This is a genomic window from Shimia sediminis, from assembly GCF_003990645.1.
Taxonomy (GTDB): domain Bacteria; phylum Pseudomonadota; class Alphaproteobacteria; order Rhodobacterales; family Rhodobacteraceae; genus Shimia; species Shimia sediminis.
In genome coordinates this window covers 1-56468 of the sequence record NZ_RYZK01000008.1, presented here as the reverse complement: position 1 = coordinate 56468, position 56468 = coordinate 1, and the positions used below count along the sequence as shown (strand labels likewise).

56 protein-coding genes, 1 tRNA gene and 6 pseudogenes (1 of these 63 running past the window's edge) are annotated in these 56468 nt (G+C 55.6%); 36 read left to right on the top strand and 27 right to left on the bottom strand.

Annotation, left to right across the window (positions count from 1 at the left end):
* The 3 genes from aceE to lpdA form a co-directional block, all read left to right on the top strand.
* Positions 1 to 421, top strand: partial view of a pyruvate dehydrogenase (acetyl-transferring), homodimeric type gene (aceE, locus tag EK369_RS15775; RefSeq protein WP_127115227.1) — the 3' end only. The gene continues 2234 nt to the left of window position 1, outside the view; 421 of the gene's 2655 nt are visible here — the last part of the coding sequence; its start codon lies beyond the left edge, outside the window; it ends in the stop codon at positions 419 to 421.
* A gap of 84 nt (positions 422 to 505) precedes the next feature.
* Positions 506 to 1771 (top strand): dihydrolipoyllysine-residue acetyltransferase, encoded by a 1266-nt coding sequence (aceF, locus tag EK369_RS15770; RefSeq protein WP_127115226.1) that lies wholly within the window; start codon positions 506 to 508, stop codon positions 1769 to 1771.
* A gap of 12 nt (positions 1772 to 1783) precedes the next feature.
* Positions 1784 to 3517 carry a dihydrolipoyl dehydrogenase gene (lpdA, locus tag EK369_RS15765; RefSeq protein WP_127115225.1) on the top strand — a complete coding sequence of 578 codons (1734 nt, stop codon included), beginning with the start codon at positions 1784 to 1786 and terminating at the stop codon, positions 3515 to 3517.
* Positions 3518 to 3669: 152 nt separating this feature from the next.
* On the opposite strand, the gene EK369_RS15760 is transcribed toward lpdA, so the two are convergent.
* Genes EK369_RS15760 through EK369_RS15750 form a run of 3 tightly spaced genes read right to left on the bottom strand, consistent with a single transcriptional unit; the run spans position 3670 to position 7207 of the window.
* On the bottom strand, positions 3670 to 5445 hold the full coding sequence (locus EK369_RS15760) for an SLC13 family permease (protein WP_127115224.1): 1776 nt from the start codon (positions 5443 to 5445) through the stop codon (positions 3670 to 3672).
* Between the two features lie 44 nt (positions 5446 to 5489).
* Entirely contained in the window at positions 5490 to 6392 is a 903-nt protein-coding gene (locus tag EK369_RS15755) for a DMT family transporter (RefSeq protein ID WP_127115223.1), read from the bottom strand.
* On the bottom strand, positions 6389 to 7207 hold the full coding sequence (locus EK369_RS15750) for a TIGR00282 family metallophosphoesterase (protein WP_127115222.1): 819 nt from the start codon (positions 7205 to 7207) through the stop codon (positions 6389 to 6391). The genes EK369_RS15755 and EK369_RS15750 overlap by 4 nt, the downstream gene beginning before the upstream one ends.
* 131 nt (positions 7208 to 7338) lie before the next feature.
* Between EK369_RS15750 and EK369_RS15745 the strand changes: the two genes are divergently transcribed.
* Both EK369_RS15745 and EK369_RS15740 read left to right on the top strand, forming a co-directional pair.
* Positions 7339 to 8253 (top strand): homocysteine S-methyltransferase family protein, encoded by a 915-nt coding sequence (locus EK369_RS15745; protein WP_127115221.1) that lies wholly within the window; start codon positions 7339 to 7341, stop codon positions 8251 to 8253.
* Between the two features lie 90 nt (positions 8254 to 8343).
* Positions 8344 to 9447: an alcohol dehydrogenase family protein gene (locus EK369_RS15740; RefSeq protein WP_235871446.1), complete on the top strand. Its 1104-nt coding sequence runs from the start codon at positions 8344 to 8346 to the stop codon at positions 9445 to 9447.
* Between the two features lie 101 nt (positions 9448 to 9548).
* On the opposite strand, the gene EK369_RS15735 is transcribed toward EK369_RS15740, so the two are convergent.
* Positions 9549 to 10112 carry a 5-formyltetrahydrofolate cyclo-ligase gene (locus EK369_RS15735; RefSeq protein WP_127115220.1) on the bottom strand — a complete coding sequence of 188 codons (564 nt, stop codon included), beginning with the start codon at positions 10110 to 10112 and terminating at the stop codon, positions 9549 to 9551.
* Complete coding sequence (gene mgtE / locus EK369_RS15730; protein WP_127115219.1) at positions 10112 to 11503, bottom strand: magnesium transporter; 1392 nt, start codon at positions 11501 to 11503, stop codon at positions 10112 to 10114. The genes EK369_RS15735 and mgtE overlap by 1 nt, the downstream gene beginning before the upstream one ends.
* 236 nt (positions 11504 to 11739) lie before the next feature.
* Between mgtE and guaD the strand changes: the two genes are divergently transcribed.
* Positions 11740 to 13032 carry a guanine deaminase gene (gene guaD / locus EK369_RS15725; protein ID WP_127115218.1) on the top strand — a complete coding sequence of 431 codons (1293 nt, stop codon included), beginning with the start codon at positions 11740 to 11742 and terminating at the stop codon, positions 13030 to 13032.
* Between the two features lie 172 nt (positions 13033 to 13204).
* Here the strand turns inward: guaD and EK369_RS15720 are convergent, their stop codons facing one another.
* Both EK369_RS15720 and EK369_RS15715 read right to left on the bottom strand, forming a co-directional pair.
* Positions 13205 to 15034 carry a BCCT family transporter gene (locus tag EK369_RS15720; protein WP_127115217.1) on the bottom strand — a complete coding sequence of 610 codons (1830 nt, stop codon included), beginning with the start codon at positions 15032 to 15034 and terminating at the stop codon, positions 13205 to 13207.
* Positions 15035 to 15212: 178 nt separating this feature from the next.
* The gene (locus tag EK369_RS15715; protein ID WP_127115216.1) at positions 15213 to 15452 is read right to left on the bottom strand and encodes an Lrp/AsnC ligand binding domain-containing protein; all 240 of its coding nucleotides are present in this window, start codon (positions 15450 to 15452) and stop codon (positions 15213 to 15215) included.
* A gap of 131 nt (positions 15453 to 15583) precedes the next feature.
* Here EK369_RS15715 and hisB point away from each other — a divergent pair, with 131 nt between their 5' ends.
* Positions 15584 to 16171, top strand: coding sequence for an imidazoleglycerol-phosphate dehydratase HisB (gene hisB / locus EK369_RS15710; protein WP_127115215.1), 588 nt, complete (start codon positions 15584 to 15586; stop codon positions 16169 to 16171).
* Between the two features lie 5 nt (positions 16172 to 16176).
* Entirely contained in the window at positions 16177 to 16815 is a 639-nt protein-coding gene (gene hisH / locus EK369_RS15705; RefSeq protein ID WP_127115214.1) for an imidazole glycerol phosphate synthase subunit HisH, read from the top strand.
* A gap of 73 nt (positions 16816 to 16888) precedes the next feature.
* Here hisH and EK369_RS15700 read toward each other — a convergent pair whose 3' ends face one another.
* Positions 16889 to 17614, bottom strand: coding sequence for an AraC family transcriptional regulator (locus tag EK369_RS15700; RefSeq protein WP_127115213.1), 726 nt, complete (start codon positions 17612 to 17614; stop codon positions 16889 to 16891).
* 97 nt (positions 17615 to 17711) lie between these two features.
* On the opposite strand from EK369_RS15700, the gene EK369_RS15695 reads away from it, so the two are divergent.
* Both EK369_RS15695 and EK369_RS15690 read left to right on the top strand, forming a co-directional pair.
* Positions 17712 to 18248, top strand: a complete 537-nt coding sequence (locus EK369_RS15695) for a peroxiredoxin-like family protein (RefSeq protein ID WP_127115212.1) — start codon at positions 17712 to 17714, stop codon at positions 18246 to 18248.
* Positions 18249 to 18354: 106 nt separating this feature from the next.
* Positions 18355 to 18603: a WGR domain-containing protein gene (locus EK369_RS15690; protein ID WP_127115211.1), complete on the top strand. Its 249-nt coding sequence runs from the start codon at positions 18355 to 18357 to the stop codon at positions 18601 to 18603.
* Here EK369_RS15690 and EK369_RS15685 read toward each other — a convergent pair.
* Positions 18600 to 18989 carry a DUF2147 domain-containing protein gene (locus EK369_RS15685; protein WP_127115210.1) on the bottom strand — a complete coding sequence of 130 codons (390 nt, stop codon included), beginning with the start codon at positions 18987 to 18989 and terminating at the stop codon, positions 18600 to 18602. The genes EK369_RS15690 and EK369_RS15685 overlap by 4 nt on opposite strands.
* A gap of 135 nt (positions 18990 to 19124) precedes the next feature.
* On the opposite strand from EK369_RS15685, the gene hisA reads away from it, so the two are divergent.
* From hisA to EK369_RS15670, 3 genes are all read left to right on the top strand, one after another.
* Positions 19125 to 19847: a 1-(5-phosphoribosyl)-5-[(5-phosphoribosylamino)methylideneamino]imidazole-4-carboxamide isomerase gene (gene hisA, locus EK369_RS15680; RefSeq protein ID WP_127115209.1), complete on the top strand. Its 723-nt coding sequence runs from the start codon at positions 19125 to 19127 to the stop codon at positions 19845 to 19847.
* A 109-nt stretch (positions 19848 to 19956) separates the two neighbouring features.
* Entirely contained in the window at positions 19957 to 20718 is a 762-nt protein-coding gene (gene hisF / locus EK369_RS15675; RefSeq protein WP_127115208.1) for an imidazole glycerol phosphate synthase subunit HisF, read from the top strand.
* The gene (locus EK369_RS15670; RefSeq protein WP_127115207.1) at positions 20715 to 21032 is read left to right on the top strand and encodes a phosphoribosyl-ATP diphosphatase; all 318 of its coding nucleotides are present in this window, start codon (positions 20715 to 20717) and stop codon (positions 21030 to 21032) included. Before hisF ends, EK369_RS15670 begins: the two co-directional genes overlap by 4 nt.
* Positions 21033 to 21107: 75 nt before the next feature.
* On the opposite strand, the gene EK369_RS15665 is transcribed toward EK369_RS15670, so the two are convergent.
* The 3 genes from EK369_RS15665 to rlmB form a co-directional block, all read right to left on the bottom strand.
* Entirely contained in the window at positions 21108 to 21575 is a 468-nt protein-coding gene (locus tag EK369_RS15665) for a CoA-binding protein (protein WP_127115206.1), read from the bottom strand.
* A 206-nt stretch (positions 21576 to 21781) separates the two neighbouring features.
* Positions 21782 to 22072 carry a hypothetical protein gene (locus EK369_RS22710; RefSeq protein WP_127115205.1) on the bottom strand — a complete coding sequence of 97 codons (291 nt, stop codon included), beginning with the start codon at positions 22070 to 22072 and terminating at the stop codon, positions 21782 to 21784.
* Positions 22073 to 22168: 96 nt separating this feature from the next.
* Positions 22169 to 22948 (bottom strand): 23S rRNA (guanosine(2251)-2'-O)-methyltransferase RlmB, encoded by a 780-nt coding sequence (rlmB, locus tag EK369_RS15655; protein ID WP_127115204.1) that lies wholly within the window; start codon positions 22946 to 22948, stop codon positions 22169 to 22171.
* A 137-nt stretch (positions 22949 to 23085) separates the two neighbouring features.
* Between rlmB and EK369_RS21835 the strand changes: the two genes are divergently transcribed.
* Positions 23086 to 23169: transfer RNA gene (locus tag EK369_RS21835), tRNA-Tyr, on the top strand.
* A gap of 173 nt (positions 23170 to 23342) precedes the next feature.
* Here the strand turns inward: EK369_RS21835 and EK369_RS15650 are convergent.
* Genes EK369_RS15650 through EK369_RS22375 form a run of 3 tightly spaced genes read right to left on the bottom strand, consistent with a single transcriptional unit; the run spans position 23343 to position 25779 of the window.
* A complete protein-coding gene (locus EK369_RS15650; protein WP_127115203.1) occupies positions 23343 to 25040 on the bottom strand; it encodes a recombinase family protein in 1698 nt (565 codons plus the stop codon).
* Entirely contained in the window at positions 25037 to 25489 is a 453-nt protein-coding gene (locus EK369_RS15645) for a DUF2924 domain-containing protein (protein ID WP_127115202.1), read from the bottom strand. The genes EK369_RS15650 and EK369_RS15645 overlap by 4 nt, the downstream gene beginning before the upstream one ends.
* Positions 25486 to 25779: a DUF3489 domain-containing protein gene (locus EK369_RS22375; protein ID WP_127115201.1), complete on the bottom strand. Its 294-nt coding sequence runs from the start codon at positions 25777 to 25779 to the stop codon at positions 25486 to 25488. The genes EK369_RS15645 and EK369_RS22375 overlap by 4 nt, the downstream gene beginning before the upstream one ends.
* A gap of 383 nt (positions 25780 to 26162) precedes the next feature.
* Here EK369_RS22375 and EK369_RS15635 point away from each other — a divergent pair, with 383 nt between their 5' ends.
* Both EK369_RS15635 and EK369_RS15630 read left to right on the top strand, forming a co-directional pair.
* Positions 26163 to 27536 carry an ISNCY family transposase gene (locus EK369_RS15635; protein WP_127115200.1) on the top strand — a complete coding sequence of 458 codons (1374 nt, stop codon included), beginning with the start codon at positions 26163 to 26165 and terminating at the stop codon, positions 27534 to 27536.
* A 431-nt stretch (positions 27537 to 27967) separates the two neighbouring features.
* A pseudogene (locus EK369_RS15630) lies at positions 27968 to 28971 on the top strand (IS30 family transposase).
* Positions 28972 to 29056: 85 nt separating this feature from the next.
* Here the strand turns inward: EK369_RS15630 and EK369_RS15625 are convergent.
* The 4 genes from EK369_RS15625 to EK369_RS15610 all read right to left on the bottom strand — a co-directional run bounded on the left by EK369_RS15625 (position 29057) and on the right by EK369_RS15610 (position 32611).
* A complete protein-coding gene (locus EK369_RS15625) occupies positions 29057 to 30328 on the bottom strand; it encodes an aminotransferase class V-fold PLP-dependent enzyme (protein WP_235871445.1) in 1272 nt (423 codons plus the stop codon).
* Between the two features lie 19 nt (positions 30329 to 30347).
* A complete protein-coding gene (locus tag EK369_RS15620; protein ID WP_127115199.1) occupies positions 30348 to 31085 on the bottom strand; it encodes an amino acid ABC transporter ATP-binding protein in 738 nt (245 codons plus the stop codon).
* Positions 31085 to 31756, bottom strand: coding sequence for an amino acid ABC transporter permease (locus tag EK369_RS15615; protein WP_127115198.1), 672 nt, complete (start codon positions 31754 to 31756; stop codon positions 31085 to 31087). The genes EK369_RS15620 and EK369_RS15615 overlap by 1 nt, the downstream gene beginning before the upstream one ends.
* Positions 31757 to 31855: 99 nt before the next feature.
* Entirely contained in the window at positions 31856 to 32611 is a 756-nt protein-coding gene (locus EK369_RS15610) for an ABC transporter substrate-binding protein (RefSeq protein WP_206198104.1), read from the bottom strand.
* A gap of 206 nt (positions 32612 to 32817) precedes the next feature.
* Between EK369_RS15610 and EK369_RS15605 the strand changes: the two genes are divergently transcribed.
* Together EK369_RS15605 and EK369_RS15600 are read left to right on the top strand one after the other, a co-directional pair.
* Positions 32818 to 33519: a FadR/GntR family transcriptional regulator gene (locus EK369_RS15605; protein ID WP_127115196.1), complete on the top strand. Its 702-nt coding sequence runs from the start codon at positions 32818 to 32820 to the stop codon at positions 33517 to 33519.
* Positions 33520 to 33659: 140 nt separating this feature from the next.
* Positions 33660 to 33941, top strand: a pseudogene (locus tag EK369_RS15600) (transposase); the annotation flags it as partial.
* Here EK369_RS15600 and EK369_RS15595 read toward each other — a convergent pair.
* Positions 33940 to 34323: pseudogene (locus EK369_RS15595) on the bottom strand (IS110 family transposase); the annotation flags it as partial. The pseudogenes EK369_RS15600 and EK369_RS15595 overlap by 2 nt on opposite strands.
* 64 nt (positions 34324 to 34387) lie before the next feature.
* Between EK369_RS15595 and EK369_RS15590 the strand changes: the two are divergent.
* Together EK369_RS15590 and EK369_RS15585 are read left to right on the top strand one after the other, a co-directional pair.
* Positions 34388 to 34599 (top strand): annotated as a pseudogene (locus EK369_RS15590) (transposase); the annotation flags it as partial.
* A gap of 43 nt (positions 34600 to 34642) precedes the next feature.
* Complete coding sequence (locus tag EK369_RS15585) at positions 34643 to 35350, top strand: IS6 family transposase (RefSeq protein WP_127115195.1); 708 nt, start codon at positions 34643 to 34645, stop codon at positions 35348 to 35350.
* Between the two features lie 94 nt (positions 35351 to 35444).
* Here EK369_RS15585 and EK369_RS15580 read toward each other — a convergent pair whose 3' ends face one another.
* From EK369_RS15580 to EK369_RS15570, 3 genes are read right to left on the bottom strand one after another with little or no spacing between them, the layout of a single operon-like run.
* Positions 35445 to 36956 (bottom strand): sulfatase family protein, encoded by a 1512-nt coding sequence (locus EK369_RS15580; RefSeq protein ID WP_127115194.1) that lies wholly within the window; start codon positions 36954 to 36956, stop codon positions 35445 to 35447.
* A 50-nt stretch (positions 36957 to 37006) separates the two neighbouring features.
* Entirely contained in the window at positions 37007 to 37870 is an 864-nt protein-coding gene (locus EK369_RS15575; RefSeq protein ID WP_127115193.1) for a polysaccharide deacetylase family protein, read from the bottom strand.
* Positions 37871 to 37884: 14 nt separating this feature from the next.
* Positions 37885 to 38526 carry a TetR/AcrR family transcriptional regulator gene (locus EK369_RS15570; RefSeq protein ID WP_127115192.1) on the bottom strand — a complete coding sequence of 214 codons (642 nt, stop codon included), beginning with the start codon at positions 38524 to 38526 and terminating at the stop codon, positions 37885 to 37887.
* 120 nt (positions 38527 to 38646) lie between these two features.
* Between EK369_RS15570 and EK369_RS15565 the strand changes: the two genes are divergently transcribed.
* The 8 genes from EK369_RS15565 (at position 38647) to EK369_RS15530 (ending at position 45521) form a co-directional block, all read left to right on the top strand.
* A complete protein-coding gene (locus EK369_RS15565; RefSeq protein WP_127115191.1) occupies positions 38647 to 39414 on the top strand; it encodes an SDR family NAD(P)-dependent oxidoreductase in 768 nt (255 codons plus the stop codon).
* The gene (locus tag EK369_RS15560; RefSeq protein ID WP_127115190.1) at positions 39411 to 40139 is read left to right on the top strand and encodes an SDR family NAD(P)-dependent oxidoreductase; all 729 of its coding nucleotides are present in this window, start codon (positions 39411 to 39413) and stop codon (positions 40137 to 40139) included. The genes EK369_RS15565 and EK369_RS15560 overlap by 4 nt, the downstream gene beginning before the upstream one ends.
* Positions 40140 to 40148: 9 nt before the next feature.
* Positions 40149 to 41129, top strand: coding sequence for an agmatinase (gene speB / locus EK369_RS15555; protein ID WP_127115189.1), 981 nt, complete (start codon positions 40149 to 40151; stop codon positions 41127 to 41129).
* A gap of 14 nt (positions 41130 to 41143) precedes the next feature.
* Positions 41144 to 42415 carry a cysteine desulfurase-like protein gene (locus EK369_RS15550; RefSeq protein ID WP_127115188.1) on the top strand — a complete coding sequence of 424 codons (1272 nt, stop codon included), beginning with the start codon at positions 41144 to 41146 and terminating at the stop codon, positions 42413 to 42415.
* Positions 42416 to 42451: 36 nt separating this feature from the next.
* Positions 42452 to 43228 (top strand): ABC transporter ATP-binding protein, encoded by a 777-nt coding sequence (locus EK369_RS15545; RefSeq protein WP_127115187.1) that lies wholly within the window; start codon positions 42452 to 42454, stop codon positions 43226 to 43228.
* Between the two features lie 24 nt (positions 43229 to 43252).
* Positions 43253 to 44026, top strand: a complete 774-nt coding sequence (locus tag EK369_RS15540; RefSeq protein ID WP_235871444.1) for a transporter substrate-binding domain-containing protein — start codon at positions 43253 to 43255, stop codon at positions 44024 to 44026.
* Positions 44027 to 44112: 86 nt separating this feature from the next.
* Positions 44113 to 44814 (top strand): ABC transporter permease, encoded by a 702-nt coding sequence (locus tag EK369_RS15535; protein ID WP_127115186.1) that lies wholly within the window; start codon positions 44113 to 44115, stop codon positions 44812 to 44814.
* Positions 44815 to 44825: 11 nt separating this feature from the next.
* Positions 44826 to 45521: an ABC transporter permease gene (locus tag EK369_RS15530; protein ID WP_127115185.1), complete on the top strand. Its 696-nt coding sequence runs from the start codon at positions 44826 to 44828 to the stop codon at positions 45519 to 45521.
* 316 nt (positions 45522 to 45837) lie between these two features.
* On the opposite strand, the pseudogene EK369_RS22705 reads toward EK369_RS15530, so the two are convergent.
* The 3 genes and pseudogenes from EK369_RS22705 to EK369_RS15510 all read right to left on the bottom strand — a co-directional run.
* A pseudogene (locus EK369_RS22705) lies at positions 45838 to 46419 on the bottom strand (transposase); the annotation flags it as partial.
* Between the two features lie 394 nt (positions 46420 to 46813).
* Positions 46814 to 47821, bottom strand: coding sequence for an ester cyclase (locus EK369_RS15515; RefSeq protein ID WP_235871442.1), 1008 nt, complete (start codon positions 47819 to 47821; stop codon positions 46814 to 46816).
* Between the two features lie 52 nt (positions 47822 to 47873).
* Complete coding sequence (locus tag EK369_RS15510; protein ID WP_127115183.1) at positions 47874 to 48893, bottom strand: ester cyclase; 1020 nt, start codon at positions 48891 to 48893, stop codon at positions 47874 to 47876.
* Between the two features lie 200 nt (positions 48894 to 49093).
* On the opposite strand from EK369_RS15510, the gene EK369_RS15505 reads away from it, so the two are divergent.
* The 6 genes from EK369_RS15505 (at position 49094) to EK369_RS15480 (ending at position 55005) form a co-directional block, all read left to right on the top strand.
* A complete protein-coding gene (locus EK369_RS15505; protein WP_127115182.1) occupies positions 49094 to 50293 on the top strand; it encodes a nuclear transport factor 2 family protein in 1200 nt (399 codons plus the stop codon).
* 32 nt (positions 50294 to 50325) lie between these two features.
* Positions 50326 to 51555 carry an extracellular solute-binding protein gene (locus EK369_RS15500; RefSeq protein ID WP_127115181.1) on the top strand — a complete coding sequence of 410 codons (1230 nt, stop codon included), beginning with the start codon at positions 50326 to 50328 and terminating at the stop codon, positions 51553 to 51555.
* Positions 51556 to 51626: 71 nt separating this feature from the next.
* Positions 51627 to 52676: a carbohydrate ABC transporter permease gene (locus EK369_RS15495; protein ID WP_127115180.1), complete on the top strand. Its 1050-nt coding sequence runs from the start codon at positions 51627 to 51629 to the stop codon at positions 52674 to 52676.
* The gene (locus EK369_RS15490) at positions 52673 to 53512 is read left to right on the top strand and encodes a carbohydrate ABC transporter permease (protein WP_127115179.1); all 840 of its coding nucleotides are present in this window, start codon (positions 52673 to 52675) and stop codon (positions 53510 to 53512) included. The genes EK369_RS15495 and EK369_RS15490 overlap by 4 nt, the downstream gene beginning before the upstream one ends.
* Positions 53513 to 53515: 3 nt before the next feature.
* Complete coding sequence (locus EK369_RS15485; protein ID WP_127115178.1) at positions 53516 to 53953, top strand: ester cyclase; 438 nt, start codon at positions 53516 to 53518, stop codon at positions 53951 to 53953.
* Positions 53954 to 53979: 26 nt separating this feature from the next.
* A complete protein-coding gene (locus EK369_RS15480; RefSeq protein ID WP_127115177.1) occupies positions 53980 to 55005 on the top strand; it encodes a LacI family DNA-binding transcriptional regulator in 1026 nt (341 codons plus the stop codon).
* Positions 55006 to 55013: 8 nt separating this feature from the next.
* On the opposite strand, the gene EK369_RS15475 is transcribed toward EK369_RS15480, so the two are convergent.
* Positions 55014 to 55505, bottom strand: coding sequence for a hypothetical protein (locus EK369_RS15475; protein WP_127115176.1), 492 nt, complete (start codon positions 55503 to 55505; stop codon positions 55014 to 55016).
* 213 nt (positions 55506 to 55718) lie between these two features.
* Here EK369_RS15475 and EK369_RS22170 point away from each other — a divergent pair.
* Together EK369_RS22170 and EK369_RS15465 are read left to right on the top strand one after the other, a co-directional pair.
* Positions 55719 to 55873, top strand: a pseudogene (locus tag EK369_RS22170) (ABC transporter ATP-binding protein); the annotation flags it as partial.
* 293 nt (positions 55874 to 56166) lie between these two features.
* Positions 56167 to 56468, top strand: a 302-nt coding sequence (locus EK369_RS15465) for a histidinol dehydrogenase (RefSeq protein WP_206198103.1), incomplete at its 3' end; no start/stop codon positions are given.

Genomic DNA, 56468 nt, shown 5'->3' with positions numbered 1-56468 from the left:
CTTTGGCGTCACAGCCGAAATCTGGTCAGCCCCCAGCTTCAACGAACTGGCCCGTGATTGCCAGGACGTCGCCCGCTGGAACCGCCTGAACCCGCTGGAAGAGCCGAAGGAAAGCTTTGTCAGCCAGCAGCTCAGCAAGGCCAAAGGCCCGATCATCGCGGCCACCGACTACATGAAGAACTACGCCGAGCAGATCCGCACCTGCGTTCCAAACCGCTACACGGTTCTGGGCACGGATGGATTTGGCCGCTCCGACAGCCGCGTGAACCTGCGCCGCTTCTTCGAGGTGGACGCCAACCACATTGCCGCTGCCGCCATGGTAGACCTCTACCGCGAGGGCAGCATCACCAAGAAAGTGCTGGAAAGCGCACTTGCCAAATACGACATCGACGGCGCCAAGCCGAACCCGCGCCTGGTGTGATCGGGACACGGACGCTTGCCGAGCAAAAGTGGAAACCGGTTTTGCGGTTAAGGCAAGCGCCCACAAAGAATTGGAGAATTTGACATGACTATCGAAGTAAAAGTTCCCGACATCGGCGATTTTGACAATGTGCCCGTGGTGACCGTTCTGGTCAGCGTCGGCGACGTGATCGCGGTGGAAGATCCGATTGTCGAGCTGGAAAGCGACAAGGCCACGATGGAAGTGCCCTCGTCCGCAGCGGGCACCGTAAAAGAGATCAAGGTTGCCGAAGGCGACAACGTTTCCGAAGGCTCACTGATCCTGGTGCTTGAGGGCGAAGGTGGTGCGGCCGAACCGGCCATCGAGGCCGCTCCTGCCGCTGCCGCCCCGGCCCCCGCAGCGCCTGCCGCCCCCGCGGCTCCGGCGGCGCCTGCTCCGGCTGTGACAGATGCTGGCTTTGGCAAAGCACATGCCTCGCCCTCAGTCCGCGCATTCGCTCGTCAGTTGGAGATTGATCTGGCATCGGTGAACGGATCGGGCCGCAAGGGCCGCATCCTTCGCGAAGACATCACCGCGTACCTCAAATCCTCAACCGCCGCTGCCCCCGCCGCAGCCGGTGCGGCCCAAGGCGGCATGGGCATCCCGCCAATCCCTGCCGTGGACTTCTCGAAATTCGGCGCAATCGAAGATGTCGAGATGCCCCGCATCAAAAAGATCAGCGGCCCGGCCCTGCATCGCTCGTGGCTGAACATCCCGCATGTCACCCACAATGACGAGGCCGACATCACCGACCTCGACAAATACCGCAAGGAAATGGACACGATGGCCAAGGAAGACGGCTATCGCGTGACCTTGCTGAGCTTTGTCATCAAGGCCAGCGTTTCGGCGCTGAAGCAGCACTGGGAAGTCAATTCGTCGATCCACCCGGACGGCGACAAGCTGATTAAGAAATCCTACTACAACATCGGGTTTGCTGCGGATACGCCGGGTGGCCTGATGGTCCCGGTGATCAAAGACGCAGACAAAAAAGGTCTGGTCGAGATTTCCAAAGACCTGATGGAACTGTCCGGCAAGGCCCGCGCAGGCGAACTGAAATCTGCTGATATGCAGGGCGCCACCTTCACCATCTCGTCGCTCGGCGGCATTGGCGGCACCTCGTTCACCCCCATCGTGAACGCGCCCGAAGTGGCGATCCTCGGCCTGACACGCAGCAAAATGGCCCCGGTCTGGAACGGCGAAGAATTCGTGCCGCGCCTGATGCAGCCTCTGTCGCTGTCTTATGACCACCGTGCCATTGACGGGGCCTTGGCCGCCCGGTTCACCGTGACCCTGAAAACCCTGCTTGCCGATATGCGCAAGCTGATGTGGTAAGGAGAGACCCCCATGGACATCAAAGTACCCGATATTGGTGATTTCTCCGAAGTCCCCGTTGTGTCGATCCTCGTCTCGGTTGGCGACACTGTCGCCGCCGAGGACCCGCTGATCGAACTGGAAAGCGACAAGGCCACGATGGAAGTGCCCGCGCCCGCCGCCGGTGTGGTCAAGGAAATCAAAGTGGCCGAAGGTGACAATGTCTCCGAAGGCACCACGATCATGATCTTCGAAGGTGCTACAACCGAAGAGGCCCCGAAAGGGACCGATGAGGCCTCTGCCGCACCCGCCGCACCCCAGGCCATCGCCGCCACCGGCACCGCCACCGGCGCAGGTGACGTGCACGCCGAAGTCGTCGTCCTCGGCTCTGGCCCCGGTGGCTACACCGCCGCCTTCCGCGCGGCCGACCTTGGCAAATCCGTCGTGCTGATCGAAAAAGACGCCTCCCTGGGCGGTGTCTGCCTCAATGTCGGCTGTATCCCGTCCAAGGCGCTCCTGCACGCCGCCAAGGTCATGACCGAGGCCGAAGACATGGCCCATCACGGCATCACCTTCGCCAAACCCTCGGTCGATCTCGACGCGCTGCGTGGCTGGAAAGACAGCGTGATCACCCAGCTCACGGGCGGCCTCGCTGGCCTCGCCAAGGCCCGCAAGGTTCAGGTTGTGAACGGCTACGGCACCTTCACCGGCCCCAACATGATCGAAGTCGACAACGATGGCGCGAAATGCACCGTCAGCTTCGACCAGTGCATCATCGCCGCTGGCTCAGAACCCGTCACCCTGCCTTTCATCCCGCATGACGACCCCCGCGTGATCGACTCCACCGGCGCGCTGGAACTGCAGGACATTCCCGAACGCCTACTGGTCCTCGGCGGCGGCATCATCGGCCTGGAAATGGCCTGCGTCTATGACGCTTTGGGCACGAATGTGACCATTGTCGAGTTCATGGACCAGATCATCCCCGGTGCCGACAAAGATATCGTCAAACCCCTGCACACCCGGATCAAGGGCCGCTACGAAGCCATCCTGACCAAAACCAAGGTCACTGCGGTCGAAGCCACCGACGAAGGCCTGAAAGTGACAATGGAAGGCCCCGACGGCGAAAAGACCGACACCTTCGACAAACTCTTGGTCGCGGTGGGCCGCCGCCCCAACGGCGCCAAGATCAACGCCGCCGCAGCTGGCGTCGCCGTGGACGAACGCGGCTTTATCGCCGTCGACTCCCAACAACGCACCGGCCAAAGCCACATCTTCGCCATCGGCGACGTGGTCGGCCAACCGATGCTGGCGCATAAAGCGGTACACGAAGGCAAGGTCGCCGCCGAAGTCACCGCAGGCCACAAACGCCACTTCGACGCCCGCGTGATCCCCTCGGTCGCCTACACCGACCCCGAGGTCGCCTGGGTCGGCGTCACCGAAACGCAGGCCAAGGCAGAGGGCATTAAACTGGGCAAAGGCTCCTTCCCCTGGGCCGCCTCGGGCCGCTCGCTCTCGCTGGGACGCTCCGAAGGCATCACCAAGGTGCTGTTTGACGAACACGAACGCGTCATCGGCGCGGGCATCGTCGGCCCCAACGCCGGTGACCTGATCGCCGAAGTGGCGCTGGCGATTGAGATGGGTTCCGACGCGGTGGATCTGGGACACACCATCCACCCGCACCCAACCCTCTCGGAAACCATCAACTTCGCCGCCGAGATGTTCGAAGGCACTATCACCGACCTGATGCCCCCGAAAAAACGCAAGTAACCAGGGCGCGGGCCGCGATACTTTATGCGGTCCGCCCCTGCTTCATTTCGCCAAAAATACTCCGGGGTGAATTGGCCCTTCAGGGCCAAGAGGGGCAGCGTCCCTGTTAGCGCGCCGTAGGTCGGACAAATTTGTCCGACCTACCACAGGTCTCACAAAGGCCAGAACCATGGGATCAACGCCGAGGCGATCACACCAATCGACAGGTTCAGCGGAATGCCCACCCGCATGAAATCGGTGAACCTATAGCCCCCCGGCCCATAGACCATCATGTTGGTCTGATAGCTGATTGGCGTGGCAAAGGTGGCGCTGGCGGCAATCATCACCGCAATCACCAAGGGCCGCGGATCAACACCCAACGACAGCGCAATCCCGATGGCCACCGGCGTCAGAACCACCGCCACCGCGTGGTTGATGGTCTCTGACAAAACCGAGGTCAAAAGATAAATCGCCCAGACGATAAAGAACGGCGGCAGCCCCGCGATATAGGGCGAAATCGCATGCACGATCAGCTCAATCGCCCCTGATGTCTCCAGCGCGGTCGCCACCGCCAGCATGGCAAAGATCAACGCCAACAGACGCCCGTCGACAAAACCAAAGGCCTCATCGCTGTCGATACACCGCGTCAGGAACACCGTCGCCATCGCCAGAACCGCCAGCAACAGGATGGGCGCGACGCCAAAGGCCGCAAGGATCACGATGCCCGCCAACGCCCCAATGGCAATCGGCGCATGGCTGCGGCGATAGGCACGGTCGGTGGGCTTGGCCACATCCAACAGGTTCATTTCCGAGGCAAGGCGCTGAATGTCCTCGGGCGCGCCCTCGAGCAACAGCGTATCCCCCGCCTGAACCACCAGATCATCCAGCTGACGCCCGATGTTCTTGTCCCGCCGGTGGGCCGCCAGCGGATAAACCCCAAACCGGCGGCGCAGGCGCAGATCGCCCAGACGGCGGCCAACCATCTTGCAGTTCGGCGTGATCAGCGCCTCGACCGTGGTGGTTTCCACCGCCGACACCTGATCGACGCGCTTCAGCGATTTGTTGCGTTGCAGGCTCAGCAGTTCGGTCATCTTGGTGCGCAACACCACACGGTCGCCCACCTGCAGCACCACCTCTTTCAGGTTGCGTCGCAGCGAGGCATCGCCGCGGATCACGTCCACCAGCCGCACGCCGTCGCGTTTGAACAGCTGCACATCCAGCGCCTCGCGCCCGATCAGGTTCGAATCCGGCGGGATCACCGCCTCGGTAAAGAACTTCTTGGCCGCCTTGTCGGTCAACAGATCCGCCATGCTGTCCCGGCTGGGCAACAGGCGCGGCGCGATGAACGCCAAATAGGCCCCGCCCCAGATCGCCAGAATGATCGCCAGCGGTGTGACCTCAAAAATCGTGAAAGGCTCCAGCCCACGATCCCGCGCCACGCCGTCCACCAACAGGTTGGTCGAGGTGCCGATCAGCGTCAGACAGCCGCCTAAGATGGCCGCATAGCTCAAGGGAATCAGGAACTTGCTGGCCGAGATGTTCAGCTTGCGCGCCAATTGCACAAACACCGGGATCATCACCACCACAACCGGCGTGTTGTTCATGAACGCCGAGGCCACCATGACAAAGATCATCAGCGCCCCGATGGCAATTGCCGGATTGCGATCGGCCTGCGCCTCGGCCAGTTGCGTGAACCAGTCCAGCGCCCCGGTCCTGACCAAGGCCCCCATGACAATGAACATCGCCGCAATCGTCCAGGGCGCCGGGTTCGACAGAACATGCAACGCCTCTTTATAGGGCAACAACCCCAGGATCAGCATGACCGAAGCCCCGGCAATGGCCACCACCTCGGCCGGATAGGCTTCGCGCATGAACAGGGCGAACATGCAGACCACCACGCCCAACGCCAGAAACGCCTGCGTGGTCTGAGAAAACTCGAATAATTCCATAGGTCTTCCGTACTTGTCCCGGTGTTACAATTGCCGATGCGCCCTCACGGGGCAAGCGTCTCTTTTTGTTTCGGCTGCACCAGAAACACCCCCCCGAGGATCAGCCCGGCCGCCGCCCAGAACCACGGCGAATAGCTTTCGTTCAGGATCAGCATCGCCCAGATCACGCCTGTGGCGGTGACCGCATAGCCCACCTGTGACGCAAAAACCGAGCCCGCGCGCCCCACCAGCCAGACATATGACGCATAGATCACCGCATGAATGACCGACGACGCCACCAACGCCCATTCCGCAGCACCAAAGGGCCGCAACGGCGAGATGAACTGCCCGGTGCCCAGCGCCAGCGGCAGCGTGATCACGGCCCCCACCACCGAGGCCCCGAACAACACCTGGATCGGATCCAGCCCGCCCAGCCCCCAGCGGGCGACAAAATTGCCTTCGAACGCGTAGCACAGCACCGCCACCAGCGTCAGCGCCATCCACGGAACCGCCGCGCGGTCCGGCAGGCTCGCCTCGGGCAGCACCAACAGCAACACCCCCGCCAGCCCCAGAGCCAGCCCGCTCAGCCGCCGCATCTGGAACCGCTCCAGCGACAGCATCAGCGCAATCGGAAAGGCCGCCATCGGCACCAGTGACATCAGCACCGACTGCACCCCCGACGGGATATGCACCAGCGCCTTGAACGAGGCGCCGTTGGGAATGATGGTGCCGATCAGGGCGATGATGACATAAAGCCTCAGCGCCGGCGCCGTCAGCGGCAATGACCGCCCGGTGATCAGCGTCACACTGCCCAGTGTGGTCACCCCGATCACCAATTGCCAGAAGATCAGGCCAAACTGCTGATACCCGGTGCTGACCGCAATCTTGGCCAGCGGCTGAGTCAGGCCCCAACCTGTGCCCATGCCAATCAGAACCAGCGTGTAAAAGACCAGCTGTCGCCGGGTCATACAGGACCAGCCTGCGCCAACCGCCCGCCCTGACGGACCATCTCGACACGGGTGGCGGCGCCGGTGCGGTCGTCGGTCTCGACGTAAAGCCCCGACAGCGTCGCCTCGCCCAGCGCCGGTGTGAATCGCGCCTTGGGCATGCCGGTCACGAACCGGCGCATCGGCTCGGTCTTTTCCATGCCGATCACGCTGTCATAATCGCCACACATGCCCGCGTCCGACTGAAACGCCGTGCCCTTGGGCAGGATCTGCGCATCTGCGGTCGGTACATGCGTATGGGTGCCGACAACCACGCTGGCGCGGCCATCGCAGAAATGCCCCATGCCCATCTTTTCCGAGGTCGCCTCGCAGTGAATATCAATCAACGAGGCCTGTACCATGCCGCCGCGCGGGTACTTGCGCAGCACCCCGTCAACGGCAGAAAACGGATCGTCGAACGGGCGTTTCATGAACACCTGCCCCAGCGCCTGCGCCACCAGAACCTTGCGGCCACCGCGCGCCTCGAACACGCCATGCCCGCGCCCGGGCACATCGCCATGGGCATAGTTCATCGGACGGATGATACGCGGCTCGGTCTGGATGAACTGCATCATGTCCTTCTGGTCAAAGGCATGATCCCCCAGCGTCACCACATCCGCCCCTGCATCCAGCAGCAGCTTGGCGTGGTCTGCGCTCAGCCCCATGCCATTGCTGGCATTCTCGCCATTCACCACGACAAAATCCAAGCGCCACGCATCCCGTAGGCGTGGCAGGTTGTCCCTCACGGCAGCACGCCCGGCGCGCCCCATGACATCTCCGAGGAAAAGCATCTTCATGCTCCATGGCCTATCGCTATCTGTCAGCCCGGGCAAGAGGCAGCCACCCCCGAAAGACCCGATCAGGATGCCGCACGCCCGACAATGTGCTAGAATGCCCCCGCGACCGGGACCCCTACGAAAGAAACGCCATGCCCAGACCCTTGCCCCACGAGGCCGACACCCCCTTCATGGTCTACGCCGGAACCGGCACCGACCTGATTTTCAACCGCGGCGTCAACCTGCCCGGCTTTGCCTCATTTCCGCTGCTTGAGAACCCGAACACGCGGGCGGTCATGGCCCAGCAGATGCAAGAGCTTGTCGACCTAGCAGGCGAGATGAACCTCGGCTGCATCCTTGATGCGCCAACCTGGATGGCCAATGCCGACCGCGCCGCGCCCCTTGGCTATGACGCCCAGCGCCTTGCCGTGGTGAACATCGAAGGCGTTGCCCTCATGGAAGAGGTCCGCCAAGCAGCAGATCGCGACGACGTGCTGGTCTCGGCCTGTATCGGACCGCGCCATGACCCCTATGCCGACATCCCCTCGATGACCACGGATCAGGCGCGCCGCTATCACACGGCCCAAATGACCACCCTGCGCGACACATCAGTGGATCTCGTCACTGCCTACACCTTCAACCGCCCCGCCGAGGCCGCAGGCTGCATCCTTGCCGCTGACGATGCCGGACTCCGGATCGTGATGTCGCTGGTTGTTGAAACCGACGGATGTCTTGACGATGGCACCCCGCTCAATCAGGCGATTGACCAAATCGACGCCGAGACCGACGCCGCCGCGGCGTTCTTCATGATCAACTGCGCCCACCCCAGCCATTTCGCCGACAGCCTCACCGCCCATCCGCGCCTGCAAGGCGTTGTCGCCAATGCCTCGCGCTGCTCCCATGCCGAGCTGGACGAGGCCGACAGCCTCGATGATGGCAACCCGCAGGAACTGGGTCAGGAGGTGGCCGACATCCTGCACCGGAACCCGGCCATCCGGGTCTTTGGCGGCTGCTGCGGCACCGACATGCGCCACCTGCGCGCCATGGCCAAGGCGTCCCGATCCTGACCCCGCGCGCCAAGGCATTTCGAAATGCCTTGCACCGTTGCGCAAAAATCGGGAACGCTGCGCAAAATGCCCTTGCCTGCCGGAGCCCCCATGCAGTTCAACAAAGACCCCAACCGCTTTGCCATCACCCCCGGTTCGCGAACCATGAAGGCGGTCGTCACCCTCGGCAATGGCGGCGTCGATATGCTGAGTTACCGGGATGTGCCGATCCCCACCCCCGGCCCCGGTCAGGTCCTGCTGAAAGTCGCCGCCGCCGGCGTCAACAATACCGAGATCAACACGCGGCTCGGCTGGTACTCTTCCAGCGTGACAGGCGCCACCGAAGACACGCAGGATGTAGAGGCCAGCGACGGCGGCTGGAACGAGGAAACCCCCTTTCCCTTTATCCAGGGCACCGACTGCTGCGGTCATGTCGCCGAGGTTGGCCCGGGTGTGTCCGAGACCCGCATCGGCGAACGCGTGCTGGTCCGCGCCTGCATGCGGCTTGATGGCTACGACACCATGGACAACATCTGGATGGCCTCGGACTTTGACGGCGCCTTTGCGCAATATGTCGTCGTACCCGCCTCCGAGGCCATGGCGGTGACCTGCGACTGGTCAGACGCCGAATTGGCCACCATCCCTTGCGCCTATGCGACCTCGGAAAACATGGTGCACCGCGCGGGCGTCAAACGTGGGGATACTGTCCTGATCACCGGCGCCTCGGGCGGTGTCGGCTCGGCCACGGTCCAACTGGTCAAACGCCGCGGTGCCCGCGTCATCGCCATCGCAGGGGCCAGCAAAATGGATCAGGTCCGCGAGCTTGGCGCCGATGTGGTGCTGGAACGCGGCACCAATCTGGTCAGCGACCTCGGCAAAGAAAGCGTCGACGTGGTGATCGACAATGTCGCCGGAGACGGCTTTCCCCCGATGCTCGAACTCCTCAAACGCGGCGGCAAATATGCCTCTTCCGGGGCCATTGGCGGGCCAATCGTCGAAATGGACATGCGCAACCTTTACCTCAAGGACATCACCCTGATCGGTTGCACCGCATGGGACGAACCTGTCTTTGCGAACCTGATCGGTTACATCGAGCGGGGCGAGATTCGCCCGCTTCTGGCCCGGACGTTCCCCCTACACGAGATCGCCGCTGCCCAGACCGAGTTCATGAAAAAAACCCACGTCGGAAACTTTGTGCTGATCCCCGAGGCCTAAGGCAGAAAACACCGCAATAAGGTAAGGTTTTCCTCCATAACCATGTTGTACAACTTGGTTAAGTGCCCCGAAAAAAGGTGTACAAGATGGTCATTTCGCGCTCAGAAGCTGCGAATGCCGCTTTCCGTGACGATCATGTCGAGCGGCTGATCCGTCGGCTCCAGCGGCAGGTCCTCGGCCTCTTGCGCATCAAAGGCAAAGCCGATGGCCAGCGTGGCGCGCCGCGCCCGCAGCCGTTCCAGCGTGCGGTCGTAGAACCCGCCGCCATAGCCCAAACGCCCCCCCTGCATGTCAAAGGCGACCAGCGGCACGATCAGGATTTCGGGGTCAAAATAATCATCTATTTCAGGCACTTGCGCGCCAAACGGGCCTTCTTTCAACGGCCCGTCTGGCTCCCATCTGGAAAACTCCAGCGGCAGGCCAGCCCCCTGGATAACCGGCACCCCTACCGGTCCATAGGCCGCCGCCTCGGCCATGGCAGCCAGCGGATTGATCTCGGTGCGGATCGGCATGTACCCCGCCAAGGGCACACCGCGATAGCCCGCCAGCACCTCGGACAAAAACCCCGCCTGCCCCGGCCCCACCACCTCAAACGCGGCCTTGCGCCGGGCAAATGCGGCCTTGCGCGCGGCGGCTTTGACCTCAGATAAATCTATATTTTTCATTATGTTAGCACCAACGCCGCCAGTCCGAGAAAGGCAAAGAACCCGATGACATCCGTGACCGTCGTCACGAAGGTCCCCGAGGCCAGAGCCGGGTCAACACCCACCTTGTCCATAACAATCGGCACAACGGTCCCCGCCAGTCCGGCAACGACCAGATTGATCACCATAGCGGCAGCAATGATATAGCCCAGATCCAACGAGCCGAACCACAACACCCCCACTCCGCCCATGATCACGGCAAAGGCCACCCCGTTGAGAAGCCCTGTCAAAACCTCGCGTCGGATCACCCGCCAGACGTTCGCGCCGGTCAGATCTTTGGTCGCAATGGCGCGCACCGCCACGGTCAGAGACTGGGTCCCCGCATTGCCGCCCATCGAGGCCACGATTGGCATAAGTACCGCTAATGCAACGAATTTTTCAATCGTCCCTTCGAAGATCGCGATCACCCCCGAGGCCAGAATCGCCGTCAACAGGTTCACGCCCAACCATGGAAAACGTTGCCGCGCCGTGGCAGACACGGTGTCCGTCAACGAGCTTTCCCCGACGCCCGCAAGGCGCAGGATGTCTTCCTCGTGCTCTTCATCCAGCACCGCCATCGCATCGTCGATGGTGATGACACCCACCAGCCGATCATTCTCATCCACCACCGGCGCCGAGATCAGGTGATACTGGTTAAAGGCATAGGCCACGTCCTCTTCGTCCTGGTGGACCGGGATAATCTGAAAGACCTCTTCCAGAATATCCCTAAGAGGCACCTCCCGGCGCGACGACATGATACGTCCCAGCGTGACGTTTCCGATCGGCCGCATTTTGGGATCGACCAGGATTACGTGGTAGAATTGTTCGGGGAGTTCCTCGGCTTCTCTAAGGTAATCAATGCATTGGCCCACGTTCCAGTGCTCTGGCGCCCAGGCCGTTTCGCGCTGCATCAGGCGGCCAGCGGACTCTTCCGGATAGGCCAGCGCCTGCTCCACAGCGACGCGATCTGCATCCTCAAGAGCGTCAAGGATCGCCTCTTGCTGCGGCTCATCCAGATCCTCGACCAGGTCTACAACGTCATCGGATTCCAGGTCCCGCACCGCCTCGGCCAGAACGTCCGGTTTCAGAAGCGAAATGATCTCTTCCCGCACGCTTTCGTCGAGTTCCGACAGGATGTCGCCATCAAACTCGCGGTCGTAAAGCTCGATCAATCGGCGTCGGTCAAAGGCATTGATCTGCTCGAGAAGGTCAGCAATATCAGCCGGGTGCAACGGATCCATCAGGGCTGTCAGCCCGTTTTGGTCCCCACGATCGACCGCAAACAGAATGGCCGTGACCGCTTTGGGATCAAGCAGATAGGCATCTTCCTCGATATCGGTTTCGGGGGGGATCTGATCGAATTCCTGACTCATGACGCACCCTCCTTGCCGCTTGTCGCGGACCATAGGGGAAAATCCGGGCGAAACTCAACGGAAAGCGACGCACGCGGGGCTTATTTTCACAGCACATGCACCTCTGACGAGGGCAAGCCCGGATTTTATTGAAAGTCCAACAGGACCTATTGCACACGGGCCATTTCGGGGGCAGCCTTGTTCCCCTATAGCCTGAGTGCCGCAAGGTTCGGCATAGGCGCAGGCAGGAGACAGAGATGAGCGAACAGGTTCTTTTGCTGGGACAGACACTTGGGTTTGCCGCAAACCCTTTTGACCTGCCTCTGGACGAAGCCGTGATCCATCATCGGCGTGGTGGCGTTCTCGTCGGTGGCGGAAAAATTCTCGCGGTGGGGGACCGCGACGAGCTGAAACAGCAGCACCCGCAGACAAAAACTGTGGACTATGGCGAAAAGCTGATCACCGCAGGCTTTGTCGACGCCCATGTGCATTACCCGCAGACCGGCATCATTGCCAGCTGGGGCAAGCGGTTGATCGACTGGCTGAACAGCTACACCTTCCCAGAGGAAATGCGCTTTCACGACGCCGACTATGCCGCTGATATTGCAAAGCTCTACTTTAACCTGACTCGCAGTCATGGCGTCACGACCATGGTCAGCTATTGCACCATTCACCCCGAGTCGGTGGATGCCTTTTTCAATGAAGCCCAGATGCGCAACCAGCGCGTCGTCGCCGGCAAAACCTGCATGGACCGCAACGCTCCGGGCGGGCTGCGTGACACGGCACAATCCGCCTATGACGACAGCAAGGCCCTGATTGGCAAGTGGCACGGTCTGGACCGGTTGAGCTATGCCATCACACCACGATTCTCGCCCACATCGACGCCCGAGCAACTTCGTGCCCTGGGTGATCTCTGGACCGAGCATCCAGAATGTCTGATGCAAACCCACCTCAGTGAACAGACCGACGAAATTGATTGGGTGCTCGGCCTCTACCCCGAGGCGCGGGACTATCTGGATACCTATGAAATGTTCGGCCTTCTGGGGGAAAAGGGCCTCTATGGCCACGCCATTCACCTGCAAGACCGCGAACGCGCGCGACTGAAAGAGGTGGGCGCGGGGTTGATCCACTGCCCCACCTCGAACACCTTTATCGGGTCGGGGCTGTTCGACATGGGCGGGCTGATGGCCGAGGGCCAGCGCGTCGGTCTCGCCACGGACACCGGCGGCGGATCAAGCTTTTCGATGCTGCGCACCATGGCCGCAGCTTACGAAGTCGCGCACCTGCGCCACACCTCGCTGCATGCCGCCCAACTGATCTGGCTGGCGACTGCAGGCTCTGCCGCGGCACTGCATATGGAGAACAAGATCGGCAACCTGACGCCGGGGCTCGAGGCTGACCTTGTGGTCCTCGACCTGGCCTCGACCCCCGATATCGCCCAGCGCACCGCACGCGCCGACGACCTTTGGGAGGCGCTCTTTCCGACCATAATGATGGGGGATGATCGTGCGATTGCGGACGTCTGGATCAACGGGTCAAACCAAATCTGACCGATGTGTCACCGGTGTGGGAAATCCTCCCGCCAGAGGCAATCCCGAGACAACGGGCCAAAGGCCCGGTGGCGAGATATCCAGCGCGCCGAAGGCGCACAATTCAATACCACCTGTACAAACGAGAACCGGGCGGCCTGAACCGCCCGGTTTTCTTGTTTTTTAGATCTGCTTACTCAGCAGCGGTGATCTTGTTTCTCTTGCCATCACGATAAAGCGCCTTGGCAAGTGCGACGCACATGAGGCCCATCACCATGGTGAACGGCAAAGCACCAATGATCATGGCATTTTTCAACGCATCCATTGGATTGTTCTCGCCCGCTGCCAGGATCAAGGTCCCAATCACTGCCGTCAGGATCAGACCCCAGACGATACGGTGCTTGATGCCGGTTTCCTGCTCGCCGCCGGACATGATGGTGTTCATCACCAGAATGCCCGAGTCTGCCGAGGTAACAAGGAAGGTCATGATCAGAACCACGCACATGATGGTCAGTCCCGACAACAACCCGCCATCGATCATTTGGGCCAGCGTAGCGAACAACTGGTTGGTCTGTGAGGCGCCGGTGATGGCACCCGCGGCGCTTCCGGTCAGTTCCAGATCAATCGCCGTGCCACCCAGAATGGTCATCCAGGCAAAACACACGAGTGCCGGTGCAAAGACACAGCCAACGATGAATTCGCGCACGGTGCGACCTTTGGAAATCCGCGCCAGGAACAGACCCACGAAAGGTGAGAAGGCAATCCACCAGGCCCAGTAGAACGTGGTCCAGCCAGCCTGCCAGCCGAACTGGCGCTGAGCGTTGCCTGCCTCGTAGACTGCTGCCAGCGTGGCATCGTCCAACTCGGCAGCGGCTCCTTTGAGACCGGATTTGAAGGTCTCGAACCCATCAGAACCACCCCAGGCACCCCATGCGTTGGTTGCGCCGCCAATCAGGTCATCGGCCAGCGGTTTGGCCGCCTCGGGCAGTGCAGCAGCAAATGCGGCAGCATCCTGCGGACCGTAGGCACCAAAGCTGAGCGACACAAAGTTGAGGATGTAGTCGATGAATGCGGAGCCATAGGTGCTCATGGCAAAGGCGAAAGAGCCAAAGATCACGAAAGTCGTCAACAGGATCAACGACAGCACGAGGTTCAGGTTCGACAGGTACTTCACCCCACGCCCCACACCGGACACGGCCGAAAGGATCGACAGCCCCATAATCACGATCAACCCTGAGACCAGACCGACCTTGCTGGGCACCGGCACGTCACCGGCCGAGTTCATGATCCACTCAACCCCAGTGATCGCATAAACACCATCGATGAACTGGCTCACGCCAAACCCGATCGTGACCGAAACCCCCAGAATGGTGGCAACAACACCCAGAACATCGACAACATGGCCCAGAAAGCCGTTCATCAGCGGACCGAACAATGGCGTCAGTGCAGAACGGATGGTGAGCGGCATATCGCGCGTGTAGGCGTAATAGGCAAGGCTGAGGCCAGTGACCACGTAGATCGCCCAGGCATGGAAACCATAGTGCGCAAACGTGTAACGATAGGCCGATTGCACGGCGGCCTCGGTGTTCCCGGCAACTTCACCGGCAACCACCACGGGGTTGGACCCCCAGAGGCTCAGCGGTTCGGCAGTGGCAAACACCATCAGACCGACACCCAGACCGGCCCCAAACATCATCGAGAACCAGGAAAAGTTGGAAAACTCGGGCTTTTCTCCGGGTTTGCCCATGAGCTGTGATCCGGTTTTCGGCAGCACGGCAATAACAAACAGGAAGAACGCGAAAAAGCCCACAATCAGAATGTAGAACTGGTTGAAGATATTGAGCAACTGGCTGTTCAGACTGCCCAGCGTGCCATTTGCATTGGCCGGCCAGATCAGCGCCCACAGAACCAGCGCGACCATTATACCCTTGGACAAGAGTGCAATCTCGACGCTGTTGCCCTGATAGAATCCGCCGCCGGCTTTACGGATCTGAAGTTCCGTAAAAGGTGGTTTGATAGACATGTGTTTCCTCCCTGATCACACATTTCATGCAGTGTGGGAGGATCAGCCGCGTGTTTTCGGAAACAGAAACGATACTATTGCGACCAATAGCGACCTTTTAGCGCTAACAAATGTCAGATTCGCGCCAAAACACAGGCGAAAACCGGAATATGTGGTGCTTTTTTAGGCGTTTACGGCCTTAGAAGGCCTTGAAGGTCAACGTGGTCAAGGATCGCTCGATTCCGTCGATCCCCAAGAGATTCTCGTTGATGTATTTACCGACATCGGCATCGCCGGGGATGTAGAGTTTCATCAGCAAGTCGTAGTCACCACTGGTCGAAAACAATTCCGAGTGGATTTCCTTGAGCGCAATCTCTTCGGCCACGCGGTAGGTGGTGCCGGGACGGCAACGGATCTGGATGAATACACAGGTGGTCATGTCGGGCCTCATGGATGTTTGTGCTTAAGCTGACACAATTGGCGCACCTTCCACAATCCCGAAACGTGCGTCTTGGCCTTGGGCGCGCCCACCCCTATAAGACCAGCGAACCGCAGACAAAGGACAGTTCCATGCGCAGCGCAAGCGTCGCCCGCACCACCGCGGAAACCGAAATCACTGTCGAGATCACCCTCGACGGCAGTGGCATTTATGACAACCAGACCGGTGTCGGTTTTTTCGATCACATGCTGGACCAGCTGTCGCGCCATTCGCTGATCGATATGACGGTACGCGCCAAGGGCGATTATCATATCGACGACCACCACACGGTCGAAGACGTGGGCATCGCTCTGGGCCAGGCGCTGACGCAGGCGCTTGGCGACAAGAAGGGCATTCGCCGCTACGCCGCCTGCCACCTGCCGATGGATGATGCGCAGGTGCGTGCCGCCCTGGACCTGTCCGCACGTCCCTACCTGATCTGGAACGTCGAAATGCCAACGGACAAGATCGGCACATTTGACACCGAGTTGGTGCGCGAGTTTTTTCAGGCGTTCAGCACCCACGGCGGCATCACGCTGCACGTGGACCAGATCCACGGATTCAACAGCCACCACATTGCCGAAGCCACGTTCAAAGCGGTGGCGCGCGCCCTGCGCGAGGCAGTTGAAACCGATCCCCGCAAGGCGGATGCGATTCCTTCGACCAAAGGGGCGTTGTAAAAGACATGCTGACGGCCATCATTGACTACGAGAGCGGCAACCTGCACTCGGCCGAAAAAGCATTCCAGCGTATGGCGCGCGAGGTGGACGGCGGCGAGGTTGTGGTGACCTCGGACGCTGATGTTGTGGCCCGCGCGGATCGGTTGGTCCTGCCGGGTGACGGTGCCTTTCCGGCATGTGCCGCCGAATTGCGCGGTCACAAGGGCATCTATGATGCCATGGTTGAGGCGGTCGAAACAAACGGCCGTCCATTTCTGGGCATCTGTGTCGGCATGCAACTGATGGCAACGACAGGCCATGAGTACGAAGAAACCGCTGGCCTTGGCTGGGTTGCGGGTGATGTGGAGCGGATCACACCCGAGGACAAAGCGCTGAAGGTGCCGCACATGGGCTGGAACGACCTGATCGTGGAGCGCGCCCACCCGGTTCTGGAGGGAGTCGCGACGGGCGATCACACCTATTTCGTGCACTCCTATCAGTTCCATGTCCAAAACCCCGAGGACCGGATTGCCCATGTAAACTATGGTGGCGATGTCACCGCAATCATCGGGCGCGACACCATGTTGGGCATGCAATTCCACCCGGAGAAAAGCCAGCATGTGGGGCTGCGCATGATCGGCAACTTTTTACGCTGGTCCCCCTAGCGATTTGGGGGGCCCTGCCCCTCTTGCGCCCAAGGGCGCAATTCACCCCGGGATATTTCTGGCCAAAAGAAGATCAGGCGGTTCGCAAAGCTGTGGGGGCTTGCCCATAGGCACGTCGGAAGGCGCGGGTGAAGCTTTCGGCGGAGCCATAGCCATAGCGGCGCGCCACGGCATCCACCCGATCACCGCGTGCCACATCCTGACGGGCCAGGATCAGGCGCCAGCGGCGCAGATAGCCCATGGGAGTCTCTCCGACGGTTTGCGTGAACAGCTCGCTGAAGCGGGACAGCGACAGGCCTGCGATCGCCGCCAGGTCGGCATTGCTCCAGGCTTTGTCCGGGTGGTCGTGGATCGACACGATGGCGCGGCTGAGACGCGGGTCAGCCATTCCGGCCAACAGCCCGACTTTGGTTGTGCCACGCTCGATCTGGAGGCGCAAAAGCCGCACGATCAGCGCCTCTCCCAGCCGGTTCACCACAGATTGCGCCCCACACCGGCGCCCTTCGACCTCTTGCTGCATCAAAAGGACCAGCGACAGGGTGTCGGCGTGATCCGTGAGGGTCATCTCGACAACATCGGGCAGGGCCGCCATCAAGGGGTTCGTCTGACCGCTCCAGGCTACGCGCGCTGCAAAGAGGACCTCGTCGGCCCGGGTTGTGTCGCAGGCGCCATGTGTCTGAAACACCACTTTTTCGGGCGCGCCATCGGGGCCTGCCAGCGCGATCAGATTGGCCTGAGGCAGGGCGGCCGCCTGAACCGTGAGATGAAAGCGTTCGACGAGGGTGGTCAGGCGGTCCATGGGCAATATCGGTGTTTGAGTATGGTTTTTCAGATTTATCAAACCTAAACATCTGACATTCTGGATCTGAAAGCAAGACATCAAAAGGACACCCCCTATGCTGATTCCCCGCCAGAAGACCCCGAACCTGACGCTGCCGACCTTGGACGGCAGCCGCTTTGATCTGTCCGCGGAAACATCCGAGCGTGGCACAGTGATCTGTTTCTATCGTGGCTTGCACTGCCCGATCTGTGCCAACTATCTGAAAGAGCTGGAAAAGCGCGTGGCTGATTTTGCCGAACGCGGCGTCACCTGTATTGCCGTGAGCTCGGACGGTCAGGACCGCACACAGGCCATGGCTGATAAGATCGAGGCCAAGGCGCTGCGGTTTGGCTATGATTTGCCTTTGGATGTGGCAAAGGAATGGGGTCTCTACATCTCGACCTCGCGCGGCAAAACCTCGATCGGGATCGAAGAACCAGCACTGTTTTCCGAGCCCGGCCTGTTCATGGTAACCCCCGAACAGACCCTCTATTACGGGTCAGTCCAAACCATGCCGTTTGTGCGCCCGCATTTCTCGGAACTGGTTGGCGCGTTGGATTTCGCCATTGCCAATAACTACCCCGCCCGCGGTGAATACACAGGCGCCGTCTGAGCGGCGTTGTTGCCACGACACAGCGACGAAACCCTCGTTCGCATCCGCTGGACGGCGGGTGCGGGCTTGTGCATATCTGACGCTCTGAAGAAAAACAGGGGCGCTCGTGCATATCCGTCTGGAAAAGTTCAACCACGTCAAACGCGAAAAGCGTTATCACGTGCTGCGCGTCAGCCAGACGCTGTTTGGTGACTGGTGCCTCGAGCGTGAATGGGGCCGCATGGACGAAGCGCCGCAAAAAGAGCGCACCTATCTTGCGGCGCTGACCGAAGCCCAGAACGAAGTCGAGCGCCTGAAGGCGCTCGATCTCAAAAAGGGATATGCGGTGATCCCGGTGCAGATGGGTCTGCTCTAGTTGACGCGGCTCCACTTGCCGCCATCGCGGCAGATGCCCAGAACGCAGCCCTTTACGCCCAGCGAATTGCCCTTGAGCACCATCTTTGATTTGTATGTCTTGTCGCGGTCCGGCGACCAGACTTTGCCGCCGCCATAGTTGCCTCCACCCTCGTTCTCCATGTCCCAGATGATCTTTTTGCCATTGTTCGGCGACTCCAGCGGTTTTCCATCGGGGCCAAAAGACTTGACCAGCGTTCCGCAGATCTTGGCGCCACAGGCGGTAACATTGATATGACCGAAGTTGCCATTGTCATCCGGTGTGGTTTTCCAGGTCCCGTGAACCGGATCCGCCAAGGCCATCGTGCCCAATACAGCGAAACCCGCTGCCAAAATCATCTTTTTCATGGTCATCCTCCCAATCTGTTGACCCAAGTGTGGGCCAGCCCCCGATTCCGATCAACCTTGACTTGAGGTCACATTGCATTTCGGGCGAACCCATGCCAAACCGCGCGCGAAAACCAGCTTATCAGGGTGCCTGACATGATCCTCTATCCCGCCATCGACCTCAAAGACGGAAACGCCGTGCGCCTGGTGCATGGCGATATGGACAAGGAAACCGTGTTCAACGAAAACCCTGCCGCACAGGCGCTGGAGTTCGTCAACGCGGGATGTGAATGGCTACATCTGGTCGACCTCAATGGTGCCTTTGCCGGAGAGCCGGTGAATGCCGCGCCGGTCGAAGAAATCCTCAAGCAGACAAAGGTACCCGCGCAGTTGGGCGGTGGCATCCGCGACATGGCCACCATCGCGCGCTGGATCGACAAGGGGCTGGCCCGTGTGATCCTTGGCACCGTGGCCGTGGAAAATCCTGATCTTGTGCGTGAAGCGGCCCGCGAATTCCCTGATAAGGTCGCCGTGGGCATCGACGCCCGCAATGGCAGGGTCGCGACGAAAGGCTGGGCCGAAGAAACCAACGTCATGGTCACCGACCTCGCCAAGTCCTTTGAGGACGCAGGCGTGGCCGCGATCATCTACACCGACATCAACCGTGACGGCGCCATGCAGGGACCGAACGTCGAGGCCACGGCCGCTCTCGCCAACGCCGTGTCGATTCCGGTGATTGCCAGCGGAGGCGTGTCCTCGCTGGAGGACCTGCGCAACCTCAAGAGCTGCGGAGCCCCGCTGAACGGCGCCATCTCGGGCCGCGCACTCTATGACGGCGCGATTGACCTGAAAGAAGCCCTCGATCTCATGAAGGTCTGATCTTCATCTTGCCAAAAATACTCTGGGGTGAATTGGAACCAGACTTGTTCTGGGGCCAAGAGGGGCAAAGCCCCTTCCCCCCTGCCTCAAAAAGGCTCATAAAACGCTCATGCTGAAAACCCGTCTCATCCCCTGTCTCGATGTTGCCGATGGCCGTGTGGTCAAGGGCGTTAACTTTGTTGGTCTGCGCGACGCAGGCGATCCCGTGGAAGCAGCACGTGCCTATGATGCCGCCGGAGCGGATGAGATTTGCTTCCTCGACATCCACGCCACCCATGACAATCGCGGCGTGATGATCGACATGGTGCAGCGCTGCGCAGAGCAGTGTTTTGTGCCGCTGACCGTTGGCGGCGGGGTGCGCACGGTGCAGGATGTGCGCCGACTGTTGCTCGCTGGCGCCGACAAGGTGTCGTTCAACTCTGCCGCTGTTGCCAACCCGGACGTCGTGGCCGAGGCAGCGGCGCAGTTTGGCAGCCAGTGCATTGTCGTTGCTATCGATGCAAAAACCGTGTCCCCCGGCAAATGGGAAATCTTCACCCACGGCGGCCGCAAGGCCACCGGTATCGACGCCGTGGAATTTGCCAAACTGGTGGTCGAGAAAGGCGCCGGAGAAATCCTGCTGACCTCGATGGACCGTGACGGCACCAAGGCTGGCTTTAACCTGCCCCTGACCAAAGCCATTTCAGACGCCGTGAATGTGCCCGTGATCGCCTCGGGGGGCGTCGGCACGCTGGATCACCTCGTCGATGGTGTGACCAAAGGCGGCGCCAGCGCGGTGCTGGCAGCGTCGATCTTCCACTTTGGTGAATACACCATTCAGGAAGCCAAACAGCACATGGTCGATGCTGGCATTCCGATGAGGCTGCAATGAACACGCTGAACGATCTGGCCGCAACAATTGCCGAACGCGCCAAGGCAGACCCCGAGTCGAGCTGGACGGCCAAACTCCTGGCCAAGGGTCCCGAGAAATGCGCCGAAAAGTTCGGCGAAGAAGCTATCGAGGCCATCATCGAGGCGGTGAAAGACAATCGCGAGGGGTTGATCTCGGAAAGCGCCGACGTCCTGTTTCACCTGTTGGTGATGTTGCAATCGCGCGGTGTGACACTGGACGACGTACTGGCCGAGCTGGACCGCCGTCAGGGCACCAGTGGCATTGCCGAAAAAGCCGCCCGCACAGCCCCCTGATCCGGCTTCTTTTGGCCAAAAATATCCCGGGGTGAATTGGCCGTTTACGGCCAAGAGGGGCAGCGCCCCTGCCCTTCAGAGTTTCGACGAAATGACCCCGGTGGCAAATCCACCCATGCGCAGCTCTCCAAACAAGCGCTGGTATTCAATCTTGGGACACCGGTCCATGATGACGTCCACACCACGCGCCTCGGCCTTGGCAGCGGCCCCGGGGTGTTCGACGCCGATCTGCATCCATATGGTTTTGAGATCGGGAAAGGCCTCCAGCGCCTCGTCAACGATTGGCGGCACCGCCTCGGAGCGGCGAAAGATATCCACCATATCAACCGGAGCTTCGATCTCGGAGAGGCTGGCGCGCACGGTTTCACCAAACAGCATTTTACCCGCATGGCCCGGATTGACCGGAATCACACGATACCCTTTTAGGCCCAGATACCGCGCCACATAATAACTGGGGCGCACCGGGTTCATCGATACACCCACCACTGCCACGCATTTTGTGCGCCGCAACACTGTTTCTAAGAAGTCATCCGAATAATCCATGCCGCAAGCTAACCTGCCATTGCGCAAGAAAAAAGCGCCCAAGTGACCTTGGGCGCTATAGTTTCGGAACGAGGGACAGTGAAGAGAGAGACAAAAGTTCCGTTTCTGCCTCTTCTGATAATCAAGATAGGGTCTCATCCGCGTTAAAAAAGAGGGTCTCAAGAACCTGTGAACATCACGTTAAACGCCGGCGGAAATTTGCCCATCTAGTCGAAAATATCTTCGATCACGTCAAACAGCTCGTCCTTGAACTTCCTGGACCAGCTCTTGCGCTTCTTTTGTTTGCGCTTTTTGGGCTTACGGTCCCGGTAAACCGTCTTTTCAACGACCCGCACGGTTTCGCGTACCGCGGCCTTTGCGGTCGGCATTTGCTTCAGCTCATGCAAGGGCGCTCCGCATGAGGAACAGGCCAGCTCGTGGCGATCCTGCCCTTTCAGAACCAGGGCAGCGCGGGTTCCGCAGTAACAACAAGTGGCTATTTTGGTCGCGTGAGGAATGGGTCTGCTCCGGTCGGATTGCGCGTTCTGATGTATGTAGGCGCGCGCGTCGGGTTTTGGAGCCTCAGTCGAGAGTATTTCTGAAAAGATTGAGCCCTAGCGCGGCAATGAGGCGTAAAGCGCAACCGCGGCGGCATTGGACACATTGAGTGAGCCAAAATCGCTGGCAAAGTCGATTCTGACCAGCGCGTCGCAGGTATCCTTGGTCTTTTGGCGCAAACCCGGCCCCTCTGCCCCCAGTACCAACGCGACGGGCAGGTCGCGTTTGCCCTCAAGCGCCTGATCGATGCTTTGATCCGCTTCACCGTCCATGCCGAGAACAAGGTATCCCATGGCCTGAAGTTCCGTGATGGCATCGGCAAGGTTGCGCAAACGCAGGTAGGGCTGGCGCTCAAGCGCGCCGCTCGCGGTTTTGGCAAGCGCGCCGGTTTCAGGCGCCGAGTGGTGACGGGTGCCAATCACGGCCAGAGCACCGAATACTTCGGCCGAGCGCAGGATTGCGCCGACGTTGTGGGGGTCGGTCACGCGGTCCAGCAGAACCAGACGTTGTGGGCGGTCATCATCGGCAATCGCGCGCTGCGAGAGGTCGCCCCAGTGCAGGGGTTTCACTTCCAGCGCCGCGCCCTGATGCACCGATTGTGGATCAATTGGCACGCTGAATTTGCGCGGGTCGGTCATTTCCGGCGCAATTCCCGAAGCCTCAATCGCCTCGGCCAGTTTGTCGGCAGCGTTCTTGGTCACCACCAACCGCAGCTTTTCGCGCGCCGGGTTCATCAACGCATCCCGCACCGCATGCAGGCCAAACAGCCAGACGGTTTCAGCCCCGGCCTTGCGCTTGGCCTGTTCTTTTTCGACAACCCATTTAGGCTTTTTCATCGCTCTGATTTCCGCATTTTCTCAGGGAACCACCAATGCGCTGCTTCGCGGTTCCCTGCAAGAGATTTTCTTGTTGACGCCCCCGATCAGGCGCAGTAATCAGCGCCTCACACCGAGGCCGCAAGGCCATGGAAAGTGGGCGACAGGCCGCAAGGTGTGGCAGGGGACTGTAACTCCCTCGCGGAGACGCACGCCTGGTTCGATTCCAGGGTCGCCCACCACTTTCTCTCTCTCGAACCTGAGCTTTTGAAGGCGTAACCAGTAGCGCTTTAATTTCAATGAGTTACAAGCACTCGAGGCACCAGAGACCTCAAGATTGAGCTCTGATCAGAGCATTTTGCGGGTGTTTTCGGAGAAAGTCTCAGCGGGCCAGGTTAGCGTGAGGTCTTGAAACCTATCGGTGGTTTCGGATCTGTTGAAACCCGAGAACCTCACGCTGTTTTTCCCAGTCCAGTGGCAACTCAGTAAGGTCACGAAGCGCCTTTGCCGTAAGATGCGCTGGTTGGCGCCCTGCAAGAATGGCCGTCGAAATATCCGGTGCAAGCCAGGCGAGCGGCAAGATGCGACTGACCACACCATTTCGTAGACCTTCCCGATCGGTGATTTGCTTGATGGAAGAAACCGTTCCATCCATGAGTTCTTGTGCCCATCGACGTGCGTCAGCCACCAGGGAAATGAGTTCCGGGTCCGGGTTCGCTGTATTGTGCGGAGCGATCACGATCGGCTTTGCGCGACCATTCTGTCGCCGCTCGAACGGAATTTCGAAGCTGGCGGGGACGGGTTCACGGGTGTTTTCGTTCCCCAGCATCGATGCCAGGTTCATCGAAACCTGCAGCCTATCCTGGAGCACCGTTACACGGGCGATCAGCGATAGCAGGTCTTGATTAGCATTGGCTTCGCCGTGTCCGTGATCAGATTGGTTCAAAGTATTGGCGGCTCGAAGAACGTCGGCCACAAGTACAGCATCCGCACCCTGCGCTCTAACGTGATCAGCAATCCAAACGTGGTCAGAGAGCTTGTCGGAAAGAGCCGAAAGAACAACGCGCTCGATCTCTGTCGCAGGCAGACGCTCAACTGAAATGTCATCATCTGGCTGTGACTTGGTTGAAGCGTAGTACCAGTAGCGTTTTGTCTGCTGAACACCATCCCGGGTGACGGATTTGCTGGCATAGGTGGAACCCATTTTCCGATCCGCAGAATCAAACAAAAGGTCATTCAAAACCCGATCGGAGCGGCGGCGTTTGGCTCTGGTTTCCCGACCACCCTGTTTTGTCAGTTGCACCTGCACAGATTGCCATATCGCGTCATCGATGATTGCCGCGTGAAGCCCTTCATGAACCTCGTTCTTGTGCCGTGTCTTTCCAATGTAGATCGGGTTGCGAAGCATGTAGTAGAGGGCGCCTTGCGAGAAAATCTTACCGCCTTTGTTGCGTCCATGGCGATCAACCCATCGTCTGCTACGGATGTTCAACTCTCTTAACCGGACCGACAGTTTGCAAACGCAGCCAGCGGCCAGGTATTCGGCGTATATGGTTCGCACCAGGGTCGCTTCGGCCTCATTGACCGCCAAGGCTTTGTCAACGGCTTCATATCCAAATGGTACAGATCCCCCCATCCACATGCCCTTTTGTTTCGATGCGGCAATTTTGTCCCTGATGCGTTCCGCCGTCACTTCCCGTTCGAACTGTGCGAATGACAACAACACGTTCAAAGTCAGTCGCCCCATGGAAGACGTGGTGTTAAAGGCCTGCGTGACCGAAACGAAAGACACCCCTGCCCTATCGAAGGTGTCCACCATCCTGGCAAAGTCACTCAGGGATCGTGTCAGCCGATCCACTTTGTAAACAACGATGATGTCGATGCGGCCGTTGCGGACGTGGTTCAGAAGTTGCTGCAGACCGGGGCGCTCCATCGATCCCCCAGAATACCCTCCATCGTCATAACAATCTGAAAGTTCCGCCCAGCCTTCGTGCTTCTGACTAAGAATGTACGCCGCGCAAGCCTCGCGTTGCGCATCCAGTGAGTTGAAGTCCTGATCAAGCCCCTCCTCTGTCGACTTGCGGGTATATATGGCGCAGCGCTGGCGGATCATGACTTAGTGCCGCCCCGAAGACCGAAGAACTTTGGACCGTTCCGGTTGGTGCCTGTCATCGCGCGCGCTACGGCGGACAAGGACGAATAGCTGTCTCCCTTCCACATCACGCCCTTCTCGGCGACAAAAACCTCGTGCGTGGTTCCGCCCCATTTCTTCAGGATGCGCGTGCCCTCAGTCGGGTCGGAAACAGCCGTAATGCCTAACGGGATTTCGCCACTGCGCTTACTCCGGTCTCTGGTGGCCTTTCGCCACCCACGTCGCACCTTGGTTGATTCTCCCCCAGACTGCCTGACCTGCACCTCCCAGGCCAGCGCCACCCGCATCAGGCGCGCTGTGAATGTCTTCGGGGGATGAACGCCTTTGAGCTGTTTCCAAAGGCTGCGAAGCTCCGCGGCCTCCAATTGTTCAATTTGTGAGACGTCCAATTGATCTCCCGCTGCGCTCATTGGTGTGACCCATGTGAGATGATGCGGTAGCGTGGGGACTTTCCGGAGCGGTCAAGATCAATGGTCACGCCCGCCTTCCTCAGCCGTGATATCGCTGCCCGTATCGTATGCGGCTGCCAATCCAACTTGTTCTGAAGCTGCGATATGGTTGCACCATTTCTACGCGACATCAGCGCTTTCAAAGTGCAGCTTTTGCTCCCGGCAACTGATCGGGATTGCCCGACCCGTCCTTTGGTGTTTGGGATGGAGGCCTTTTTGCCCCCAGCGGCCGTTGTTGTTGGATTGCTCATCTATGTCTCCATCAGGTCTGCGGAGCGTCCTCGCTCCGTACTGACCCAAGCCCGGAATGCCGGGCGGGTGACTAAGCTTCTAAGCAAAAGCAGTGACGCTTGCGTGGGGAACAAAGTCCAGCAAAAACTGGCCCAAATTCGAAACACGATGAAAGCTGCCCCCGGAAACTCAAGAACGAAGTGGCAAATGAAATTTTAGCGACACAATCAACGCTAAAGGCGGCTAGATATGAAGCAAGTTTGGAAAACAGCCGCTTCGCTCACACGGCAAACATAAGATAGATTAACAGAACCATATGTGTGTAGCAGCAAAGCTAAAATGTCACCCATCTGCAATTCAGGAATGTCACTCTGCCCTCAAATACCATTGAGGGTGAGCAGGCATGGGATGGGTGATTATGAGCGAGCGCGAGTTGAACCGCGTGGAGGTTCTGGCGCAGGTCGATGACGGACGGCTGAGTGTCGACACTGCAGCGAACATGTTGGACTTAACACGGCGGCAGATTTTCCGGTTGTTGAAGCGGTATCGTCAGGATGGAGCATCGGCGATCCGGCACAAGGCGCGTGGCAAGCCCCCGAACAACCGCATTCTTCACGCCAAGCGCGACTATGCGCTGAGCTTGATCAAAGAGAGCTATGCCGACTTTGGCCCGACCTTGGCAGCTGAGATGCTGGCCGAACATCACGGCTTCAAAGTCTCCCGCGAGACCGTTCGCAAATGGATGCAGGAAGATGGCATCTGGTTGTCACGCAAACAGCGCAGGACATTCCACCAGCCGCGTCTGCGCCGGGAATGCTTTGGCGAGTTGATCCAGATCGACGGCTCCGATCATCGCTGGTTTGAGGATCGTGGCGATTCTTGCACCCTGCTCGTCTTCATCGACGACGCCACGAGTACGTTGATGGAATTACGCTTCGTAAAATCCGAGAGCACCTTCAGTTACTTTGAAGCTCTGGAAAGCTATCTGCTGAAGCATGGCCGCCCCGTCGCGTTTTACAGCGACAAGCACACCGTGTTCAGGGTTCCAAAACCCAATGAACACATGACCGGCATGACCCAGTTTGGGCGCGCCTTAGCAGAGCTGAACATCGAGATCATCTGCGCCAGTTCCTCCCAAGCCAAAGGCCGCGTCGAGCGGGCAAACCGCACGCTACAAGACCGACTGGTCAAAGAGCTACGGATCGCCAACATCTCTAATATGGAAGATGGCAACGCGTTCCTTGCAAGCTTCGTCGAACGCTACAACGCCAAGTTTGCAAAGGCTCCGGCCAAGCCAGACAACCTGCATCGCACCCTTAACATCGAACCAAATCGCCTCGCCGAGGTCTTCTGCCTGCGTGACAAGCGCTATGTCACCAAGGATTTGACGCTGAAGTACGACCGCAAGCGCATCCGGCTGGAGGTCAATGATCTAACGCGCGGTCTCGTCGGCAAATATGTGGATGTCTACGAGATGCCAGACGGGCGCATTCAGGTGCGTGCCAAAGGCGTGGCCCTGCCCCACAGCGTCTTCGATCCACACCAGCAGCGCGTGGCCCACGCGGCGATCACCGATAACAAGCATCTCAGCGCCGTTCTCGCCCACATCAAGGCAGAGCAGGAAAAAGCCATGCCGCCGCCGAAGGTCAAACCCGAGAGCGCCAGGAATGGCTACAAGAAGACAGGCCGACGCTCACCCGGTCGGCCTTCGAAGATGGAAGCTTACTACGAGCGACGGCGCGCTGAACGAGCTGCTGAGGCAAAAGCTTCTAAGTGACAAACCGAATTTGTTTCCTGAAAGCGGCGGCGTAGAGGGTTTCGAACCCACCAAAGCTCCCGGTTGCCATTTGTCAGGGCAACATTCCGGACAATTACCACCATAGCGCTTACCCTGATCGCCATGCGCTACGCCGCCTGTCTTGGAAGGTAACTCAAACAAATGTGGGCTTCAAATCAGACGGCAGAATTCCAAAAGCAACGATAGGTGGTCACCGAGAAACGCTGTAACCGCAAAGCCAGCCAGGGCTGCGATATTTGAGGTCTCCGCCCTGTCAGGCTTTGCTCACGTCTCGCCCTGTGGTGACACTTCTGCTTTGCACACCGAGTGACATTTCTACTTGGTTGCAACATATGTGTAGGAGGGAGCGCGCTACCCTGAAGTGTGACTCCTATTAGAAAACAATGAGTTATCTAATAGGAGATCATGGCATGGGAGCCGTGTATTCGCAACTATCGTTGTCGGAACGTCGAAAAATCGAGAAATGGTGGCACGCAAAAGTGCCCGTCAGAGAGATGGCACGTGTCTTGAATCGCCACAAGTCGACGATCTTTCGAGAGATTAAGCGCAATTTCTGGGCCGATGATGCATTCCCGAAGAAATACGCTGGCCACTTCGGCCATGCTGCTCAATTGCAGACGGACAAACGCAGATCCGTGCAGCGAAAGCTGATCAGGCATCCCGACCTGCGTAAGACCGTGGTTGCGCAGATCAAGGAAGGTTGGACGCCCGAGCAGATCGGCAACCGAATGATCTTTGAAGGTGCGAAACTGCGCGTCTGTCAGGAAACCATCTATCGCTACATCTATTCCAAGGAGGCATGGCAAAGGAGCTCTGGTGGTATCTGCCAACCCATCGTGCAGCCCGTAGGCCAAGGCGAGCCCGCAAGCGTCAGAAGTCGAAATTCCATCGTGACGTCAGCATCCTGTTTCGACCTGATGATGTGGCACACCGGCGCCAGTTCGGCCATTGGGAGGCCGATTTGATGCTGTTCAAGCAAATGCTTGGGCAGTCAAATGTGACGTCATTAATTGAGCGGGTCAGCCGCTTCACCGTCATCCTGAAGAACCCGAACAAGCGAACAAAGCCGGTAATGGGAAAGATAATGGACGCTATCCGAGATCTCCCTTTAGCAGCTCGGAAATCGATTACCTTTGATCGCGGCACCGAGTTCGTTAGCTGGCCACATCTGCAGGCTGAAATCGGCACGCAAACCTGGTTTTGTGACCCATCTTCACCCTGGCAGAAAGGAGTTGTCGAGAACACAAATCGACGTCTTCGAAGATGGCTGCCCCGCACGCGTGACATTAGATCGATGAAAGATCACGACATGAAAAAGATTTGCGACCGTCTCAACAACACGCCCCGCAAGTGCCTGGGATGGAGGACGCCGGCAGAGGTGTTTCGCGAAAAGGTTATGGAGGAATTGCGGTGAGGCCCCTACCCTGAAGACAACAAGAGTCGCGGTTCAGATATCGCTCACAACGGATATTGTCTTAAAACCTGCCCACTTCGATCCACTATGCTTGTGAACAGCCGGCGTTTTCTTCATACCGCTGACCTTCAAAAACCTGTGTCAACGCGGCGATCAATGCCCGAACCTCTTCGATTGTATTGTAGTGGGCCAGCGAGATCCTGACGACACCGTTGTTTTCAGAGGCTTTTAGACTTTCGATCAACCTATTTGCGTGAAATTCACCAAATCGGATTGCGATTTTGTACTTGTCCATTGCCTGGCAAATTTCATCAGCATCCATTCCGCCGACTTTAAACGAAATGATTGGTAAACGCGACGAGTTGACATTAACTGCTGGGCCGACAATTGAGCAGTTATTGCGCGCTCCAAGAAAGCGCAAAACTTCGTTCACGAGGTAATCTTCTTGACGAGTAATTGCTTCGAACCCTGCGCAAAGTAGTTCTCGTGATGAACCCTGACCACCGCTCCGACGTCCCAATTCAATCAGATATTCCGGGATGCAGGGGATGGCAGAAGTCAGCTCATAGTTGGGGTCTCCGGGTTCGAGTTTTCCAGGCACGATCTCTTTCCCATAAAAATTGTGATAAATGGGATCCAACTCCAAAAGCAGCTCGTACTTACCGTACAAAACAGAGCAGTGAGGACCATAGAATTTGTAAAGGCTCATGACATAGAAATCGATATCCCAGTCTTGAACATCCACAGCGCGATGAGGCGCAAAGGCTACGCCATCGACACAAATCTTGGCACCGTACTTATGTACGACTTCGGCAATCTCCTTCACGGGATTAGCCACCCCAAGGATGTTGGAGACGTGATGCACGCAGACGAGCTTGACCTTGTCGGACAAGAGCGGCTCAAGGTCGTCCAGCTTGAGGGTCAGACTTACTGGATCAACCGGCCAGAACTTGACCGTTACACCAATTTTCTCGAACTGCTCCCAGGCTCCGATATTGGATTCGTGGTCTCCGGTGGAAAGAATAATCTCATCACCAGCCGCAAATTGGCTCTTCATGGCTCTTGCGAGATTGGCAATGGAAACCGTAGAAGATGATGCAAAGATGATTTCTTCTGCAAGCTCAGCGTTTACCAAAAGCTGCGCCGCGCATCGGGCCTCGTGGAGAGTGTTTTCGGCCTTTTGTGACAGTTCATAGCTTCCACCATGTTGCACAAACTCATTGGTCAAGAAGCCTGAGATCCGATCAATCCCACTTTGCAAGATCTGCGATCCGCCGGCGTTGTCCATCAAGATCCAGCCATTCGACAATCCAGGGAACTGGCCACGAACAAATTCCGTATCAATTTGGTCAGTCACGTTAGTTTCTCCTTAGATATTAGTGGTTCAAAATGGCTTGAAGGAATTTTTGTGTTCGTTCTTCTTTGGGGTTGTCGAATATCTCGGCCGGTTCTCCTGCTTCTACGAACTCTCCACCATCCATGAACACAACCCTATCGGCGACTTGACGGGCGAAGCCCATCTCGTGGGTTACAACAACCATTGTCACGCCGGTGTGCGCGAGGCTTTTTATCACATCCAGCACCTCGCCCACCATTTCGGGGTCGAGAGCGGACGTTGGCTCATCAAAGAGCAGGACTTTTGGCTCCATCGCCAACGCGCGGGCAATTGCAACACGCTGTTGCTGACCACCTGATAGCTGCTTGGGATATTTGTCAGCCTGAGCAGAGATGCCGACTTTGTCCAAAAGGCTGAGCGCTTTCTCTCGAAGTTCGTCAGCATTTGCCTTCCGAACTCGTTTCGGCGCGAGCATAACATTATCCAACACTGTCAGATGTGGGAACAAATTGAAGGATTGGAAAACCATACCGACCTCGGCACGTATCTCCCTTAGGGACTTACCCTTCTTGACCGGGATATTATCCACCACGATCGAACTGCTTGGATCGAACTCTTCCAGCATATTGATACAGCGGATCAATGTGGATTTTCCTGACCCAGAAGGACCAATCACACAGACCACTTCACCTTCGGAAACTTGGAGACTCACATCTTTGAGTGCATGGAAGTGTCCATAGTGTTTGTTGAGACATTTAATGTCGATGAAATTTTCCATCACCGCTCCTCAGTGGCAAAACGTGTTTCAAGGCGCGACACGATAACAACCAGGGGCCATAGGATCAGCACGTAAATAATAGCTGCTCCAATAAGGGGAGTAGGGTTTGCTGCCAGCGACTGAGCCTGTGTTGCTTGCTTAAGCAGATCGGGCATCGCTACGACTGATGCAAGCGCCGTGTCCTTCAGAACATTCACGCTGTTGTTCGTCAGCGGGGGAATCACGACCTTTACGGCCTGAGGTAGAACGACGTCCTTCATCATGCTGAAGTAGCTCAGCCCAAGAGCTTCGCTTGCCTCAAATTGCCCTTTTGGGACGGCCAGGATTCCCGCCCGAAAAATCTCAGCGGCATAAGCCCCGGCCACAAGGATCAGTGCGAGAGCAGCGGAGGTAAATGGAGAGAATTTCACACTCACGAAGGGGAGGGCATAGTAGATGACAATCAACAAGACCAGAAGTGGAATGGAACGGAAGAAGTCGATATAGACGCCGACCAGGAATCGAATTGGCAAATTGCCATACAGCCGACCAAGAGCCAAAAGAAGACCCCAAATCATGCTAGCGACGATGCCGACGACGCTTAGCGATAGGGTCGTTCCCAGACCAGAAACCAGCAACGGCCAGGTTCGCCGCAAAACGTCGATGTTAAAGAATGTATCAAGAATTTCCATCAGGGGTTCTTTCACTCAGCCGGGAGTTTTTGCAAAGCTACATGACGGCATTCGCCATGCAGCTCCATTAGTATTGCGGCTTTCAGCAATCCGCAGTGGTTACGGAATTTCCCGTACCTGGACGGTCGAAGATGTCTCGTCCGCAGGTACTCCGAACCATTTTTCGTGAAGGCTATCTAAGAATCCCTCTGCCTTCAGTTCTGAGATAACAGCGTCAGCATCAGCGATCAGAGGCGAGCCTTTGGCGAAGATCATCGAATAGCGCTCGCCCGTAGGAATTCGTTCGGCGACGGAAAACTGCGGTTTGTCGCGAACATAGTATTGCATTGCCGGAATATCAGAAATGTATGCGTCAACGCGGCCTGCGCTCAAATCCAGGATGGATGAGTTGATATTGGGGTAAGTTCTGACTTCAGCGAACCCGACTTCTGCTTGATTTTCGTCAGCCCAGATGTGGCCTGTTGCGCCAGCGTCCACGGCAACAACTTTGCCCCGCATATCTTCCAGAGTGGAAATGCCGCTGTCAGCCATAACAACCAGTGACTGGTCGCTGTCATAGTAGGGTTGCGCAAACCCAATCGACTCCAGCCGTTCGTCGGTTATTGTGATTGACGCGATGGCTACGTCTACTCGGCCGGAACGCACTGCCGTAAAGATCCCCTCCCAAGCAGTGTTCTGGAGCTCGACCGACTTTCCAAGTCGATTTGCGATCTCGTTGATCAAATCAACTTCAAAGCCTACAATCTGCCCGTCATTTTGCTGAAACTCCCAAGGGACATTCCCGACATTCACGCCGACAGTAAGGTCCGCCGCGATCGCAGACGTTGACGCTACCACCGCCGTGGCGATTCCCAAGATCGATGACTTAATTCTCTTTGAATGTACCAAAGTATCCTCTTCCGTTTGTTTGCAACAATTGGTCTGACCATTCAGACCGGTCAGACCAGACAGACCATTGACGAATATAGGCTGAAATGCAACATAAATTGTTACATCGAAGCTGGTACTTTAGCCCGGATGTGATTTGCCATTGGATGTCAATGCCTTAGGGAACTGGAGCTATGCAACTCAAATTATCGAAACCGCTGTCCACAGCACAGGAAATTCAATCCATGATCCGTTCCGGGCGACTGAAGGAAGGCGAGCGCCTACTGTCTCAACGAGAACTTGCAGACAGCCTGAACGTAAGCAGAGCTACACTCCGAGAGGCGCTTTTGCTGTTAGAAAACATAGGCTTCATTACTATTGAGCCGGGGAGCGGCACGTTTGTTTCACGCAAGCTTCCTTCTTCTGAAAATGAAGAAGTTCCATGGCGCCAGATCAAGGAGTATCCTTTACAAAGCGTCTTTCAAACGCGCCTTTTTCTTGAACGCGAAATGGTGTCGTTGCTGGCAATCTCGGTAAATTCCAAGATTGTTGCAGAGCTGAAAATGCTGACGGATCAAATGGAAGCATCTTGGAACAAAATGGAAATTGTTTCCCACATTGAAGCGGATATAGCGTTCCATGAGTGCATAGCAAACAACTGTCCAAATCAAATGCTGGCATCATTATATCGCCATTTCAAAGACCAAATGTGGGAAACGCAACGCCAACCAGTACTTCGAGCCGAATCGGAAGAAATGCGTATCTCGATAATTGGGCACAGAACCCTGATCGATGCATTACAGGCAGGAAACCCGGCTGCTGCTAGAGAGTCAATGAAGGAGCATATTCTGTACACAGCCGAATGTGCGGGATTGTCTAAAGAACAACTCCTTTGAATGGGCCAAAGCGGACTTGGTTCCGAAACAAGAGCTTCGCACTCTCTTGGAAAATTCTGGCCCAGCCGATAGGCTAGGGGTTCCGATCGTCCAGGGCTGTGCGAAGGTGGGCGGGATCGACAGTCTGCTCAGTGTATGTGATCCGCGAGGCGGGTATCACCGAGCAGACCTATTACTATTGGCGCAAGCAATACGGTGGTATTGGCACCGGCCAGCTGAAGGAACTCAAACGGCTCCAAAAAGGAGAACGAGCGTCTCAGGAAAGCGGTTTCTGATCTGACCCTGGATAAGCTGATCCTGTCGGAAGCTGCGAAGAGGAACTTTTGAGTCCCGCCCACCGCCGGGTCTGCATCGAGCATGTGCGTAGCCGGTTCAAGGTTTCTGAGCGGCGTGCTTGCCGTGTCCTGAAGCAACACCGGTCATGACCGAGATCATTTGTGGCGACAGGTACTCCTCAAGAAGCGCCAGGAACCAATCTGTCAGGGAGCTTCTTTGAAATCGCTCGGTTTCGCGAAAAAACAGAGTCAGGTAATTGGTCAGGATGCGGTGTCAGAGCTCGGTCGTCGACCGCGAAACAATCTCATGTTTCTTCGACAGTTCCTGAATGTCGGAAGTACCTGGCGCCAGCGGATCGTAGAAGAACTGCACGGCACCAATTTCCAGCATATGAAGAATGACCTGAGCGCCTCTCGGATCGCTCTTGCCCCAGCTGTCATGCAGGGCCTCACGTGTCCGGGCCAAGCCCACAGAGGACACGAGCTTCAGTTCGAACCCCGTTTGGCCGAGATGATGCGCCGGTGCCTGACCTGACCCCAGCAAATCCCTTACCATGAAGTAGAGCCTGCCCAACCTATTTTGGAGCAGACGAATGCGCAAGAGCCGTTTCACCGAGGCGCAAATCATCGGGATGATCAAAGAGCAAGATGCCGGGATGTCGACGGCTGAGGTGTGCCGTCGGCACGGCCTGAGCCCGGCGACCCTTTACAAGCTGAAGTCCAAATATAGCGCATGGAAGTGTCGGAGGCCGCGCGGCCGAAGGCGCTGGAGGATCAGAATGCCAAGCTGAAGGTGACTGTTGCATTAATCGCAAACATTGGGGACGTGCTGTGTTTTGAGGTTGTCCATGCCGCGTAGATCGCTGTTTAAACACCATCGCTTCCCGTGTAGCATCATTCTTTGCGCCGTTCGCTCGTATCTGCGATTTCCACTGTCCTATCAGGATGTCGCGGATTTGCTGGCCGAACGAGGCATCGAAGTTGATCGTTCGACCGTGTTTCGGTGGGTTCAGAAGTTCGGCCCCGAGTTGACCAAGCGCACCGAGAAACACCAACGCCGCGCCAGTGTAGATTGGCACGCTGATGAGACTTACATCCGTGTCGTCGGAAAGTGGCGCTATCTCTGGCGTGCTGTTGACGCAAACGGCCAGATGGTCGACTTCCGGTTTACTGCACGGCGGGACACCAAAGCCGCCAAGGCCCTTCTGAACAAAGCGATTGAGCGTGTTGGTCTCCACCGACCTGTCTCAATCGTTACCGACAAGGCACAGACATATCGGCGTGTTATTCGCGAAATCAACTTTCGCTATGTTCCGCATTTTGACAGCATTCGACATACTGACCGAAAGTGGCGAAACAACTTGATCGAAAGCGATCATGCCGCCATGAAGCGGCTATTGGGATACCGACAGAGCTTTCGTTCCTTGCGAACGGCCAAAGCAACCCTGCGCGGGATAAAGACTAAACGCACCATCAAGCGCGACCACATTCATCATAAACAACCTGGCGTTCAGGGAGAAATCCTGTTCAACTTTCAGCTATTCAAAGCCGCATAATCCGCTGCAACCCAAAGGTACAAGGTCAGCCTCAACCGATTAGTGCAACAGCCCCAGGGGATATCCTTTCCATCATTACCTGCAACTTTAACTCTCACTCCGGCACTATAGCTTCACTTGCTACTAGCAAATCACAAGGTGTGCGCAACTCTGCGTTGTTCACATATAGCGCTTCGACTTCAATGAAGATATCGGATTGCTCCATATTGTTGATCGCATCATACCCGCCCAATTTTTCGATGATGGCCGCTTGCTTTTCCAATGCACGAGCATTGACCTTTTCAGGATCAAGCATTGAGCGAAGAGCGTTTTCACATTCTGCCAAAGCATTCGCAAAGTTGGGGTCTTCTGCGAGGTCAACATCCTCGTTTGGGTCGGTCTCATGATTGAAAAGCTGCGGTCGGAAGCCTGGATAGTAGATGTATTTCCAAGGGCCATTAAGCAGCATGAAGATACCGGTAGAAACCCCGCCGTCGTGATATTCGCTCAGCACAAACCGCTCAGGCTTTTCCCCCTCAATGATCCTGAAAAGACTGACGCCATCAAGGTTTTCTTCCCGCTCGTTCAGCGGTTCGCCAGCTGCTTCGATCAAGGTAGGATAAAGGTCGATCAGCGAAACAGGCGTGTCACAAGTAACGCCCTGAGGAATATCCGGTCCGGACATCAGCATTGGGATGGCCACTGAATCTTCATACATCTGGAATTTGGTCCACAGGCCGTGACTGCCCAGCATTTCGCCATGATCACTCGTATAGATAACCCGGGTATCGTCCTTAAGCCCGGCCAGTTCCAACGTTGTCAACAGATTGCCAACCAGATAATCGGTGAACGAACAAAGCCCAAAATAGGCGCGCCGCGCTTTGCGGGCCAGATCCGCGTCAAAATGATCATCGTAATTATAAAACTTGCGCAGTTCTTGCATCAGCGGGTGGATTTCAATGTCGGGTCCGCGGTGGGCTGTTCCCACTTCGTCATCGTCATAAAGATCCCAGAATTCTTGCGGACAGATCAGTGGGTAATGTGGGCTGGTCAGGGAGACAAACAAGGTCCAGGGCTTGTCATGTTCGCGTTGGGCGGCCTGACGGAGCCAGGCACAAGCGGTTTCGCTGACGACACGATCATATTTTGTGTAATCTGTTTCGCCCACACCTACGTGGTTGGCAAATTCAACCACTTCAACATTGGGTTCGGGAAAAGAAAGTGGATTTCGCAAAAGCCCGCGTACCCATCCCAGTTCGTTCAAGTTGTGGATTGGCAGAAACTCGCGGGTGAACCCATTACCCGGTCCAGCCCGCAGGTAGCCCAATTTTCCCACTGAAACAACTTCGTGGCCTTTATCAATCAAATGGTGGCCCCAACTGGGTCGCGTCATGTCGTATGCTTCAACAGAACTGAAATATTCATTCTGATGGAGCCATTCACCCGTTGCCAGACAGGCGCGGGCAGCAACACAGGTGGGTGATGGTGTGTAAGCTTTTGTGAAAGTGACGCCCTCGGCCGCGATTTTGTCAAGGAACGGCGTTTTGACAACCGGGTCACCGTAGCATCCGGAATAGCGCCGTGTGTGTTCATCAGCGATGATGAATAGGGTGTTTTTTGCGTTCATGGGGACCTCTGATATATTGGGTTTCCGCGAATTTGCGGAATTGATCTACGTCAGGTGGCGGGCAGTGAAATGGTTTCTTGCCGGATAGAACTGCCATGCTTGGCGGCGTAACTAGCGATGTCTTCCATCTTGGCGATCCAAACATCACCTTGATCGACTATTTCTTCCAAACGCTGTTCGAACAACCGCCAGCGGGCGATACGGCCAGTTAAGAAGGGGTGCAGAACTGGCATCCAGAAGCCGCCAGTAGCGTAGGCTGCATTAAACTCTTCGAAGAAGTTGGCCAGTCCGGAACTCGGGCTTCTCACGGGCATTGTATAATCAAGTTCAGCAAGTTGGGCGAAAGGTGGCCAATCATCAGTGCCCCAGTGTGGCGGGATCTCAATGAAATTACCTTCACTGGTGTTGACCTGATAGGGCAGGTCATCCGCCATCATCGAACTGTCATACAAAAAATCGTGTTTGATCAGCAGGCGTACAATCTGTGGAGTGATACTGTACACCGGAGCACGGTAGCCGCGCGGTTTTTGGCCGGTCATTTTGACGTGCACATCAAGGGTTTTCTCAAATAGCTCCACCTCTTGGGCATCTGAGTGCTTTAGTGGGTCTTCATGTGCCCATGAATGATGTCCAATTTCATGGCCGCCAGCCAGGATGTCGTCGACAGTATCGGGGTAGTTCTCCATCACCCAACCCGGCATGAAAAAAGTCTGCTTCAATCCAAGCCGTGTATAGGTTTCCAAAATGCGAGGCACAGCCACAGTTGGCCCATATCGCCCCATTGAAACCGAGGAGAGTCGACGGTCCGCGTCGTCCGGACAAGCAAGTCGCACCAATGAATCTGCATCAATATCAAACGTGATTGATGCGGCGCACTGCTTTTGGCCACTCCACTTTATCGGGTGCTGATACACGATGGGCCTCAATTTCAGTTCTGCGGGTGAATTTTGACGGCCGCGCTCCCTGGAGGATTGACGGCGAACATTGCGGAAAGATCATTTCGAATACGGTGTGCCACATCGTCTGACGTCAATTCTTCAGAGCAAACAAACTGAATGAAGCGTGCGTTTTGCAAGTGAAAGATGGCTTTTCCTAGATGTTCAACGTTCACGCTTGCCGGGATACATCCGTCTCGTTGCAGTGATCTGATTTTGCCGATCAAAAATCTAGCTAGCTTTTGGTCTTGCTCAAAATAGGCACTCGCGATGTCGCCGGCGTTGTCAGTTGTCACGGCAGCGATCACCTGGCGCCAAACAACCTTTCTCAAGTTGCTTACGGCGTGTTCAGCAATAGTGCGCGAGAACATAACACTCAGATCGAATAGATTTTCCTGGGTACAGCGCGTCTCCAGTTTGTCCAGCAATAGGCTATCATTCTCAATGATGAGATTAATCAGGATTCCCGCTTTCGTCCTATAGTAGTTGTGGACCGTGACACCAGAGACCCCCGCATGGTTTGCGATATCTTCGATCTTGGTGCCTTCGATTCCATTCTTCTCAAACAGGGTGCGTGCAGCATCTAAAATCTTGCGACTACGATCTTCTTTCTGACGCGCTCTCAAGCCTGTCATTGCCCACTCCTTCTAAACATACGGTGAGCATAGAGCGATACGGTAAGTTAGTTCAACAAAATTATTAGTTGATTAAAAATTTTTACTCACTAAAGATTTACAAAGAACAGGGAGCCGTCGATGGGAATCACATACCAATTTTCTGAAAGTACGGTGGTGGTCACTGGGGCCTCCAGCGGGATCGGGAAAGCAGTAGCAGCCGCATTTGTGAGCGCCGGTGCCGAAGTGACAATCTTGTCCGACACGTCCAATATCGGCGAAGTAGCGCAAAACCTCGGCCCGAACGTTCGCGCGATCCAGTGCGACATTTCAGATCGAAATCAGGTAATGGAAGTGCTCGGACATTTGGAGCGGGTCGATATCCTTGTTAACAATGCGGGGATTGAATTGCCTACGCCTTTACAAACTGAAGGCACGAAGGGGCAGAGTGATTTTGATCGTGTGTTAGTGACGAACGTATCGGGCACTCAAAATGTCACTCAGGCTTTAATCACCCGCATTCCGGATGGCGGACGAATACTGGTGACAGCTTCGATCTGGTCTCGTACTGCGGTACCGGGTTTTTCTGCATATGTTGCGTCTAAACATGCGTTGCTTGGTCTTGTACGGACCTGGGCACAAGAGCTGGGGTCACGCCAAATTCGTGTCAACGCGGTCTGTCCGGGTTGGATTAAAACGGGTCCAGCCATGAAATCACTGTGTGAGTTGGCCACCGCGAGCGGTAAAGAAGTCGATGAACTGGCTCAAGAGCTGTCTGATGCGCAAGCTTTGCCGGGCTTGATGGAGCCTGAAGATATTGCCCAGCTTTACCTTTTTCTTGCCAGTGATGGTGCTGCCAACATTACAGGTCAGGCAATCAACATTGACCGTGGAGAAGTTATGTCATGACGAATAGTGACAAAACTGTCCTGGTGACTGGCGGCTCAAGGGGCATTGGGCGAGCCACCTGTCTCGCTTTTGCGCGAGCTGGTTACAAGGTCGCGTTTTGCCATCTCAATGATATGGATGCAGCGAAAACGCTGGCTGACATCAATGCCCTCTCAACGGGCCTCGAGATAAACGCCGATGTCTCAGCGGAGGCGTCAGCGCGATCGGTTTTTGAGCAGGTTAGGGTCGAGTTCGGCAGCGTCGACGTACTGATCAACAACGCTGGTATTTTGTCCGAAGCGCCTCTGGCAGAAACAACGATTGAAGATTTCGACAGCGTTATCGCTGTTAACTTGCGCGGCTGCTTTCTTTTCGGCCGTGAATTCGTGCGGAATAGCCAGACCGGTAGGATAATCAACGTTGCAAGCGATTTGGCGCTGCTCGGCCGCGAAGGGATGTCGGCTTATGCCGCCTCCAAAGGCGCGATCTTGAGCATGACGCGTAGCTGGGCGCATGAGCTTGCGCCGAACATTCTGGTCAACGCCGTGGCACCTGGCCCTATCAACACATCTATGACAGACCCTGAAAATATGAGCGCCGAAGCGCGGGCTGCTGATCTCAACACGCCTCTGGCGCGTTTTGGTGAGGCTCCGGAGATAGCGGAATTGATCTTGTACCTCGCCGGACCCCACAGTGGTTTCACCACTGGCCAATGTTTTGGGGTGAACGGCGGAAGCGTTATGTAGGTGAGATCGATGGACACAACAGACAAATATTTTCACCCCGTTTCTGGATTTGACCTACCTCGATTTGCAGGCGTACCTACCTTTATGCGCTTGCCGTTCGTCGGCCCCGACCATCCCAGGTTACCAGACGTTCAGGTGGGGCTGATCGGTGTGCCGTGGGACAGTGGAACAACAAACCGACCTGGTCCAAGACACGGACCAAGGCAATTACGCGACATGTCGACAATGATCCGCGCGCAAAACGGAGCGACAGGAGTCAGACCTTTCGAGATGGTCAACTGTGCCGATCTTGGTGATGTCGCCCCAAATCCTGCCGATCTGATGGCAAGCATGACGCGGATCACTGAATTTTATCGTTCAGTGCTGGACCATGAAATATTTCCGCTCACGGCAGGTGGGGACCATCTGTCTTCGCTGCCAATCTTGCGCGCAGTTGCGCGTGGAGGCCCGGTAGGTATGATTCATTTCGACAGCCATACCGACTTGTTCAACAGCTACTTCGGTGGCACCCAATACACCCATGGCACTCCGTTCCGTCGAGCCGTGGAAGAAGGCCTGCTGGATCCCAAACGGGTTTGTATGATCGGCATTCGGGGCTCAACCTACGACAATGAGGATCGCGATTTTGCGGATGCGGTCGGGATACGCGTTATTCCGATAGAGGAATTTCATGCCAGGTCGGTGCCCGACGTCATGGAAGAAGCGCGCGACATCGCTGGGCTCAAAGAGACCTATATCTCTTACGATATTGATTTCGTTGATCCAACATTCGCCCCCGGCACCGGAACGCCTGAAATAGGCGGGCCTAACAGTTTCCAAGGACTTGAAGTGGTGCGACATCTAGAGGGCGTGAATATCGTTGGTGCTGATGTTGTTGAAGTGTCCCCCCCCTTTGATGCGTCTGGGAACACGGCATTCCTTGGCGCGTCCATTCTCTTTGAACTCTTGTGTGTCGTTGCCAAGAAACTCTCGCACAGCCAAATGACCTGACAGGACAAACGCAGATGAACACAGCTGACTTGAACTCGAATTTCCCAGTGGACTTTGTAAGATCCCAGTTTCCTGCAATCGGCAATTCCGAAACTGTTTTTTTTGACAATCCCGCTGGCACGCAGCTGCCCGATCAGGTTTTTCGGGCCATGCAAAGAACCGGTGCTGATGCGACAGCCAATCTAGGCGGAGCCTTTGCCCGGTCTATCGCTGCCGGAGAAGAATTGTTGCGTGCAGAACGGCGCGCCGCGGCTTTTCTGGGGGCGGATGATCCGGAGGAAATCGTCTTCGGCCCTTCCATGACGGAGCTGACATTCCAGATGTCACGCGCCATTGCCAGAACATTGTCGCCAGGTGACGAGATTGTCCTTACCAATCAAGAACACGAAGGGAATTTTTCACCTTGGCTTCTTGCGGCGAAAGATTTTGGTCTGGTCATTCGGCGGGTCGAAGTGGATCCAGAGAGCTGGCGTGTTGAACAAAGCGCGCTGGAGGAACAGCTGAGCAACAAAACCAAGGTGGTCGCGCTGAACTACGCCAGCAATCTGACAGGGTCGATCAACGACGTACATGCGCTGACCAAAAGCGCCAAGTCTGTGGGGGCGTTGGTTTACATCGACGCGGTACAATTCGCCCCCCATGACATTGTCGATGTAAAATCTATTGGTTGTGATTTTTTGGTGTGTTCTGCTTATAAATTCTACGGTCCACATCTGGGAGTTCTTTGGGGACGAAAAGACGTCCTGAACGACCTTCCAGCCGATTGCGTTGCCTGCACGGTTCAGCATCCAAACGCGAAATTCGAACGCGGCACGCCTCAGTACGAACTTCATGCTTCATTGAACGGATGTCTCGACTATTTCGAGGATTTGGGGCAAAAGCTGCGGCCCGAAACAACAGGGATTGCGGCGATACACGCCGCTCTTGAATTGGCGAAATACCATGAAGACGCCTTGTGCCACCAGCTGGTGAACGGCCTGACAGATATCCCTGGTGTTTCCATTTTCGGCATTTCCGATCCGTCAAAAATGGATTTCCGGGTGCCAACTGTCTCTCTTATCTCATCGTCTGTGCCCCATAAGGTGCTTGCCGAACAGCTGGCTTCGGCGGGAATAAATGTCTGGCATGGGCACAATTACGCTATCAGGATTCTCGAACAATTTGACCATGATCGAAACAATGGCGTCTGCCGTTTTGGGATTGGGCATTACAACACTGCCACCGATGTTGAACGTGCCATTGTCGCCGTCGCAGCCGCCCATGACAAATCACAGGCAGTCGCATGAGGAACTGTTCGCCCGGCCTTTGGAGAGGAACTGCACATGACTGCTGAAGTTGAACGCATAAACGTTGTGGATTTGCACAAACACTATGGATCACTGGAAGTCCTAAAAGGCGTGTCGCTTCAAGCCAATGAAGGCGATGTTATCTCGATGATTGGTGCCAGCGGTTCGGGCAAGAGTACATTTTTGCGCTGCATAAACCTGCTCGAGCTTCCCTCGGCCGGGACAATTAAGGTCAGTAAAGAAGAGATCCAGTTCAAAGATAAATTGGTAGGCGGCAACAAGGTTCCCAAGGACTTGCGCCAGGTTGAACGCGTCCGGCAGCGTCTGGCTATGGTGTTCCAGAATTTCTGCCTGTGGGAGCATATGACCGTCCTCCAAAATGTGATGGAGGCTCCAGTTCACGTGCTTGGGCTGTCTAAGGTTGAGGCAAAAGACAAGGCAGAAGCACTGCTCAATCGCGTTGGCATGTGGGAAAAGCGCGACGTCTACCCGTCGTTTATGTCCGGTGGCCAGCAACAACGCGTCGCTATTGCCAGAGCCCTGGCAGTTGATCCTGAGGTGATGCTGTTTGACGAGCCCACATCCGCGCTCGATCCTGAGTTGGTCAACGAAGTCTTGATGGTCATTAGAGACCTCGCCGAAGAGGGTAGAACCATGGTTCTTGTCACCCACGAAATGCGCTTCGCTCGCGATGTGTCCAGTCGCGTCATATTTCTACATCAAGGACTTATCGACGAAGCGGGAACACCTGAGCAAGTGTTTAACAATCCGCAAAGCGAACGCTGCAGTGCGTTTGTTAATTCCATTAACTAAGAGAACCCAGGGAGGAATGGGAAAGTGAATATCAGAAACATCATCAAGACGATCACGGTTGCAGGCTGTCTACTAGCTACAACGCAAGCCATAGCCGAAGTACGTTGGGGTGTGGCATCGGAGCCATATCCGCCTTTTGCATCAAAAGGAGCTGACGGTAAATGGGTTGGCTGGGAAATCGAAATTGGTGACGCCCTTTGCGCTGCCATGAATGAAGAATGTTCATGGGTCGAAGTTTCGTGGGACGGCATCATTCCAGCGCTGCAAAGCAAGAAGTTCGATGCGATTGTTGCTTCCATGTCGATTACTGAAAACCGCATGAAAGTGATTAATTTTTCCGACAAATACTATCAGACACCTGCGGTCGTCGTGGCGCCAAAATCGTCAGACATAACTGCTTCCGCAGAGGGTGTTTCAGGCAAAGTTGTTGGCGTGCAAATCTCTACCACCCACGCGGCATTCGCTGAGAAGCACTTCAGTGCGACAGCGGACTCGATTAAGCCATATCAGACCGCTGACGAACGCAATCAAGATCTGGTGTCTGGCCGGGTTGACGCGATCATCGGTGACTCGCTGGCCGTTTCGAAGTTTCTGGAAAGTGAGACCGGCGCGTGCTGCGAGATCAAAGGCGAGGTCTCGGATGTTGCAGTCTACGGGCCAGGCATTGGTGCGGGATTGCGCAAAGAAGACACAGAGTTGCGCGACAAGATCAACGCCGCGATCGAGAAAATCCGAGCGGACGGTACCTATGAGGCCATCAGCTCGAAGTACTTCGATTTCGACATCTTTGGCGGATAAGTAACTGAAAGACACGCGGCTCCGAATTCTCGGGGCCGCGCGATCAGATTTGGGAAAAACCGGTGCAGGAATTCTTCCAAGACGTTATGCAGCAACTGGCATTTTCACCCCCGGGGTGGGGTAAAAACCTGTTGTGGGGATTGTTTACGACGCTGCAAATTGCGTTTGGTGCTTATGCGTTGGCATTGCTGATCGGCATTGGCGGAATGCTTGGCAAAGTCTATGGCGGCCCGGTTATGCGATTGCTGCTCGAGATCTATACAACGGTGATCCGTGCCGTGCCCGAGCTCATTGTCCTGCTGCTGTTGTACTATGCCGGAACGGATCTGTTGAATTACATTTTGATCAAGCTTGGCTATCCGCCAGCGGATATCAATGCCTTGTTGGCAGGGATCTTGGTGATCGGTATTGTCCAAGGTGCATTTTGCACCGAAGTGTTTCGAGGCGCGGTTCGCTCAATCCCCGTCGGGCAAATTGAGGCGGCACAATCTTTCGGTATGCCATTCTGGCAAAGGTTCCGGCGCGTCATTTTGCCGATTATGATCCCGCGTGCGCTCCCAGGATTGTCAAATCTTTGGCTTATCACAACCAAAGACACGGCGCTTCTCGCCGTGATCGGGTTCTCGGAATTGGCTTTGACGACAAAGCAAGCCGCCGGGGCGACCAAGTCCTACTTCCTTTTCTACATCGTTGCGGCGCTCATTTATCTCTGTGTGACGCTGATCTCAAATTTTGTCCTGAAGCGGATCGAGAACCATTATCGCCGCGGCCAAAAGAAACTCGCATAAAAGGAAGTCAGATGGATTGGACATGGGTTCCGCAGTATGCGCCAAAATTGTTGGAGGGGCTTTGGCTGACCCTGCAATTGACGTTTCTTTCAATCGTTTTCGGCATGATGCTGGCGATCCCGTTGGGGTTGGTTCAGGTTACAGGTCCGAATTGGTTGGCCCGTTTGGCATTCGGTTTTTGCACGCTCATTCGCGGCACGCCGCTATTGATTCAGCTTTGGCTACTCTATTTCGGGCTTGGATCATTGTTTCCTTCTGTTCCAGTCATTCGCGAAACTTGGCTCTGGCCGATTCTGCGAGAAGCGTTTCCATTTGCCCTGCTGGCATTCACCATCTCTGTCGCAGGCTATTCCGGCGAGGTTATGCGCGGCGCATTTCAGAATGTTTCTAAGGGAGAGCTGGAAGCGGCCCGATCCTTTGGCATGCGCCCATTCAAAGTATTGAAAAGAGTTTGGGCACCAAGGGCAATTCAATCGGTTCTACCGACCCTTGTCGGCGAATTCATCATGACATTGAAAGCAACACCACTTGCTGCAACAATCACTGTCTTCGAGGTCTACGGCGTCAGCAATTCGATCCGGCAAAATACTTTTCTGGTTTATGAACCGCTCTTGTTGGTTGCGGGAATTTATTTGGTTCTAGTCCTCATCCTGGTTACAGTGTTTCGATACATTGAGAACAAAATGCCACAACGTGCTTTGCGTTAGATCCATTTACCAACTGGAACAGTGGACCCACCAAAAAGGAAAACATAATCGCGAGTGTTTGGAGGTTCAGTGCTGCAATTGGTTTCAGGAAGACTTCGCAATCTATTGAAACGGATATTCACAAATGGCCGAAATCGCCACCGCGTAGAGGCGCGGATATTTTCGCCTGCGCAGGAAATTCGGTACACTATGCGCACGCAGCGAAAAATCGAGAGTACCGGTTAGGGCTAATTGTGTTGAATAACTCTTTGATTTGGACAGGCCTTCTTAAACTATCGCTTTGATTTCTTTTGGATGTTGATATCTGCCTTTCACCTCATCCTGTTGCGGGCAGCATAGGCTTGAGATTCGCCAGCTTCCGGAGGGTTTTGGCGGTGGCTGCGAGGGTAAACTCGTCTTGAACGCCACATGGGCCGCGTAATCGGAGTCGTCCAAGGTCGAGAATGTGTTAGAAGTGAGCGTAGAGCATCTCAACCCTTTTCCTTCGCGCCTGAGCTTTCGGATTGAACTCTGAGGCCGAGCATTGCCGGGCGAAATCTCGGACGATTTCGTTTTTGTCGCGATGGATGGTGCGGGCGTCTGATTTTCGGCAGCACTTGGCTTTCAGTGCACATCCCGTGCAATCGGACTTCAGCGCCCGATACTTGCGGGCGCGCCAATTCGGCGCATTCCGCCTTGGATCGGAATAGGTCCGCCAAGTGTGCCGCACTTCCTTGCCGCCCGGATAGATGTAGCGGTCGTTCTCATCATTCCATGTGAAGTCGGATCGCGAGACCATTCCATTCGTGCGCTCACCCGTGTTGAAGACGGGGATGAAGGGAAGGATTTGGCGTTTTAGGGCAAGCCAGACCAGATTGTCGGACGACTCATATGCCGTATCCGCAACAATCCAATCTGGCTAGAAAGTTTGCAACAGATCCACTTTGGGCACCATATTCGTTGAAAGTTGCGAACGACCGGTCATTTTCACAACGCACAGATGCAGAGCCGGACCAAGCTGGTTAAACTCCCCGCGGCGATCACAATCGGCGGCAAGCTCCTCAGGACTCAGAGTGAAAGACACATTAATCTCAAGGTTCACTCAATGGGCTCGAAAACGCACGCTCACCAATCCTCTGCTCCTCAAGAATAATAATCCCTCGAAAATGAGGGAAATAAGGGGCTAACCCACCTTGAGAAGCAGATTAAATGAAATCAATGACTTAAATAGCTTCATGCAATAAAAGTTATTTTCAACACACACTTGCCTAAGCAACATACTGCAGCTCCGTTACGAGTACCCCAACCTGAACCTAGATTTGGCGAAAAGCTACATTTGAAATCTGTCGCATTCTTGCAAACACGTCGACACCCAATTGTTCATACATATGGATCAGGTCGACCATGACCCAATTTTCGCGAATGAGATCTCCATCCAACCTCCAAAAATCGAGGCCGCGGATGTCAAGCTTTTGACCTGTTGGTGGAACACCTAGAAAGCCGTCTGCTACCAATGTCTGTTGCATGGCGGGCCAACCTGTTTCCCCGACATAGCTTCCATCGGCGAAGAAATGGCACAAGCTCTGAAAGTCTTGATCGCTCCAGTTTGGCATACCATCGACCCAAGGTCGCATATGCCAGTCAAGAAACCCCTCATACCCGCGTGACGAGCCAATGCCCGACGGGCCATACCAATTCATCTTTGGGTGCCAGAAGCGTTCAAGTTCCATGGCTTCTGGGCCTCCGTTTGCGGGGAAATTTTTCATCTGTTCCAGCATGTCCTCAACAACTGACAAGGCCGCGGCAGATTGTTTTGGATCCGCATAAGACCATTGGACGCCGTCCTGTGAAGATGGTGGCGGCACGCACCATTCACGGCCCAGGCTGGGTGCCATTGGCCAAACTTGTGCCTGCATCATCAGCTCTGGAAGGTCCCAGATGGCCTGCACCTCAACGACACGTCCTTCGTCGAAGCGGTAGAATTCATGATAGCGCATGTGCGCCAAATGTCCCGTTGGTGGAATGTCCAGAAACGGCGCGGAAAATGTTCCAAAAACATTGCCCATGATTCCGAGCCATTCTTGGTCACTTTGGGACACTCCGGAGATTCGTACGTTGTCACGGCATTCCAGATCAGGCATAGCCTTGGCAAGCGCACCGTAAGTAGCCTCAAAAAAACGACGTGGATCAGTGAATTGTCCGAATGGGGAACACATCTTGAATTGCGCATCATTCGCTGACAAACTTTCGATCGCAGCCAGCGCTAGCGGCAAATCAAAGTCAAATAGCGCGGCGCGATAGGGCTTGATCAAAGACTTCAATGCTATTGCGTCCGTGGCGCGCCCCTTTTTAGGCATCTCGTGAACCTCCACTCTAATTGAAGGCCTCAACCGGCGCAGACAATTTGATGTGTCGATCAAGCAGATCAACACCTAGCTGTTTAAGAAACCAAAGATGGTCGATAAAAATCCAGTTTTCGGCCAGCCTGTCCCCATCCCTACGATAGAGGTCGACGATCCTCATATCCGCTAGCTTGTCCCCGTCAGAAGTCAGCCCCATGTAGCCGCCAGTTGCCCGCATAGTCAAACTTGGGTATCCAAAAAAGCCACCATAATTTCCCTCGCCCAACCGCACGATATGGCCATTATGACGAATGAATTCGAGGCCATCCTCAAAGGGGCGGGTATGCCCTTTCAGATATCCTTGTTGGGTGTAAGACGCGCCAATTCCGGCAGGCCCCCACCACAGCATGTCATCACGCCAATCCAGCTTGAGGTCTTCGATTGTGGTTTTGACACCAGTGTCGATAAGACGGTGGATCATCCGTTCTATCAGATCAAGGGTCGCCTTGCCTTCGACGGGTGCCTGTTCCGTCAGCAACAGGCCATCCTGCGTTTGCGGACCAGGGGTTATGGTGACAAAGCCAGTCGCCTCGGGGATGACCCGACTGCCAACTTGCAAAAGGATCCCCATGATGTCGATATGAAGTGCAGATTCCTGAATCTTGCCGTCTTCTACACGGTGAAATTCGCAATAGCGCAGAAATGCCATCTTGTGATGGGGTGCAATCCCAATCCAAGGGCTATGAAAGTGGCCCAGCAAATGACCCATTGAACAAACCCAAGTTGTCGTCTCACCATCAAGCCGGTTCGGGCTGGCGAAAAAGATATTCTCGCGCCTCTGGATGGGCTCAAAGGCCTCCTTGAAGGGCTCCCAAAACAGATGGCTTACAGACTGCGATCCGTGCAGTTCATTGAATGGGTGCGAACCACGCCAACGATAATCGGATGTGGTGTATCGCTGCAGAACTTGAGCCACTTCTTCAGGGGAAGCCGCGTCCAGATCCTTATAAAATTCAACAACCAAGGCTTTCGCGTCTTGTAGATCAGTCATGGCGACTCCTCTCGCATATGTATGCGCACATTTTTCGCGATTGAGCGGCTTCGTCAATAGGTAAATTGACAGAAAGACTGAGCTCACTCAAGGATTCGCCTATTTTATTATGCATTTTTCATCTGTTCAAATTTTCACTTGACCAGAACCATTCTAACTTTTAAGCATACGTATGCGATTAACTTACGAAAGAGACTGCTGTGACCCAGAAAAACGAAGTTGTGCCAAAACCGGTTACCGATCACCCCAAAAAGTCGGGCCGCCACACTGAGTCATCAGGAACCCATATCAGGTTCAGCCCTCTGGAAGACACGCACATGCCTCCTGACTTTTCCATTTCGTTGGAAGAGTATCGCAGAGGCGGCACGCGGGAATTCTTGGCCAAAGAACCCGAGCATCTCGCCACACATTCCATGCGTGGGTTTGAACCAAAGTTCAAAAACATCGTTGACTACATAGTCCGTATCACCCACCAGATTTGGGAGGAAAAGGACATCGGCTATATCTACGACACCTATAGCCATGATTGCCGTGTGTGGGATGATGTGGGCCTGCAATATGGGCGCGATAAGATCGTCGCAGACACCGTGCATACCAACAACGCTATTCCTGACGTTCGTCTGGTCGCCGATGAAGTGATTTGGGCTGGCAATGACGAGGTCAGCTTTCACACGTCTCACCGGACAATGATCCTCGGGACAAACACTGGATTTTCCCGCTTCGGCCCGCCAACAAACAAACCACTGCGGTTGTTCTGTATCGCTAATTGTGTGGCTCGTGAAAACGAAATCTATGACGAACATGTGGCGTATGACACTGCAGCTTTGATACAGCAGATGGGATACGATGTGCGCGATACCGCAAAGCGCGCGGCAGAGCAGCGTGTTCAAGGCCCGTTTGCGCCCAATTTCGCGGCAAGTGATCCGGCCCGCTTGCCAGGCCAGGCCTTTCCAGAGCGGCAGGCCATTCCGGATGTGGTGGATGGCAACGTACGAGAGTTCGTACACGCAGCTTTTGAGAATATGTGGAACCGTCGAAACTTTGCGGCAATGGATGCGGTCTATTCGCCAGATATTGTTTTCGAAGGATCAACCAGTCGTGTTTACCGCGGTGTTGGCCAAATGCGGTCACATATCATGTCGATGATCGCGATGTTCCCCAACATCAAGGTGTCGGTCGATGACATCTACTGGATGGGTAACGCAAAAGACGGCTATCTTGTTTCAGTTCGTTGGGGCGGGGTCGGCGCCCATCGCGGGAATGGGCCATATGGAGAGCCCACCGGCAAAGAAGCGCACATTTGGGGCATCACCCAATGGCATATCCACGACAACAAAGTCCAGAAAGAATGGACTGTTTTCAATGAGTTCGGAATTCTGATGCAGATTCTAGGTGATTAATAACTCAAAGAAGCCTCAACAGGGAGAAAGACATGAAAATCAAACAAATCTTAATGGCTACCGCGCTGACACTGGCGCCTCTCGGCGCTGCCGCTGAATGCTCTATCGAGGGAACAGGTGAAGTAAACGTCATTTCCAATTTCTTTGAAGCATTGGAAGTGCTGTCAAACGAAATGAAGAACTGTGGCAATGATAATCTCATCATCGACACCAAGCTAACGACGGATCACAAAGAAGAAACCAACAAAGCATTTGCCGCGGCAACGTCACCATTTGATGCAGCCGCTGTCGCAAACAGCTCTATCACTTTGCTTCAAGCAAAGGGACAATTGAGACCCCTCAACGATCTGGTTGAAAAGTACCGCGACGAGTACAACATCGAAGACGGTATGTTGATCAAGTTCGGTGATGAAGTTGCCGCAATTGCCTTCATGGTGAACGCTCAGCATCTGTTTTTCCGTAAGGACATCTTTGAAGAACACGGCGTTGCGGTTCCGTCCACATGGGATGAACTGCTGGACGCAGGCGAAAAGCTGAAAGCTGCCGGCATCGAACACCCATACGGTGCCGCATTTGGCAACAGCTGGGAGCTTGCGAATGAATACGTCAATTTGTTGCTGGCCAATGGTGGGACATTGTTTGACCCAGCGACCTCAGACTCCACATTTGAGACGCCCGAAGCCATCGAAGCCTTAAAAATGATGGGTGAACTTTATAAGCTCATGTCACCTAACGCGATGTCCATGGATTTCGGCGATGTGAAACGCCAGCTGCAACAAGGTGACGTGGCGATGGCCATCCTCTGGGGTAACGAGGCCTCTGCGATGGATGACGAGAAAGAAAGCACAGTTGTTGGCAAAGTTGGTTTTGCCGCTGCACCTGCGATGACAGCTGGCGGTGCACCTGCCTCTACATTCTGGTGGGATGGTTATGTGATTCCGAAAAACCTTGACGGTGATCCAGACCTAACATTCCAGGTGTTGATGCACGCGATGCGTGAAGAGACAGTAAAAGCAAATAATGACATTACACTCTGGATCCGCTCTGCCTATGAACCAGGTGAATACACTTCCGCCATTACCGATACGGTTGTGAATGGCGCACCTCCCTACCCGATGAACCCGCAAGCCTCGCTGGCGCACGGTGCTTTGGGTGAAAACATCGCTGATTTCATTGTTGGCAAAGAAAGCGCCGAAGAGTCGCTGGCAGATGCTACAAAAGCGTATCGTTCTGCAGCGCAAGAACAAGGCCTGCTCAAGTAAGGCCTTCTCCCAGGTGCCAGCCCTTCGAAAAACTGCCGGCTGGCACCGCCCCAACTTCTCAGGATAGTGATATGAAACGATCAACCTTCATCTCATTTGTGGCACCCTCTGTCATGTCGATGCTGATCTTGATCGCATTGCCACTGGTCGCGATTGTCTACCTGGCGCTGTATCAATCCTACACCCAGATGGAGATCAAAGAGGTAAAGACAGAGGTGCCGCTATTTGGTGGCATGACCCGCGAAGTCATCCGCAACGTTCCACAACCGGTGATGGACGATGCTGGAAACCCTATTCAAGTTTGGGAATACGTCGGAACACAGAACCTTAAGAATGCGATTGATACCGAGGGGCTGAGTTCCGCATTCAATGCAGATCAGAACATTAATTCAACGCGATCCTTTATCAGAGCGCTGTTTGACGAAATTCGGGATGTGGATTTCTGGTCTGCCCTGGAGTTCACGCTGATCTACACATTCCTCACAACACCCATCATCATAATTCTGGGATTTGGCCTTGCACTGGCAACCAACCGATTGACCGAACGGCTTCGAGGTCCGGTTGTCTTTGTCACTTTGCTCCCGATGATTGTAACACCCGTTGTTTCTTCCTTGGCGGTCTACTGGCTTTTTGTAGACGGGGGGGTCATTGCGGCCAGCCTCGAAGCCATGGGCATCGGAAAGTTCTATTTCCTTGCTGACCAGTTCACTATCCGGGCTGTCATCGTGGCGTATGGCGTATGGTATGCAGCGCCATTTGCGTTCATCATTCTGTATGCGGGCCTGCAAACTGTCCCCGAGGAACCAATCGAAGCCGCAATTGTAGACGGTGCATCGCCTTGGCAGCGTGTTCGATACATTGTCATTCCGCACCTCACGCCGCTCTTCTCGGTAATTGCGTTAATCCACATCATGGACAGCTATCGGGTGTTCGAACCGATCCTCGTCTTCGGATCCCGCGTATTTGCCAACTCGGTGCAATATCTGACGTATTACACGCTGGTGTTTGAGGACAACATTCACAAGGCGTCAGCATACGCGATTTTGACAGTTCTTGGCGTCGTCGTCCTGCTGATCCCCATCATGATCAGGACCTTCAAAGATCAGAAAGCAGGGAAATGAAACCGGCAAACCTCAATATCGTCACCCATTCAATTATCAACCTTGGTCTGTGGTTCTGGTTCCTTGTGGCGTTGCTGCCATTTTTCTGGATGTTCCTCATCTCGCTGCGCGTACCTGTAGATGCGTTTTCAACCCCGCCAAAACTGTTTGCACCCGTCACATTTGAGAACTTCCGCTACATATGGGTCGAAGACGGGTTTTGGCGATATGCTTTGAACACAACAATTGTGACGGCGGTTACCGTTGTTGTTTCGCTGACGATGGCCTGCCTCGCGGCCTATGCCTTGTCCCGCTATCGCGGCTCGATCGGGTTCTGGCTGCTAATCGCAGCCATGGTGTTTCGCGCGATGCCGCACGTCGTATTGCTTACCGCCTACAGACCGGCGTTCTTTGAGCTTGGAATCTGGAGCCGGTATGAAACCCTGATCATTGTGCTGGTGGCGATCAACCAACCGTTTGCCATCTGGATGTTACGGGCGTTTTTCATGAACATCCCCGAAGAGCTGGACGAAGCCGCGCTGGTTGACGGGTGCACGCGCTGGCAAGCCTTCTTCAGGGTAATCGTGCCAGTGATGTGGCCAGGAATCGTGACCGCCGGGTTGTTCTGCTTTCTTTTGGCTTACAATGACTTCCTGATTTCCAGCCAACTTATGAATGGCGACATGTCCACGATGACCGCCGCATTGGGCAGTTATATGGGGCAAAACCAAAGCCTTGCTCGCCTGATGCACGGCATCGCGGGTGCCGTATCAATCACCATTCCGATCATCATTTTGGTGTTCGTTTTCCAAAAACAAATTGTCTCCGGTATGACCGCCGGCGCTGTGAAAGGATAACCCATGTCAATCGCTTCGAACCTCACCCTGATCCAAAATATGTATGTTGCATTGAACGCGCAGGATCTGGAGGCCCATGATCAATACTGGCACGAAGACATGATCTGGCATGGCCCCCCCGGTTTTGGCGATGTTCACGGGCGCGATCGCTTCAAGTACGAAGTTCTCGCGGATTTCTACAAGGCCTTCCCAGATTATCACGTTAGCCATGACATCGAGTTTGCGGACGAGAAATGGATAGCAGGCACTGGCTACCTCACTGGCCATCAACATGGCGAATACCTTGGCCTCGCCCCGACTGGATTACCCGTTAAGATGCGTTTTTCTGATTTCTGGTCGGTGGTCGACGGCAAGTTAAAAGAGAATTGGGTCATGGTTGATCACGTCGACACATTCAAACAGTTGGGTGTTGATCTGATGGACGTAATCACCCAAAGGTAATTTGAACGCACAAGGCGGACAGGCTATTGGCAAAAAGATCGAAAGTTACATCCATTGATGTCGCGCGGCACGCGGGCGTTTCCCAGTCCGCTGTCAGCCGTGCCTTTTCACGTGTTCCCACACAGTCAGGTGTGTCGGCCGATGCCAAGAAGAAGATACTTCAGGCCGCTGATGAATTGGGGTATCGCCCAAACGCGATTGCCCGGTCTTTGGTTTCGCAAAGGTCAAACATCGTTGCATTGCTGTTCAGCTACTTGGACAATCAATTCTATGCTCTGGCATTGGAAAAGCTGTGCATCGAACTACAGAAGTTAGGCTTCCACGCTTTGGTCTTCATGATGCCCAGCACCGACGAGGGCGAAGCAAAAGCTGTGTCTAACCTGCTGGAGTATCAAGTGGATGGGATAATAACAGCATCGGTGGAACTGTCTTCTGACTTGTGTGCATTTTGTGTAGAACACGACATTCCGATTGTAATGTTCAATCGTTTCCAAGACCATGACGGCATATCAAGTGTAACAACTGACAACGTTGCAGGCGGACGCATCGCGGCGCGGCATTTGGTAGAGACGGGCCACAAGAGAATTTCTCTCCTGTCAGGGTGGCAAATGTCCTCCACCAGCAGAGATCGACAGTTTGGCTTTGAAGCGGAACTTCGTGATAGGCAATTAGAGCTCTACTCGCATGAGATTGGCCATTTCAATCTCGAGATGGCAAAAACGGCGGCGTTGGAGATGTTTGCAGATCCCAGCGCGCGCCCCGACGCACTCTTTGTGGCCAATGACTATATGGCGATTGAAGTGATGAGCACCTTGCGCCAAAGCTACGGACTAGAGATACCCGGTGATGTCTCCGTGATTGGGTTTGATGACACACCTATTGCGGCCTTACCTGAGTTTTCACTTACAACTGTCCGGCAGCCGATCAATCAATTGGTCGCAGGTTCCGTCCGGCTCATGAATTCCATGATCAATGGCGGTGTTGGCGAGGTTGAGAATATCTCGTTGGCACCCAGACTTGTCGAAAGAGGGTCAGTGAAACTGCGTAACTGAAGTGCTCTCTATCCGCCGTCAGGGTTGGTGGAACCAAAGGCGGCCCGAGCAAAGATCGTATTTGGCTCATCCGATTGGCTCCATTGTGCTGCGCGTTGGGTTCTGATGGAGTGGACATCCCTGATCAGCCCCACTGAAGTGGTCCGGTCCAGTTGGGCCTCGGCATAGCCATCTTCCGCCTCCACCTGAATGTGAGCCAAACTGGCGAGCCCCTGGGTCGCCGGCAACCCACGGACATCATCTAGCAGGAAATCGCGCTGGATCGGTGCCGGATCCCCAAAGAGCCGCACCGCCACGGCCTGCATCAGCCACGGATAATGCACCGCGTTCAGACGTTGCTGCATTTGGGTCAGTCTGTGCCGCATAGGTTGCCAGAAAGCCGAGGCCACAGCCTCAGTGCCGGTGACTTCGTTGAACAGATGATACCCCTTCCAATTCTGGCCCGAGTCGCAGAATTCCTCCATGACCGCAGGGATACCGTCGACTCCGGCGCCGCTCAAGGTGGCCTAAGACCAACGCACCAGGGTTTTTTCCTTGCTATCACTCATCGTTTTACCGTCATTTTCCAGTAACTTACCAAGGCGAAACCAGATTTTGAATCACTGCTATCAGTTCAAAATTGCATCCGCATGCAAAAATGTCTTGCCAGAGACGGCAATCCTCAAATATTGTTTTTTGCAAACGTATGCATACTAATTCCATTGGGAGGAAACATGGCCGAGATACAACTGCGCAACATTGGGAAACGTTGAGGATCGTTTGTTGGGGTCGATAACTTCGATCTGACGATGCCGACAAAGAGTTCCTTGTGTTGCTGGCCCCCTCGAGCTGCGACAAGACCACGACAATGCGGATGATTGCTGGTCTCGTTTAAAGCTGACAAGAGTTACCGCGCCGAGATCGACGGTCGGGTCTCCATTCATGTCCACAAGGATCACTGCCACCTGTTTGGTGCGCAATCCGGTGCACTGCTCGGGGGTCGATACCCCCGACACTAAAACCCGCCTTCCGGGTCAAACCCGGGCGCTGTTTTCGAAGATGCACCCAATCTCTAGGGAGGAACGATGTGTTTTTGAAGAAAATCGTGCTGGCCGGCTCCATGGCCGGCTTTGACCGCGGCGAGAAAACCCCTCCCCGCCCCGACAACCAAGGATCAGGAACATGACCATCGAACATCTCAAACGTGGCAAACCCGAAGCGGATCGCGCCGAAGACGACGCCAAGACCCGCGCCGTCGTGGAAGCGACCCTGAAAGACATCGAAACCCGTGGGGATGCGGCGGTGCGCGACCTCAGCGAGAAGTTCGACAACTACAGCCCCGCCAGTTTCCGCCTGTCACAGGACCAGATCGATGACCTGATCGGCCAGCTGACCGACCGCGAACTGGCCGATATCAAGTTCGCCCAGGAACAGGTGCGCAATTTCGCCCAGGCCCAACGCGACTCGATGCTGGATATCGAGGT

Excerpts from the sequence above, each read along its gene's own strand:
- aceF (WP_127115226.1), top strand. The coding sequence starts at position 506 with ATGACTATCGAAGTAAAAGTTCCCGACATCGGCGATTTTGACAATGTG.
- lpdA (WP_127115225.1), top strand. The coding sequence starts at position 1,784 with ATGGACATCAAAGTACCCGATATTGGTGATTTCTCCGAAGTCCCCGTT.
- EK369_RS15760 (WP_127115224.1), bottom strand. The coding sequence starts at position 5,445 with ATGGAATTATTCGAGTTTTCTCAGACCACGCAGGCGTTTCTGGCGTTG.
- EK369_RS15755 (WP_127115223.1), bottom strand. The coding sequence starts at position 6,392 with ATGACCCGGCGACAGCTGGTCTTTTACACGCTGGTTCTGATTGGCATG.
- EK369_RS15750 (WP_127115222.1), bottom strand. The coding sequence starts at position 7,207 with ATGAAGATGCTTTTCCTCGGAGATGTCATGGGGCGCGCCGGGCGTGCT.
- EK369_RS15745 (WP_127115221.1), top strand. The coding sequence starts at position 7,339 with ATGCCCAGACCCTTGCCCCACGAGGCCGACACCCCCTTCATGGTCTAC.
- EK369_RS15740 (WP_235871446.1), top strand. The coding sequence starts at position 8,344 with ATGCAGTTCAACAAAGACCCCAACCGCTTTGCCATCACCCCCGGTTCG.
- EK369_RS15735 (WP_127115220.1), bottom strand. The coding sequence starts at position 10,112 with ATGAAAAATATAGATTTATCTGAGGTCAAAGCCGCCGCGCGCAAGGCC.
- mgtE (WP_127115219.1), bottom strand. The coding sequence starts at position 11,503 with ATGAGTCAGGAATTCGATCAGATCCCCCCCGAAACCGATATCGAGGAA.
- guaD (WP_127115218.1), top strand. The coding sequence starts at position 11,740 with ATGAGCGAACAGGTTCTTTTGCTGGGACAGACACTTGGGTTTGCCGCA.
- EK369_RS15720 (WP_127115217.1), bottom strand. The coding sequence starts at position 15,034 with ATGTCTATCAAACCACCTTTTACGGAACTTCAGATCCGTAAAGCCGGC.
- EK369_RS15715 (WP_127115216.1), bottom strand. The coding sequence starts at position 15,452 with ATGACCACCTGTGTATTCATCCAGATCCGTTGCCGTCCCGGCACCACC.
- hisB (WP_127115215.1), top strand. The coding sequence starts at position 15,584 with ATGCGCAGCGCAAGCGTCGCCCGCACCACCGCGGAAACCGAAATCACT.
- hisH (WP_127115214.1), top strand. The coding sequence starts at position 16,177 with ATGCTGACGGCCATCATTGACTACGAGAGCGGCAACCTGCACTCGGCC.
- EK369_RS15700 (WP_127115213.1), bottom strand. The coding sequence starts at position 17,614 with ATGGACCGCCTGACCACCCTCGTCGAACGCTTTCATCTCACGGTTCAG.
- EK369_RS15695 (WP_127115212.1), top strand. The coding sequence starts at position 17,712 with ATGCTGATTCCCCGCCAGAAGACCCCGAACCTGACGCTGCCGACCTTG.
- EK369_RS15685 (WP_127115210.1), bottom strand. The coding sequence starts at position 18,989 with ATGAAAAAGATGATTTTGGCAGCGGGTTTCGCTGTATTGGGCACGATG.
- hisA (WP_127115209.1), top strand. The coding sequence starts at position 19,125 with ATGATCCTCTATCCCGCCATCGACCTCAAAGACGGAAACGCCGTGCGC.
- hisF (WP_127115208.1), top strand. The coding sequence starts at position 19,957 with ATGCTGAAAACCCGTCTCATCCCCTGTCTCGATGTTGCCGATGGCCGT.
- EK369_RS15670 (WP_127115207.1), top strand. The coding sequence starts at position 20,715 with ATGAACACGCTGAACGATCTGGCCGCAACAATTGCCGAACGCGCCAAG.
- EK369_RS15665 (WP_127115206.1), bottom strand. The coding sequence starts at position 21,575 with ATGGATTATTCGGATGACTTCTTAGAAACAGTGTTGCGGCGCACAAAA.
- rlmB (WP_127115204.1), bottom strand. The coding sequence starts at position 22,948 with ATGAAAAAGCCTAAATGGGTTGTCGAAAAAGAACAGGCCAAGCGCAAG.
- EK369_RS15650 (WP_127115203.1), bottom strand. The coding sequence starts at position 25,040 with ATGATCCGCCAGCGCTGCGCCATATATACCCGCAAGTCGACAGAGGAG.
- EK369_RS15645 (WP_127115202.1), bottom strand. The coding sequence starts at position 25,489 with ATGAGCGCAGCGGGAGATCAATTGGACGTCTCACAAATTGAACAATTG.
- EK369_RS22375 (WP_127115201.1), bottom strand. The coding sequence starts at position 25,779 with ATGAGCAATCCAACAACAACGGCCGCTGGGGGCAAAAAGGCCTCCATC.
- EK369_RS15635 (WP_127115200.1), top strand. The coding sequence starts at position 26,163 with ATGGGATGGGTGATTATGAGCGAGCGCGAGTTGAACCGCGTGGAGGTT.
- EK369_RS15620 (WP_127115199.1), bottom strand. The coding sequence starts at position 31,085 with ATGGAAAATTTCATCGACATTAAATGTCTCAACAAACACTATGGACAC.
- EK369_RS15615 (WP_127115198.1), bottom strand. The coding sequence starts at position 31,756 with ATGGAAATTCTTGATACATTCTTTAACATCGACGTTTTGCGGCGAACC.
- EK369_RS15605 (WP_127115196.1), top strand. The coding sequence starts at position 32,818 with ATGCAACTCAAATTATCGAAACCGCTGTCCACAGCACAGGAAATTCAA.
- EK369_RS15585 (WP_127115195.1), top strand. The coding sequence starts at position 34,643 with ATGCCGCGTAGATCGCTGTTTAAACACCATCGCTTCCCGTGTAGCATC.
- EK369_RS15580 (WP_127115194.1), bottom strand. The coding sequence starts at position 36,956 with ATGAACGCAAAAAACACCCTATTCATCATCGCTGATGAACACACACGG.
- EK369_RS15570 (WP_127115192.1), bottom strand. The coding sequence starts at position 38,526 with ATGACAGGCTTGAGAGCGCGTCAGAAAGAAGATCGTAGTCGCAAGATT.
- EK369_RS15565 (WP_127115191.1), top strand. The coding sequence starts at position 38,647 with ATGGGAATCACATACCAATTTTCTGAAAGTACGGTGGTGGTCACTGGG.
- EK369_RS15560 (WP_127115190.1), top strand. The coding sequence starts at position 39,411 with ATGACGAATAGTGACAAAACTGTCCTGGTGACTGGCGGCTCAAGGGGC.
- speB (WP_127115189.1), top strand. The coding sequence starts at position 40,149 with ATGGACACAACAGACAAATATTTTCACCCCGTTTCTGGATTTGACCTA.
- EK369_RS15550 (WP_127115188.1), top strand. The coding sequence starts at position 41,144 with ATGAACACAGCTGACTTGAACTCGAATTTCCCAGTGGACTTTGTAAGA.
- EK369_RS15545 (WP_127115187.1), top strand. The coding sequence starts at position 42,452 with ATGACTGCTGAAGTTGAACGCATAAACGTTGTGGATTTGCACAAACAC.
- EK369_RS15535 (WP_127115186.1), top strand. The coding sequence starts at position 44,113 with ATGCAGCAACTGGCATTTTCACCCCCGGGGTGGGGTAAAAACCTGTTG.
- EK369_RS15530 (WP_127115185.1), top strand. The coding sequence starts at position 44,826 with ATGGATTGGACATGGGTTCCGCAGTATGCGCCAAAATTGTTGGAGGGG.
- EK369_RS15510 (WP_127115183.1), bottom strand. The coding sequence starts at position 48,893 with ATGACTGATCTACAAGACGCGAAAGCCTTGGTTGTTGAATTTTATAAG.
- EK369_RS15500 (WP_127115181.1), top strand. The coding sequence starts at position 50,326 with ATGAAAATCAAACAAATCTTAATGGCTACCGCGCTGACACTGGCGCCT.
- EK369_RS15495 (WP_127115180.1), top strand. The coding sequence starts at position 51,627 with ATGAAACGATCAACCTTCATCTCATTTGTGGCACCCTCTGTCATGTCG.
- EK369_RS15490 (WP_127115179.1), top strand. The coding sequence starts at position 52,673 with ATGAAACCGGCAAACCTCAATATCGTCACCCATTCAATTATCAACCTT.
- EK369_RS15485 (WP_127115178.1), top strand. The coding sequence starts at position 53,516 with ATGTCAATCGCTTCGAACCTCACCCTGATCCAAAATATGTATGTTGCA.